Origin of the sequence: Rhodococcus oxybenzonivorans (assembly GCF_003130705.1) — a bacterium.
Taxonomy (GTDB): domain Bacteria; phylum Actinomycetota; class Actinomycetes; order Mycobacteriales; family Mycobacteriaceae; genus Rhodococcus_F; species Rhodococcus_F oxybenzonivorans.
The window spans coordinates 4,356,719-4,414,389 of the sequence record NZ_CP021354.1 but is presented as its reverse complement, the minus strand read 5'-3'; the positions used below and the strand labels follow the sequence as shown (position 1 = coordinate 4,414,389).

Sequence of the window (57,671 nt, the reverse complement as noted above, 5' to 3'; positions counted from 1 at the left end):
GCGCTCGACGACCTGGTGCACATCATCGCGTCGAAGGCCGTCGAGCACTCCTGATCCTGGGGACTCGACCGACCGAGGCAATCTGGACAATCGTCCAACACGGTGGTTCACTGACGGTTCGAGTCAGCCTCCCGCGGCAACGATTGGACGAACCGTGACCCCCACGCTCGACCGCCTCATCGCCTCCACGGCGGAGGTCGATCCACCGTTGGCCGCGGTCGACCTACCGACCCTGCGCGCCAACGCGCGGGATCTCGTGCGACGAGCCGGGGGGACACCGGTCCGCGTCGCCAGCAAGTCGGTACGTTGCCGGGCGGTCCTCGAGGTCGCGCTCGGCCGAAGTCTTACGGCAGACAACGGGTTTCGCGGCATCATGACGTACTCGCTGCGCGAAGCCATGTGGCTCGCCCGCTCCGGCGCCCAGGACATCCTCATGGGCTATCCCACCGCGGACCGCGGCGCGCTCGCCGAACTGGCGTCCGACCCCGTCCTTCTCGACCGGATCACGCTGATGGTCGACAGCGACGAGCACCTCGACGTCATCGCCGCCGCAGCAGGCACCGAATCCGTCCCCGCCAGGCTGTGCATCGACGTGGACGCGTCGCTGCGCCTCGGGCCCGTGCATATGGGAGTACGCCGTTCACCGCTGCGCCTACCGTCGCATGTCGCCGGTCTCGCCACGCGCGCAGACAAGCGCGGATTCGCCGTCGTCGGGGTGATGTTCTACGAGGCCCAGATCGCCGGGTTACCCGACTCCAGCCTGCCGGTGAGATGGATGAAACGCGCGTCGGCGAAGGAACTCGCCACCCGTCGCAGTGCCGTCGTGGATGCGGTGCAGACGGCTGTGGGGGCCCTCGCGATCGTGAACAGCGGAGGCACCGGCTCCCTGGAGGTGAGCTCGGCAGACCCGGTGGTCACCGAGGTGACCGCCGGATCGGGTCTGTACGTTCCCACCTTGTTCGACCGGTACCGGTCCTTCCGTCCGCATCCCGCCCTGTACTTCGCTCTGCCTGCGGTCCGCCGACCTGCGCCCGCGATCGCCACCTTGCTCGGCGGCGGCTACATCGCTTCCGGACCTGCAGGCTCCGCCCGCGTGCCCCGGCCCGTGTGGCCGTCCGGACTGACGCTGCTGCGCAACGAAGGTGCCGGGGAGGTACAGACACCCGTGACCGGGAGGGCGGCACGGTCACTCGCGGTCGGCGACCGCGTGTGGTTTCGGCACGCGAAGGCGGGTGAGCTGTGCGAACGATTCACCGAGCTGCATCTCGTCGAGTCGGACGGCTCCCGCACCGTCGTACCGACCTATCGCGGCGAAGGTCAGTGCTTCGGTTGATCCGTGCACAGGCGCATGAAGGCGCCGAGTTCGGTCAACCCTTCCGGTGTGCTCGGCATGTACCGCGTCAGGGATTCCGATCGGACGATGACGGCAGCCCACTTGCCGCGGGAGACGGCCACATTCATCCGGTTACGGGACAGCAGGAACGACATACCGCGGGGCACATCCTCGATCGCGGACGCCGTCATCGACACGATGGCGACGGCCGCCTCGCGTCCCTGGAACTTGTCGACCGTTCCCACCTCTACCTTGTCGAGTCCGACCGCTGCGAGATCCCGCTCGATGAGCGCCACCTGGGCGTTGTGCGGCGCCACCACCAAAATGTCGGATTCGCCCAGTGGGCGCGTGCCGTCGAACTCGCTGGGGTCGGTCCACCCGGCCCCGAGCAGCTTGGTGATCCGATTGACCACTTCCCGCGATTCCTCGGGTGATTGGGTGGCATTGCCCTGATGATCGACGACGACAGTGTGCACTCCCGGTTCCATGCCGTCGAGTCTTCGCGCAGTGCTTGCCGTTTCCTGAGACCGAAGCTTCCCGTCATACGACAGCACCGACACCGGTGCGCACAGCTGCGGGTGCATCCGCCACGTGCGTTCGAGGAAGTAGCCCCGGCTCGGGGGCAGCGCACCGTGCCCCTCGGCGAGCCAGCCCAGCGCGGAGGTGTCCACGGGTTCGGGATGAGTGCCTTGACTGACCTGCGGAAGCTGCTGCGGGTCCCCGAGAAGCAGGAGGTTGCGGGCAGCGCCGCCGACCGCGATGGTGTTGGCCAGCGCGAACTGTCCGGCCTCGTCGATCACCAGAAGATCGAGACTTCCGGGTGGCACCCGATCGGTATTCGCGAAATCCCAGGCCGTACCGCCGATCACGCATCCGGTGGTCTCCGCCTCGGCGATGAATCCGGGATAGTCGTTCGAGCCGATGTCCGTCCACGTTGCAGCGCGGTGCCGTCCGTCCTTTTTCGCCACCAACTCCGCGGGCACGCCGGCTTTGACGGTACCGCCGAGCATGTTCTCGATGACCGAATGTGACTGCGCCACAACCCCCACCCGCCAGTGGTGTTGCTCGACGAGAGTCTTGATCACGCGGGCGCCGGTGTAGGTCTTGCCGGTGCCGGGCGGCCCCTGAACGGCGACGTAGGAATTGTCGAGGTCGAGGAGGGCGGCGGTGATGGCCGCCGCGTAGTCGGTGCCTTGAACCGATGGAAGCGCTCGTCCGCTCCGGGTCCGAGGGTCGAAGCGCCGCAGGATGTCTGCCGACGCGCACAGGGGAAGGTCGGGCAGGACCTCGCACATTGTGTCGGCTGCGGACGCGATAGCCGATTCGATGCGGTCCGTCGTGATCGGCGGACCGGGGGTGACGGCCACCGGCAGCTCGGCATACTCCTCGCCGCCGAGAAGCTCCTCGACCGTCACGACGTCGCGGCGACGCTCGTCCTTGGCGACCTCGAGCACGTTGACGGTGGACGTCCCCCTCTGCTGAGGGTTGTCACCCGCGACCGCCTCGGGTGCGGGAGTGTCGTACAGCGCGTACATCGTGGTCTTGGGGCCGACGGTGCTGCCCGTTCCGAAGCGTCCGGTGAGTGACAGGCGCCGCCGAAGCTTGCGTTGCCGCGGTGTGCTCTTGTGCCAGGTCTCCTCGACGGCGGCCGTCGCGACCACCAGAACGTCCCGGATGTCCGACAACTCGTCGGCAGGGACGACGAGACGGTCGAAGTGAGCCCACCAGAAGGGCTTCCGCTCCCGGCGGTGATATCCGACCGCGGCCGCCATGAGGGCGGCCGCCTGCTGATCGTGCCCGCGGGTGTCGCCGGTTCCGGAGCCGGCGAACTGTCGTAGAGCCGATTCCGTGGGAGTCGACTCGTCCGCGGCAGGAGAGGATGCCGCGCCCGGCGGACGGAGAGCGACACCATGCTTCTCGGCCTGTGTCAGCAACCAGTTCCGCAATCTCAGGGTGGAATCGCAGTCGTACTCGTTGTAGTCGGCGATGCCTTGCAACAGGTCGCGGGCCTCGCCGAGGCGGCCGTTGTCACGGTGATCGCAATAATCGGCGTAGGCGACCACGGACGCTGCGGCATTGGTGACGTCTCCGTCGCGCGGCTGCTCGGGCATGTACAGCGGTTCGAGTTTCTTGATGCTGTAGGAACGTTCGCCGATGCGCAGGGCTGAGCGGACCACGGGATACAGGTCGACGAGAACGTTGTCGCGCAACAGATTGTCGACGCACTCCTCACCGACTCCGTGGCGCCCCGCCAGCCGTAGCAGCGCCGATTTCTCGTACGCGGCGTAGTGGTAGATGTGCATGTCGGGGTAGCGGGCGCGGCGTTCCATGACGTAGTCGAGGAAGTCGACGAGGGCCTGACGCTCTTCGGCGCGGCTGTGTGCCCAGAAGGGCCGGAACACCGGGGCGGCAGACTTCTCGCCCGGCGGCGGCCCCTCGACGACACCGAAAAGGTACTCGAGACCCCAGTCGGACGAGCCGTCCTCGGCCCACAGCGGGTCTCCCTCGAAGTCGAAGAAAATGTCCCCGTCGTCCGGTGCGGGCAACCCGCCGAGTGCGCCGGGCGAGTACACCTCGAATTCGGGTGTTCCCGACGACTCCTGCCGTAGCTGCAGCGCGGCCTGGGCGCGGAGCGAGTCGAGACTGCGCTCGGCGAGACCGTCGACGTTACCGGTGTGCGCTGCAAGCGCATCGATGGTGTCGATACCGCCCGCGATCAGCCGACTCCGCTGCGTCGAACGCATCCCGGCTACGAGCAGGAGGTCGCGGTGCCCCTCTACCTCCGGCCCGCAGGTGTCGCACCGGCCGCACGCCGTGTAGCGGGGATCGCCCCACTCGGTGAGCGACTGCTCGTCGCGGTGTTCGTCGAGTACCCGTTCGAGGGCGGACCGGCGGGCGGAATACACCGGCGCGATGTCACCGAGGGAGTGCGACGAGTCGCTGTCGTCGCCCAGCAGCAGGTGCACCTCCGGGGAGGTGGGAATGCCGTTGCGCTGCAGAGCTTCCGCGTACGCGGCGAGTTGCAGGAGGGCTGACACCTTGGCGTGTCGGGAAAGCTTGGTGTCGTAGACGGCGTACGTGTCGCCGTCGCGGACGAGAAAGTCGCAGAAACCGAGGAAGCGGCCGTCGAAGAATGTTCCCTGGTACACGACGTCGGCACCGGCCCGGATCGCCTCGACGGTAGCGGAATTGGCCTCGAACAAGCCGAGCGCGGTGTAGTCGGGGCGATCGATCGTGACCACTCCGTCGCCGAAGACAGCGCGGAACTGCTCGAGCCTGCGGTGTTCGTGTGCGTCACCGAGGCTGGAGGTGCGCCGCAGCATGGGGTCGTCGGAAGGGGAGCAGGCCGCGCCCGCCGCCGCGAACCCGAGGGTGGCGTCCAGTCGACGCAGCAAGGCGAACTCGCACGTGGCAGCCGCGGCGAGATCACTCGCGCTGTAGACGATCGTGTCGTCGAGGAGGAACACAGCTATGTCCCCAGTTCTGCCGGTGAGTTCACGCGCCCGATTGTGCCATCGGGGTGTGACAGCCCCAGAATGGCAGCCATGCCTTTCTTCGACGGCCACTCCGGACGAGTGCACTACCGGCATTGGCCGGCCGACAATCCGGTCGCCCAGCTCGTGTTCTTGCACGGGATGGGTCAGCACACGGGTCACTACCATCGCTTCGCGCGCGCCTTGACATCGGCAGGTATCGGCGTGTGGGGCATCGACCAGGCAGGACACGGCCTATCCGAAGGCGACCAGCCGGGATCCGTCGCGGAACTGGCCGAGGACGGCGCGCTCCTCACCGCCCTCGCCGAAGAAAGCGCACCGCACGTCCCGACGGCGTTGATGGGACATTCGCTGGGTGCCGCCGTGTCGATGGAACTCCTCGCGCGTGGCAACGCGGGCTTCCGGTGCGCGATTCTGTGCGGGACACCGAAGTCCGCCGCCGCGGCGCAGACGGCGGATATGTTGGGCCTTCTCGAGATGCCGCTGCTCGTCGTGCACGGCGTGGACGACCGCATCGCACCCATCGACTCGATCCGGACATGGGCGACGGGAATCGCCGGCCTCGAATTCCGGGAGTTCGACGACGCCGGTCACGACCTACTGCACGAGAAGGTTCACCCCGCGGTCACCGCGGTGGTACGCGACTTCATCTTGGGCGCTACGCGCACGTGAGTGGCCGAGGAGTCGATGCACTCCTCGGCCACTCACGGGCGGCGGAGCCGCTTACGCGTAGATGGCCTCGATGGCCGCGCCGTGTTCCTTGTGGATGACGTTGCGCTTGAGCTTCAGTGTGGGGGTGAGTTCGCCGGTTTCCTGCGAGAAGTCGACCTCGAGGATCCGGTACTTCTTGATCCGTTCCGGGTTGGACACCTTCTTGTTGCCCTCGGCCACGGCCTCGTCGATCTCCGCGACCAGGTCCGGGTTCTTGACCAGATCGGACACCGGGGTGTCGGCGGCCAGCCCGTGACGTTCCTTCCAGCCGGGGAGGGTCTCGGCGTCGAGGGTGATGAGCGCCCCGATGAACGGTTTACCGTCACCGACCACGAGGCACTGGCTGATCAGCGGATGTGCGCGCAGGGCATCCTCGAGGACCGCCGGCGCCACGTTCTTGCCGCCTGCGGTGACGATGATTTCCTTCTTGCGGCCGGTGATCGAGATGAATCCCTCTTCGTCGATCGACCCGAGGTCACCTGTGTGGAACCAGCCGTCGCGGATCGAGTCGGCGGTGGCCTGGTCGTTGTGCCAGTACCCACTGAAGACGACGGGTCCCTTGACGAGCAGCTCACCGTCCTCACCGATCTTCGCGGCATGGCCGTCGATCGGCTTGCCGACCGTGCCGACCTTCTGCGCGGACGTGGTGTTCACGGAGATGGCGGCGCTGGTCTCGGTGAGGCCGTAACCCTCGTACACGGGAATGCCGACGCCACGGAAGAAGTGGCCGAGCCGGGCACCGAGAGCCGCACCACCGGAGACGGCGCGGTCGCATTCGCCACCGAGCGCGGTGCGCAGCTTCGAGTACACCAGCTTGTCGAACAGCGCGTGCTTGAGCTTGAGGCCGAGGCCGGCGCCACCCTTGTCCTGAGCCTCGCTGTACGCGATGGCAGTGGCGGACGCCTTCTCGAAGATGCTGCCCTTGCCGCCGTCGTACGCCTTCTGCTTCGCGGAGTTGTAGACCTTCTCGAACACGCGGGGAACCGACAGGATGAAGTGCGGCTTGAACGCGGCGAACTGGTCGAGCAGCGTCGTCAGATCCGCGGTGTGTGCGACGGTGACCTTCGCGTCGAAGGCGCCGAACGAGATGGCGCGGGCGAAGACGTGCGCGAGCGGCAGGAACATCAGGGTGCGGCGGCCCGCGTACATCGCATCGGAGAGCGCCAGCTTCACGGCAGCGGACTCGGCGTAGAAATTGGCGTGCGTCAACTGCACGCCCTTGGGCCGGCCTGTGGTGCCGGAGGTGTAGATGAGGGTGGCGGGCGACGATGCTCGCACCTGGTGACGACGTTCGTGCAACTGCTCGTCCGTGACGCTCTGCCCACGCTTCGTCAGTTCCTCGATAGCCCCGGATGATTCCCCCGTCGCTTCGCTCGCCCCGGCATCGATCTGCAGCACCTCCCGCAGATCCGCCGCCTCGTCGGTGACGACCCGCAGGGCCTGCGCGTGCTTGGCGTTCTCGACGACGAGCAGCGATGTGCCGGAATCCTCGAGGATCCACTTGGCCTGATCGGGCGCGGACGTCTCGTAGATGGCGACGGTGCAACCGCCGGCCGTCCAGATCGCGTAGTCGATGACGACCCACTCGTACCGGGTCGCGGACAGGATCGCGACACGATCACCGAGTTCGATGCCGGACGCGATCAGACCTTTCGCGACTGCCGAGACCTGCTTCGCGAACTCGGCGGCGGTGACGTCCGTCCAGCCGCCGTTACTTGGACGCTTGAACGGTACGAACGTCGGATCCTCCTCGGCATGACGGAAGACCGAGTCGGCCATAGAGGCGTCCTCCGGAATTGAGAACGACTGCGGTACCGAAAACTCTCGCACTATGACCCCTCCACTGAAACAACATGACGGATGTGCATTCGATCACAATTGTCCGGGTTTCGCACTAGCGCCGATGTCCGTTTTGGGTAAGTTGCTTCTGACCTGCGAGAATATGTGTAACCAGACGTAAACTGGTAACTACGCGACGTCGTCGAGGCGGCGAGAATTGGCCGCAAGCCACCGCCGGATCGCGTAGTCGAGCTGCTCGGGGTCGACCCCGAGCTCGGTTGCGGTGGCCTCGAGGATTTCGTCCGCGGCACCGGCATCGGTCGCCTCCGAGATGCCGAGGGCGCCGTTGACGAAGACCTCCGCCACCCTGTTGGGTCGCACCCCGGGGATTCCCGCGAGCATCAGGAAGTGCGACCACGTGACGTCGCTGTGCTCACCGCACACGTCGACCCAGGCCTGATGGATCTGCTCCAGCGCCGCCTCGTCCCGAGCGGCCTCGAGGAGGTCGTCGATGCTGTTGACGCGGAGCTGGTGTAGTCGCTCGGCTGCCTGCTGGATGTGGCGTGCCTCGATCGGCACACCTGTCGCGGTGTAGCGGCGCTTGTACGAGCCGACCTTGCCGGCCCACTGATCCGAACTGCCTGCCTCCTCGAAGGTGCGGAGCAGATCGCGGGCACCGTCGGTGAGCGGCCGTCCGGCGTCCGCCCGGCGGTACGCCAGATACCGGTCGACGACGGCGACCTCGCTGTGTCCCGCGCTCGACTGCACGGACTCGATGATGCACAGGGCGAGGCTGTGCCGATAGACATCAGAGGTGACCCAGCCGGACGGATCACCCAGCCGGTCGCGACAAGCGGCCACCACGGTTTCGACGGTATCGGCAGAGACGGTCACGAGATCCTCCAAAGGCAGTCTGTTCTGTGCTCTGTCCGGTGTATCGACGGTCACTCCAGGAACGTTGCACTCTCGCTGAGATTTACTCGAGAACGACTGTCATATGGTGGCGAGCAGGTCTGTGACCTCGCTGTCTGCAAGTTGATGGAAGTCGTCGTAGGCATTGCCAACGCCACCGAGGTCGAGTGGGGTGTACGGGCAGACCACCTCGTCGGCCGTGACGCGCAGACGGGAGACGGCCTCGGGCGCGGCCACCGGAACCGCGACGACGATGCGCGCCGCCCCCGACTTCTTGACGAACTGGCAGGCCACCGCGGCCGTCGCACCGGTGGCCATTCCGTCGTCGACGATGACGGCGGTGCGTCCTCGTATCGGCACGCGGTTCCTGCCGCCGCGCAACACCTGCGCTCGACGCTCGAGTTCCCGGCGCTCCTTGGCCTCGACCATGGCGAGGGCAGTCTTGCTGACCCGGGCGATCCGAAGGACGTCGTCGTTGACGACGCGGGCGTCTCCTTCACCGATCGCGCCCATCGCGAGTTCGGGCTGCCAGGGGACACCGAGTTTGCGTACGAGAACCACATCGAGGGGGGCGGCGAGCGCCGCGGCGACCTCGAAGGCGACAGGGACGCCGCCGCGCGGCAGGCCCAGAACCACCAGGTCGTTTCCGCGTAGATGCTCGAGTGAGGCGGCCAGCCGACGACCGGCGTCCGCCCGACTGGTGTACTGCATCGAACGCTCCGAATCGGGAAGAACGGTTCGTCTTCGAAACTACTCCACTTCCGGGCGCGGAAATACAGCTCAGATCTCCGTGACGGTGAATCTCCGCAGCGCAAGCGCGGGGTTCTTCTCGCGCACCTCGGTGATGCGTTCCGCGGTGACCGTGGCGATGGCGGTGCCCACCCGTTCGCCGAGCGCAGCGACGGTCACACCCATGGGATCGACGATCATGCTGGCTCCGGCCCCCGTGCGCGCGCTCTGGTCGGCCGCGGCCACGTAGATGGTGTTCTCGATCGCCCGTGCCCGTACGAGCGTGGACCAGTGGTCCTCCTTGAGCGGTCCCGGCACCCATTGCGCAGGGAGGAGCAGGACGTCGGTGCCTGCGTCGACGATGCGGCGGGTGACCTCCGGGAATCGAAGGTCGTAGCAGGTCTGCATCCCGAAGGTGAGACCGTCGACGGCGAACGTCTCGGGGGTCCCGATCTCGCCCGCGCGGATCACCTCCGATTCCTTGTATCCGAAGGCGTCGTAGAGGTGCAGCTTGCGGTACGTGGCAACGATGTCTCCCGTCGGGCCGAGAGCCACCAACGTGTTCGAGATGTGGTCGTCGCCGGGCAGCAACTCGTTGACTCCGGCCACCAGGTGTATCTGCAGCTGGGCGGCGGTCTCGGCCAGCGCTGTCACGAACGTGCCGTCCAGTCCCTCCGCCGACTCCACGAGTCGGTGGTCCGTCCGCGGAGCCGTGAACATCGCGTACTCGGGGGCCACGACCACCTGTGCGCCGCGATCCGACGCCTCGGTGGCCAGCCTGCGAAGGGTGCTCGCGTTCTCCTGCTTGTCCTGACCGGGGGCGAACTGAATGACGGCGACATCGACCATGGCGTCCACGCTAGGCGACGACCCGTCACAGGTGTCTCCCGTGCCGGTGGCCGCGTATTTACCCGGCATGGCGCTGCGGCGCCGAGTCGTGCACTAAACTGCTGGTCAATGAGTGATATCGAACGTGAACCCGAACCGCCCACTTTTGCCGACCTCGACATCGATGATCGGGTCTTGAAGGCACTGTCCGATGTGGGCTACGAGTCGCCCTCGCCGATCCAGGCAGCCACCATCCCGCCTCTGCTCGCAGGTAACGACGTCGTCGGACTGGCCCAGACCGGTACCGGCAAAACTGCCGCGTTCGCGGTTCCGATCCTCTCCCGGATCGACCTCACCCAGAAGTCGCCGCAGGCCCTGGTGCTCGCGCCGACGCGTGAGCTGGCTCTGCAGGTCGCGGAGGCGTTCGGTAAGTACGCCACCCATATTCCGGGTCTCCATGTGCTGCCGATCTACGGCGGCCAGAGCTACGGCGTCCAGTTGTCCGGGCTGCGCCGCGGCGCCCACGTCGTCGTCGGCACGCCCGGCCGGGTCATCGACCACTTGGAAAAGGGCACGCTCGACCTGTCCAAGCTGTCGTACCTCGTCCTCGACGAGGCCGACGAGATGCTGAAGATGGGCTTCCAGGAAGACGTCGAACGCATCCTGTCCGATACGCCGGAACAGAAACAGGTGGCGTTGTTCTCGGCCACCATGCCGGGCGCGATCCGCAAGATTTCCAAGCAGTACCTGCATGATCCCATCGAGATCACGGTGAAGTCGAAGACGTCCACCGCGTCCAACATCTCGCAGCGGTACGTGCAGGTGGCGCATCAGCGCAAGCTCGACGCTCTCACCCGTGTCCTCGAGGTGGAGTCGTTCGAGGCCATGATCATCTTCGTGCGCACCAAGCAGGCCACGGAGGATCTTGCCGAACGCCTGCGCGCCCGCGGGTTCTCGGCTGCCGCGATCAACGGCGACATCGTGCAGGCGCAGCGTGAACGAACCATCGGCCAGCTCAAGAGTGGTGCTCTCGACATCCTCGTCGCCACCGACGTCGCTGCCCGCGGTCTCGACGTCGACCGCATCTCCCACGTGGTGAACTACGACATTCCGCACGACACGGAGTCCTACGTGCACCGCATCGGCCGTACCGGTCGAGCAGGACGGGCGGGCGAGGCTCTGCTGTTCGTCGCGCCCCGGGAACGGCACCTCCTCAAGGCGATCGAGAAGGCAACACGGCAGCCGCTGGCCGAGATGCAGCTTCCGAGCGTCGACGACGTCAACGCGCAGCGCGTCGCGAAGTTCGGCGACTCCATCACCGAGAGCCTCACCTCCGACAACCTGGCGTTGTTCCGCAAGATGATCGAGGACTACGAGCAGGAGCACGACGTGCCGCTCGCCGACATCGCAGCAGCGCTCGCGGTGCAGTCGCGCGACGGTGACGCATTCCTGATGTCACCCGAACCGCCGCCGCCGCCGCGTCGCGAGCGTGAACCGCGGGAACCCCGGGAACGTCCGGCCCGTCGATTCGACGACGGCCCGCCCACCCGGTCGCGGGGCCCGGAGGGTCAGGAACTCGCCACCTATCGCATCGCGGTGGGGAAGCGGCATCGCGTGGTGCCCGGCGCCATTGTGGGTGCCATCGCCAACGAGGGCGGGCTGCGGCGCAGCGATTTCGGGCACATCAGCATCCGTCCCGATCACAGCCTGGTGGAACTACCCGCAGACCTGTCCCGGGAGACGCTCGAGGCCCTGCGGCGCACCCGCATCTCCGGTGTGCTGATCCAGCTTCAGCCCGACTCCGGCCCACCCTCGGGAAGGCCCGGCCGGGGCGACCGCGACGCCGGTAAGTTCCAGCGTGACCGCGACAGTAGAAGAAAGCCGCGCGAGTAGTACCCGCGCGGCTCGCAGAGAAGAGGCCCTGCCGAGCCCCCGGTCATTACGCCGGGGGAGCGGGAGCCGGCGCCGGCTGACCGGCCGCGTCGGCCGGCAGAGGACCCTCGGTGGGAACGAGGAACGTCCCCACGGTGGGCAGTACATAACAGGTGGCGCCGGTGTAGCCGACGGTGCCGAAGATCGACGCAACGACGGTGCCCGGTCCGGTGGTCACAACCTTCGACAGCGACGGGTAGCCGCCCTCGGTGACGCCGTCGAGCGGCAGGATGCCGCTGGCGCCGGTATTGGTGTTGATCCACGCGACGGTGAGCCCGGACGACTGGACGACGCCGGGGTAGGCGGAGAGCGCCTGGAAGCTGATCGCCGCGGCGGCGGGGTCGGTGGTTCCCGAGGCAAGGGTGAGCGTGACCGGGGCGACGGTGCCGCAGCCCACTGTCGGTGCCGTGTACAGGAACGGGGTGTGCGTCCCGGCCACGTCCCGAAGCGCCGTGGACGAGGCCAGGGCCTCGACCGCGACCTGCTCACCGGGCCTGTCCGCCTGGGCGCGCAATTCCGCCAGTCCGGGAACACTCGATGCCGAGGGCTGGGCCGACGCCGTTCCTGACAGACCGAAAGTCGCCACAATGCCGACCGCTGCTGCGGCGACCACGCGCCGCGTTCCGCTCACACCGTCCACCTGAACTCCTCGTCGTCGCTCCTCGGGCGGCTCTGCAGCGCCGTCCGAGCGGTGAATCTACCCGAGCACTGCGCGCCCGTCAGGACCAGGCAGTGCCGCCGGCCAGGGTATCGGCCCGTGCACCATCGATGGACTGTCGGATGATGTCGGCATGCCCGGCATGGCGGGCCATCTCCTCGAGCTGGTGGACCAGCATGAAACGGACAGTGAAAACAACACCCGGCGTCATCCATTTCGCCACGTCGGCGGGGAGGTGAACGTCCCTGCCGAGATCGGGTTCCGCGGCGATCGCGGCCTCCGTGGCTCGCCCGGCTCGATCGAGCCGGGCGAGGAGTACGTCGACGGTTTCGTCCTCCGCGACATTCCAGGCCGCCCTCCATGCGGCAACCGGGTCGGACCCCTCGGCGCGCGGTGTTCCCAGAACGCGGGCCGTCATCGATTCCTCCCCGTCGATCACGTGTTTGAGGAGTGAGGACAGACTCATCTCACTCGCGCTGGGCACGCTGCGCGCCTGCTCCTCGGTCAGGCCCGACATGGCGTTGCGGAACGCGGTGCGCTGATGCTCGAGTAGGAGCAGCAGCAGGCTGCGTTCGTCGGAAATGTCGTCGTGCGTCGTCTCGTTCATGAACACAGTCTCGCGCTGATAGAGGACACCTTCTGTCCGCGTTTACCGTCGAAGTCAGGAAAGTTGCCGGCCTCCTTCGGGGACGCTCCGCGGCACGCGTTCCGAGCGGTTCAGGCTGACCCGCCCTACCATCGAGGAAGTGTCCGAGGAACCTCGCGGTTCCTGTGATCGAGTCGCATACCGAGGTGCTAATGCCCCTGGAAGAACCGTCGCCCTCCGTCAACGCCGAGCCGGAACACGACCTGGAGGGCCATATCGTCGAGGCACGGTCCGAAGACTTCTCCCATGCCCGGGAACTGACGGTCGACCACGAGTGGTTCAAGACCGCAGTGTTCTACGAGGTCCTGGTCCGCGCCTTCTACGACTTTTCCGGAGACGGCACCGGCGACCTCGAGGGGTTGACCGCCAAGCTCGACTATCTGTCCTGGCTCGGTGTCGACTGCCTGTGGTTGCCGCCCTTCTACGACTCCCCATTGCGTGACGGCGGCTACGACATCCGTGACTTCCGTGCTGTACTACCGGAATTCGGTACAGTCGAGGACTTCGTTCACCTCTTCGACGAGGCGCACCGGCGCGGGATCCGGGTGATCACCGATCTCGTCATGAACCACACGTCCGACACGCACGCCTGGTTCCAGGAGTCACGCAGCGACCCCGACGGCCCGTACGGCGACTTCTATGTGTGGTCCGACACCGACGAAGGATATCCGGACGCGCGAATCATTTTCGTCGACACCGAGACGTCCAACTGGACGTGGGATCCGGTGCGCAAGCAGTACTACTGGCATCGCTTCTTCTCCCACCAGCCGGACCTGAACTATGACAATCCCGAAGTTCAGGACGCCATGATCGACGTGCTCCGGTTCTGGCTGGACCTCGGTATCGACGGATTCCGGTTGGATGCCGTCCCGTACTTGTTCGAGCGTGAAGGCACCAACTGCGAGAACCTGCCCGAGACGCACGCATTCTTGAAGAAGTGCCGGGCCGTGATGGACGCCGAGTACCCGGGCCGCGCGCTGCTTGCCGAGGCGAATCAGTGGCCCTCCGACGTGGTCGAGTATTTCGGCGAACCGGACGTCGGCGACGAGTGCCACATGGCGTTCCACTTCCCGCTGATGCCGCGGATCTTCATGGCCGTGCGGCGACAGAACCGCTTCCCGATTTCGGAGATTCTCGCGCAGACACCACCCATTCCCAGTTCGTGCCAATGGGGAATCTTCTTGCGAAATCATGACGAGTTGACGCTCGAGATGGTGTCCGACGAGGAGCGCGACTACATGTATGCCGAATACGCACAGGACCCGCGGATGAAGGCGAACATCGGTATTCGCCGTCGTCTCGCGCCGCTGCTCGAGAACGATCGCAACCAGCTCGAGCTTTTCACGGCACTGCTGCTCAGCCTGCCGGGCTCTCCCGTCCTGTACTACGGCGACGAGATCGGTATGGGCGACAACATCTGGCTGGGTGATCGGGATTCCGTCCGTACTCCCATGCAGTGGACGCCCGACCGCAACGCCGGGTTCTCCCGGGCGGATCCGGCCCGAATGTATCTGCCGGTCATCATGGACCCCACGTACGGATATCAGTCGGTGAACGTCGAAGCGCAGATGAACTCGACCAACAGCCTGCTCCACTGGACGCGGCGAATGATCCAGGTGCGGAAACAGCATCCGGCGTTCGGTACCGCCTCGTTCACCGAACTGGGCAGCGCCAACCCGGCCGTGCTGTCCTATGTGCGGGAAACGCCGCCCAGCTCGGAAGGCGCACCCGCGGATGTCATCCTGTGTGTCAACAACCTGTCGAGGTATCCGCAGGCGGTGATCCTCGACTTGTCGCAATATGCCGGTCGCATCCCGGTGGAACTCACCGGATCGGTTCCGTTCCCGCCGATCACGGACGACGGATACATGGTCACATTGCCGGGGCACGGCTTCTTCTGGTTTGCCCTGCAACCGGATCCACGGGACGGCGGAGTGACAGACGGTCACCCGGTGAGCAGCGAGGCAGAACAGGCGGTACAGCCGTGAATCAACCGACGACAATCCCCGACCACATCCTCGAGCCCCAGCTCGCTCGATGGCTGCCTGAGCGCCGCTGGTTCGCTGCCAAGGGGAACACCATTTCCGGTGTCCGGATTCTGCTGCGCCAGCCTCTCGCCGGTGTGCCGGGGTTCGCGGTCGATCACCTCCTGGTCTCGGTGGACTTCGAGACCGGGCCACCGCAGGTCTATCAGGTGCCGCTCGGTTTCCGCAGTCACCTTCCCGAAGACCTGGTGCCCTGGGCGCTACCTGCGCCCGACGGAGATGTCGGTTCGGAATGGTTCGCCTACGACGGCCTGCACGACGCCGAAGTGATCGATCTCTACGCGGAACGGCTCGCGTCGCCGCAGGGTTCGGGGCCGATCCGGCTGCGGACCGCTCCCGGAAGCGTCATCGAACCCGGCCTGAAGGGGCGGACCCTCGGCGCTGAACAATCGAATACGTCCGTGGTGCTCGGGGACAAGTTGCTGATGAAGATCTTCCGCCTCGTGACCCCGGGGACGAACCCGGACGTGGAGATGCACCGGGTACTCGGCGAGGCAGGCAGCGAGTACGTGGCAACCTTGCGCGCGTGGATCGAATCCGACGTGGAAGGCATCGAAACGACCCTGGCGATGGTCCAGGACTTCGCCGCCAATTCGGCGGACGGGTGGACGATGGCACTCGGTAGCGTGCGCGACCTTCTGATGGAGGCGGACCTCCGCGCAGACGAGGTCGGGACGGACTTCGCGGGGGAGTCGTATCGCATGGGGGCTGCGGTCGCCGAGGTGCATGCCACCCTCGCGCGGGCGCTCGGCACCGTGGACAAGGCAGTCACGTCCACGACGGTGGCGGCAATGCTGCGCCGTCTGGAGGCGGCTACCGAGGTCGTTCCCGAGTTGGCGGAAGTGGCACCCGCCATTCGGGAACGGTATGCGGAGGCCGAGTCGCTGGGGAGCATCACGGTGCAGCGGATTCACGGCGACCTCCACCTCGGCCAGGTGCTCCGAACCCCCGAACGGTGGTTGCTCATCGACTTCGAGGGAGAACCCGCCAAGACGCTGACCGAGCGGCGGGAACCGGACAGCCGCCTGCGCGACGTCGCGGGCATGCTGCGTTCCTTCGATTACGCCGCACATCACCTGCTCGCCGACTCCGTGACGGAAGCGGCAGCGTCGCAGCGCGAGTTCCGCGCGCGCGAGTGGGCCCACCGCAACGGAACGGCCTTCTGCGAGGGATATACCTCGGTCGCCGGTGACGACCCTCGGTCTTCATCAGTCCTGCTTCGCGCCTACGAACTGGACAAGGCCGTCTACGAAGTGGTGTACGAGGCCCGGAACCGCCCGCGGTGGATGTCGTTGCCCCTCGGCGCGATCCGCCGGCTTACGTCGTAGCCGAGATGACCTCCGTCAGGGTGGGCGACGACTGGGTACCCGTGTCGAACTGGGTGCGGTACAGCTCCTGGTAGCGGCCACCCAGGGCGAGGAGTTCGCTGTGGGTGCCGCGTTCGACGACTCGTCCGGCCTCGATCACGAGAATCAGGTCGGCGGCGCGGACGGTGGAGAGCCGGTGTGCGATCACCACGGCGGTTCGTCCGGCCAGTGCCTCGCCCAGTGCCTCCTGCACCGCCGCCTCCGACGTCGAATCGAGATGCGCGGTGGCCTCGTCGAGGATGACGACGCGCGGATGGGCGAGCAGCAGTCGGGCGATGGTCAGTCGTTGTCGCTCACCGCCGGAGAGCCGATAGCCACGTTCCCCGACCACCGTGTCGAGGCCGTCGGGCAGCGCCGCCACCAGTTCGGTGAGCCTGGCCCGTTCCAGCACCTCGTCCAGTTCGGCGGCGGAGGCGCCCGGGCGGGCGAGCAGGAGGTTGGCGCGGACGGTGTCATGGAAGAGGTGCCCGTCCTGCGTCACCATGCCGACGGTGGCGCGGACGGAGTCGGCGGTGAGATCCCGGACATCGACGCCGCCGAGTTCGACCACGCCGGCATCCACGTCGTAGAGCCGCGGGACGAGCTGGGCAATGGTGGACTTTCCCGCTCCCGAGGATCCTACCAAGGCGACCATCTGGCCGGGTTCGGCACGGAACGACACTCCGTGCAGTACCTCGACGCCCTCCCGGGTGTCGAGGGTCGCGACCTCCTCGAGGGATGCCAGCGACACCTTGTCGGCGGCCGGATAGGCGAACTCCACATTCCGGAATTCCACCGACACGGGGCCGTCGGGCACTACCGTGGCGTCTGGCTTTTCCTGGATCAGCGGTTGCAGATCCAGAACCTCGAAGACGCGCTCGAAACTGACGAGCGCGCTCATCACGTCGACGCGGGCACTGGCGAGCGCGGTGAGCGGTGAGTACAACCGGGTGAGGAGCATCGCCATGGCGACGACGGCGCCGGCGTCGAGCTGACCGCGCAATGCGTAGAACCCGCCGAGACCGTAGACGAGGGCCAGCGCCAACGCCGACACCAATGTGAGCGCGGTGACGAACACCGACTGCAACATCGCCGTCCGGACCCCGATGTTGCGGACCCGCCGGGCCCGGACCGCGAATTCGGCGGACTCTTCTGAGGGGCGGCCGAACAGCTTCACGAGGGTGGCTCCCGGTGCCGAGAAGCGTTCGGTCATCTGGGTGCTCATGACCGAGTTGTAGTTGGCGGCCTCCCGGTTGAGCTGCGCGAGCCGGGCACCCATCCGGCGGGCGGGCAGCACGAAGATCGGCAGCAGCAGCAGCGCGAGGAGGGTGATCTGCCAGGAGATTCCGATCATGACGATGAGGGTGATACCGAGCGTCACAAGGTTGGCGGCGACACCGGAGAGCGTGTCACTGAACGCGCGCTGCGCTCCGATCACGTCGTTGTTGAGGCGGCTCACGAGGGCACCTGTGCGGGTGCGGGTGAAGAACGCGATGGGCATGCGCTGCACATGGTCGAACACCGCGGTTCGCAGATCGAGGATCAGGTTCTCGCCGATGCTCGCCGACAACCATCGCGTCCACAGGCCCAGAGCGGCCTCGAGGACGGCGATGAGCGCGATGAGCCCGGCCAGACGGACCACGGCGGACACGGCGTCGCCGTCGATGATCGCCTCCACCACGCGGCCGGCGAGCACCGGTGTGGCCACGGCCAGCGCTGCGGTGATCACGCTGAGCAGGAGGTACCACGCCAGGCTCCGTCGGTGCGGCGCGGCGAAACGGGCGATCCGCCGCAAGGTGGTGCGCGAGAACGGTCGACGATCCTCCTGGGCGTGCATCGCGTTGTACATCGCGTTCCACGCTGTGACTTCCATGCTCATGCCGGCGGCCTCCTGTCGCTACCCACACGGTAGAGCGTGGGTATGACACGACGGTAGAACCTGAACCGAACTCGAGGTCAAGCGCTGGGGTGCCGAGCGTGCTTCCTACCTCGCGATGTCGACGACCACCCTCGTCGGTCCCGACAAACTCGACACCGTAAACGGCCTGTCGGGGCGCGTCACGCCGATGAACGATTGGGTGACACCTTCGAAGACGAGGGCACCGTTGACCTCGGTCACTACCCCGCCGGAATCCCCGGGCAATGGGTTCGGACCGGCATACCCTTCCACGCCGCTGTCGAAGGGATATGCGGAGCCGTCGATCAGCACTTGGAGAATTCCGTTGCCCGACATCGGGATCGACCTGCCGCTGCCGTCCTGGACGGCCTCGTCGACGTACTCGACCCGCCAGCCCGGCGTGCCCGTTCCGCCGAGTTCGTAGACCACTCGATCGAAGCCCTCATGCCGACCGATCCGGATGTCGGTCACCGTCAGTTTCGCCGGACCGGACGCCTCGGACGACTTCGGCGACGCGTCGGTCGGGACCGTCGATGCGTCGGGTTCGAGTGCGGTGCTCGTGGTCGCCGCGGCGGCGGGTGACGTCGCCGCGACACTGCTGGCGGAGTTCGACTCCGAACATCCGGTGAGTGTCAGGGCCAGCGCGCAGGCGGCGAAGACAGCGACGGGGCCGATCCGGTGGTTGTTCATGTTTCGATCGTAAGCCGGGGGCGATCAGACACGCGGGAGCCGCCGCCCCGGCGCCGCATGTGCGTCGAGATACAGCCACCGACCGTCCACGCGGACGAAACGGCTGTTCTCGTGGAGCGAGCCGCGCTCGCCGTCCAACACGAAATGGGCCCGGAACTCGACAGTGCCGGCGGTGTCGAGGAGTCCTCCGCCGCTCGACCCGAGGATGTCGAGCCGGGTCCACCGCTGCGCGGGGTCGAGGTCGAGGTCGTCAGGCCGGGTGCTCGGATGCCAGGTTGCCAGGAGATAGTCGGCGTCGAGGACGGCGAAGGCGCTGAAACGGGACCGCATGAGCCGCTCGGCGGTCGGGGCGGTGGCCTCGCCGCGGTGGAACCGTCCGCAGCAGTCGTCGTACGGCTCACCGAACAGGCAGGGGCATCGACCGGTCACGACTCCAGTATGGACGGTGCTCACACCAGCTTGTGGCTGCGGTCCTTCCAGTACGGTGCACGTAGTTCCCGTTTGAGGATTTTCCCCGTCGGATTGCGCGGCAGCATCTCGACGACGTCGATGCTGGTCGGGCATTTGAACTTTGCCAGACGCTGGTGGGTGTAGTGGATCAGCTCGTCCGGGACGGCGACGGTTCCCTCGACGGGGACGACGATCGCCTTCACAGTTTCGCCCCAATGCTCGTCGGGCACACCGATCACCGCCACCTCCGCCACCGCCGGGTGTTCGACCAGCACCCGCTCGATCTCGGGCGAGTAGACGTTTTCGCCGCCGGTGATGATCATGTCCTTGAGGCGGTCCTCGATGTAGACGAATCCGTCCGCGTCCGCGCGTCCCATGTCGCCGCTGCGGAGCCACCCGTCGGCGGTGATCGCCTCGGCCGTCGCCTCGGGTTTGCCGAGATAGCCCGGTGTCCGCTGTTCCGTGCGCCACCATAATTCGCCGGTTTCCCCGGGGGCGACGTCCCGGGTGGTGACCGGGTCCACGATGCGCATCTCCACGCCGGGGATCGGCTGTCCCGCCGACGCCATGCGTTCGACCTGCGTTTCGTCGCGGTGCACCTCGGGGAGGAGGGCTGTGACGACACCGGCGCATTCGGTCATCCCGTACACCTGGACGAATTCCGTCCTGGGCCAAGCAGCCAACGCGCTCCGGAGTAGCGGCAGTGGCATCGGCGCCGCTCCGTACGTGATGCGGCGGAGCGCGCCGAACGCGGCGACGGCCTGTTCGCCTGCGGCCAGGACGCCCGCGATCACCGGCGGAACGAGGAACGCGATAGTGGCTCCGGCGGCAAGACCTGCGAACAGTGACGGGGCATCGGCATCCCGCGCGACATGGCATCGAGCGCCGGCGTGAATTCCCATGATCGCGTAGCAACTACCACCGACGTGGAAGAGTGGCATCGCGACGAGGAAGCAGTCGTCCTCCCGGGCGGGAAGCACGGCGAGCGCGTCGACGTTGTGGGCGTTCAGGTTGCGGTGCGTCAGCTGCACCCCCTTCGGCTTACCGGTGGTTCCGGAGCTGTAGAGAATCAACGTCGTCGACTCGGGATCCACGACGGGCGGCCGCCACAACGGGGACGCCTCCGTCAACCACGGCTCGAATTCGTCGTGCTCGCCACCGACGGTGATGAATTGCTCGATACCGGTCATCCGATCGCGCAGCGCCATGACCTGTTGCAGAAACTCGTTCCCGACAAAGAGGATTCGGGCACGGCAGTCGTTGATCACGTAGTCGAGTTCCTCGCCGGCGAGCCGCCAGTTGGGAACCGCGGTGGCCGCCCCGAGCACACCCGCCGCGTAGGTCACCTCCAAGCAGGAGAGGTGATTCTTGTCGAGAAAAGCGACCGTGTCTCCCTGCCGTATTCCTCCTTCCGCCAGAGCTCCGGCGATCTGCAGAATGCGGTCGCGCCATTCCGACCACGTGTACGCGCGATCCTGGAACTGCACGGCGATGGCGTTCGGTCGGAACTGCGCCCAGTGCGCGAGCCGGTCGAAGATGATTCCGTTCGCGGCGTCCGACATGCGCCCACCTCTCCTGTGTGACATCAGTCACAAGGTTAGTGGCCGGGGGACGGCTCAGGACGGTTTTGCCCTCACCCGGCGGAAGCGGCCGGCCTGCGTGCGCCGGTGCGGCGAAACGCGGCGCCGGCGACTATTCCGACCACGATGAGCGCGATCGCCAGCCAGTCCGGGTCATTGTCGGTGACGAGCATGGCGATGCCCACGCCCATCAGGAACGGTGGCAGGAACTCGAACAGTTTCAGGAGCGGTGGTGCCACTTCTTCCGGTTCTCCGGGTTCCCGCGGCGCCCGCGCAGTCGCCACATCCGGATACCACTCGGTGAAGGACAGCGCGAACAGCAACGCCCCGATCGGAATGATCCAGCCCGTCCAGAAGTTGTCCGGCTGCCGCAGCACCGCGTCGCCGAACAGCCCGGCCGCCCCCGATACCGTGAACGACAGGGCCCACACCAGTGTGATGCGCTGGTTGATCGCCAGGAAGAGCGGTGAGCTCCAATACTCCTCAGGCGTAGTCTCTTTCGCATACGGCAGGGTGAACGGGTTGCGCAGCAGTAGTGAGCCGAACGCGAAAACGACCAGCGCAAGGCTCGACATTTCACCCGACCACGTCTCCAGCCACGTGATCACGGTGTCGGAGGCGAACAGTCCGATAGCGGCGAGGCAGCCGAAGTAGACGATGTCGAACACTTCGAGGGGTTTGAGGGCTCCACCCCGGCGATGGCTGAGAAACAGGAACAGGATCGACAACGCGAGAGCGGCGGCGACCGATTCCTCGAATCGTCCCGGACCCGACAGCAGCGACATCACGATCCACGGAGTCAGCCCGGCGAAGGGCGACTGGAGGAAGGCGTCGACGAATCGCGCGCCTGCTCTCGGCTTCGGGGACTCGGTGGTCATGAGCTTCTCCTTCGCGCCGGTGTGTCCGAATTCTCTCAGCCCGCCTCTCGCGCTGCTCAGGTTTCCGCGGTGCCGGTCCACGATCGTCGTCCGCCAAAGATCAGGGTGGTCCCCGATGGCGGCCCGACCCACCTCTCGACAAGATGGTGGAGTGCGCCCCGCGCGCCGGCCCGACCCGTCACCACGGGGTGGGGCCGTCACAGAAGAAACGAAAGGCGATCATGAGCACGCATGCCCCCGCTGTCGCTGCCCGTGCTGTCGAGCTGTCGAAGACCTACGGCACCGGCGACACCCAGGTCCACGCGCTCAGCGCGGTATCGGCGGAGTTCGCCCGTGGTGAGTTCACTGCGATCATGGGCCCCTCCGGGTCCGGTAAGTCGACGTTGATGCATTGCCTCGCCGGGTTGGACTCGGCCAGTTCGGGTTCGGTGCTCATCGGCGACACCGAGCTGACGACGCTGTCGGACAAGCAGATGACGCAGCTGCGCCGTGACCGCATCGGGTTCGTCTTCCAGGCGTTCAACCTGGTGCCGACCCTCACCGCTCTCGAGAACATCACCCTCCCGCTCGACATCGCGGGCCGTGCGCCCGACGCGGTGTGGTTGAACAACGTGCTGGACAAACTGGGTCTGCAGGACCGCCTCGGGCATCGCCCCGGCGAGTTGTCCGGCGGACAGCAGCAGCGGGTGGCGTGTGCCAGGGCGCTCGCCGGACAGCCGGAGATCATCTTCGGTGACGAGCCCACCGGAAACCTCGACTCGAAGTCTTCGGGGGAGGTGCTGTCCATCCTCCGTGCGGCGGTCGACGAGTTCCACCAGACGGTCGTGATCGTTACGCACGATCCGCGCGCGGCAGCGTACGCCGACCGGGTGGTGTTCCTCGCCGACGGGAAGATCGTCGACGAGTTGAGAGATCCGACCGCCGATTCGGTCCTGGACACGATGAAGCGGCTCGACGAGCCGGCATCGGTATCCGGCGGCGCCCATGCACTCGCCACGGACGCGGTGGTCTGACGGTATGGCGTCCACCTCTCGCGCTCCCATGCGCAAGGTTTCGCTGCGCAATCTCGCCGCCCACAAGGTGCGGCTCGCCCTGACCGTCCTCTCCGTCGTCCTCGGCACCGCCTTCGTCGCCGGGTCTTTCGTCTTCACCGACACACTCCAGAAGACCTTCGATTCGATTTTCGAGAACACCGCCCAGGGCGTCGACGTCCGGGTGTCGAGCGCCGAGGAGAACTCGCGCGGTATTCCACTCGCGGACGTGGACACGGTCGTCGCGGTCGACGGAGTCCGCAAGGTGGCGCCCTCGGTCAGCGGACAAATCGTGCTCATCGGCTCCGACGGTGCTGCCGTGCAGACCGGGGGAGCGCCGAGCGTCGGGGAGTCCTACCTGCCGCCCGACCAGGCGCTCGGTGAGGCCGACGAGTACCTCGAGGGCACTCCGCCGGCCCAGGTGGGCCAGATCGCGGTCAACGCGAGCGCCGCCGAACGCGCCGGTCTCACCGTCGGCGACACCACGAAGGTCCTGGTCCCTGCCCGCGGCATGGTGGACGTGACGGTGTCCGGCATCTATTCCACGGGCAACGACACCGGTGGCTTCCTCAGCGCCACGTTCGTGGACTCCCAGGCGCGTGAGCTGTTCACCGACGGCGAGCACGTCGAGTACCTCGATGTCGCCGGAACCGGTCTGTCGCAGACTGATCTGCGGGACCGGATCGCGGCGGCCCTCCCCGATGCCCAGGTGCAGACGGGCGACGAGGTGCGCGAGGAGACCAAGGCCGAAATCTCGGAGGCACTGAGTTTCGTCAACTATTTCCTGCTGGCATTCGGTGCAATCGCCCTTCTGGTGGGCACCTTCATCATCTACAACACGTTCTCGATGATCGTCGCTCAGCGACTGCGCGAGCTGGCCCTGCTTCGTGCAATCGGAGCCAGCCGTCAGCAGGTCGGCCGGTCGGTGGTCTTCGAAGCACTCGTCGTGGGAGTGATCGGCAGTGCGATTGGAATCGCCGCCGGGATCGGCCTGGCTTACGGTCTGCGCACAGTGCTCAACGCGTTCGACCTCGGCCTGCCCGAGGGACCGCTCCAGGTCGCACCACGGACCATCCTCGTCGCCCTGGTGATCGGGGTCGTCGTCACGATGGTCAGCGCATACGCACCGGCCCGTCGGGCGGCCAAGGTTCCGCCCGTGGCGGCGATGCGTGAGGAATTCGCGTCCACCGGGGATTCGCTGCGGATCCGGACGATCGTCGGTGCGGTGCTCGGCGCGCTCGGTGTGGTGGGCCTCGTCGTCGGTTCGCGAGGGACGGGAGGCGGTGCGGCCGCAGTGGTGGGTATCGGTGCCCTGGGCCTGATCCTTGCCGTGCTGTTCGCCGCACCTGCACTGTCCCGGCCGGTGGTCGGTGCACTCGGCGCCGTCCTCGCGAAACCGTTCGGGCCGATCGGCTGGCTCGCCCGCACCAACGCCGTCCGCAATCCCCGGCGCACGGCCGCGACTGCGTTCGCCCTCACGCTGGGACTGATGCTCGTTTCGGTGATCGGCGTATTCGGATCTTCGGCCAAAACGGGCGTCAATCAGCTCGTCGACGTGGGAGTGACCGCCGACTACATCCTCACCGGACCCAACCAGATCGGTGTCCCGTCCGGCGCGGCGCGCGCCGTCCGGAACCTCGACAGCGTCCAGAGTGCCACCGCTCTGCACCCCGTGTCCGTCACGGTCGACGACGAACCAGAGCAGGGCGCCTCACTCGAAGGTCCCATCGACGGGGTGCTCGACTACACCCTCGTCGAGGGCGCCGCCGACCTCACGGCCAATCACCTGCTGGTCTCCCAGACAGCGGCCACGGACAAGGGCTGGACGCTCGGTTCGACGGTTCCGATGAAGAGCGCCGACGGCAAGGTCGTCGACGCGGAGGTGGCGGGAGTGTTCGAGGACAACCAGCTGATCGGGGAGTGGGTGGTGTCCGACGACGTGTATCGCCAGGTGATGCCCGCCGCAACCCTGCCGGCCTTCACGGTGCTGATCGACGCGAAGCCGGGAACCGACCTGACGCAACTACGGTCCGACCTCGAGGCCGCGACCAAACAGTTCGTCGTGGTTCAGGTACAGGACCGAGAGCAGTTCAAGGGAACACAGGGTGCTCAGATCGACACCCTCCTCGCCATCCTCTACGGACTGCTCGCCCTGGCCGTCGTGATCGCGATCCTGGGAATCATCAACACGCTTGCCCTGTCCGTGGTGGAACGACGCCGTGAGATCGGCATGCTCCGGGCCGTCGGAATGCAGCGTGCGCAGATGCGTCGCACCATCTATCTGGAGTCGATGCTCATCGCGGTGTTCGGTGCCGCGGTCGGGGTGTTGCTCGGAATCGCTTTCGGGTGGGGCTTCGTGAGCACGTTGAAGGATCAGGGGCTCGAGCAGGTGACGGTGCCGTGGGGGCAGGTCACCGCCATGCTCCTCGGATCCGGCGTGGTCGGGGTGCTGGCAGCGTTGTGGCCCGCGAGCCGGGCAGCACGCACCCGCCCGCTCGAGGCCATCGCCGATCTCTGACCCGTGAGCATTTGATATGACTGGTGCACGGAATGTGATGGCGATCATGTGGGTCGCGTCGGCAGATTGGGCGGGTACGGGACAGTGCAGAAGATCGTCATCGTAGGAGCGGGTCTGGCAGGCCTGCGCACAGCTGAGGAACTCCGGCGGGCGGGCTACGCGGGTGACCTGGTACTTCTGGGCGGTGAGCCACACCTGCCCTACGACCGGCCGCCGCTGTCGAAGGAGGTGGTGCGCGGCGAGAAGAGCGACACCACGCTCAAGCCGCGGGAATTCTTCGACGAGAAGAACATCGAACTGCGGCTCGGTGTCGAAGCGGCCTCTCTCGATCCGGAATCCCGCATCCTGAGACTCGCGGACGGCTCCGAGGTGGCCTACGACGAACTGGTGATCGCCACCGGCCTCGTGCCACGCCGCATCCCCGGTCTACCGGAACTGGCCGGCATCCATGTTCTCCGTTCCATCGACGAGTGTCTCGCGCTGCGATCGGACATGGCCGATGCCCGGCGTGCGCTGATCGTGGGCGCCGGTTTCATCGGTTGCGAACTCGCGGCCAGCATGCGGGCCGGTGGGCTGGAGGTGGTGCTCGTCGAGCCGCAACCGACACCGCTCGCGTCGATCCTGGGCGAGAAGATCGGTGGCCTGGTGGCGCGACTGCACGTGGACGAGGGCGTCGATCTCCGGGCCGGGGTCGGCCTGCAGTCGTTGACCGGGACAGATCGGGTCACCGGGGCAGTGCTCGGTGACGGCAGCGAGGTGACCGCCGACGTCGTCGCGATTGGTGTCGGCTCGGTGCCGGTCACCGGTTGGCTCGAGGGGTCGGGGGTCGAACTGGACAACGGCGTGGTCTGCGACGATGTCGGCCGGACAGCGGTTCCGCACGTGTGGGCCGTCGGCGACGTGGCCGCGTGGCAGCTGCAGGTGGGCGGCCGCAAGCGCGTCGAGCACTGGAGTAATGCCGGCGAGCAGGCCAAGCTCCTCGCCGGTGCGTTGACCGGGACGGGGAGTGGAAGTCCCGCGGCGCACGTGCCGTACTTCTGGAGCGACCAGTACGACCTCAAGATCCAGGCATTGGGCGCCGTGGCGGGCACCGACGTGGTGCACGTGGTCAAGGACGACGGACGTAAGTTCCTCGCGTACTACGAGCGCGACGGCATCCTGTCGGGAGTCGTCGGCGCCGGGATGGCAGGAGCGGTGATGAAGATGCGGGCCAAGATCGCCGCCGGTACACCCATCGTTGAGGTTCTCGAGGCCGCGTCGGCGTAGGGCGGTTCGCGAGGACGCGATAGATTCGACCGGTGATTGTTGCGCTCATCGACTCGGGCCTGGGGATGCTGCCCACTGCGTTGTGGCTACGCACGAAGCGGCCGGAGCTGAACCTGATGCTCGCCCTCGATCCGGATGGAGCGCCGTGGGGCCCCAAACCGGAACAGTGGGTGATCGATCGGGTCCTCGAGACCGCGCAGCGCTGCCTCGACCGCGGTGCACAGGTGATCGTGCTGCCGTGCAACACGGCGAGTGTCACCGCACTGGAACACGTGCGGGAGTTGGTCGGACCGGGTGTCCCGGTGATCGGTACGGTGCCGGCGATCAAGCCCGCGGCCGCTGCCTGTGACTCGGTTGCGATCTGGGCGACAGCGGCCACCACTGCGAGCCGGTACCAGGCCGATCTGATCGAGCGTTTCGGCAACGGAAGTTCCGTGGTGAGCATTGCCTGTCACGGGCTGGCCGAGGCCATCGACCGGGGCGAGCGAGGGGCGGCCACAGCAGCCATTGCTTCGGCCGCAGCGCGCACCCCCGACGATGTCGGGGCAGTGGTGCTGGGATGCACGCACTACCCACTGGTGGCGGACGAGATCGCGGCAAGTCTCCCCGCGGGAGTGCACTTGTTCGACAGCGCGGAAGCGGTAGCGGCGCAGACCATTCGCCGCATCGATGCACTCGGTGAGGCGGGTGACGCTCAAGGGGCACACCACGCTCGTGCCGGCTCCGTCGAGGTCTACCTGAGTGGTCGACCCGGCAGCCTCCCCGAGAGCGCGCGTGCGTTTCCGGTCGGCCGACTACTCACAGCGGGCGCGTCTCAACCCAGCTGAACCATCCCGGCGGCCACCACGCGCGCCACATTGTCCAATTCGTCGCCGTACCTACGTGGTAGGTCGTCGAGGTCATGGAGACGGTCATTGCCCGCCATCGAGAACATGGCTGCCACCCAGGCCGTTGCGCACGCACGCAACGTGCCCGGTTGCACCGGATACGGCGAACTCGCCTGCAGGAGCCGTTCGGTGATATCTCTGAGGTAATCGCGGAACCGCCGCAGATGAGCGCGAACATCTGGGTGGGTCTCGGCCTCGCGCCAGATGATCACCCGCATCACCGACGAGTGGTGGTCGCGCAGATTCAACGCGGTATCGAGGTTCACCAGGCTCGCCGCCGGATCACCAGGACTCACGAGGGGACTGACATCACGAAACGGTTCGGTGGGCAGCCTCTCGGACAGCAACGCCAGGAGGATGTCGGTCTTGGCCGGAAAATAGTAGAACACCAAGCCTTTCGGGACGTGGGCGGCCGAGGCGATGGAGGCGGTGGATGTGGCGTCGAATCCGTTTGTCGCAATGAGGGATTCGGCGGCGTCGAGGATCAGCTCCCGGGCATCGCCATCGATCTTCGCGCTGCGCCGTCGCCGTCCTTTGCGGGGTGGGGGAACGCCGGGTATTCCGAGATGAGGTGCGTGCATGAGCCTTTTCCGGACGTGAACGGCGGGGCGAAGGCCGGGGCGGCGATGACTATCGCCGGATCCACGTTCCTTCGCCCCGCTCGAATCGGTGTTCTCGGTATGCGGCACGGATCAGTGATGGGTGGCAAGCCCTCCGTGTCCGTGCATCCGGGAACTCATTACCGGCATTGCCGTGACGGCCACGACCACCGCGAGCACGCCGACCACCCACGCGGTCCACGACGCTCCCCGGAGTCCGTCGAAGTTCATCACCCAGGGGGAGAGGAACAGCAGAACACCGAAGATGCCCATGGCGTATTCGGCCATCGTGAAATCCGGACGGAACATGTGGACCAGACCGGACAGCGCTATGAGAGCGCCCAGCACGATCAGGGACCAACGGGCGGCATTATTCGTGTCGAGCCACAGCGGCGAGAGCGCCGCGAAGACTCCGATCACGATGGCCGCTATATCTTGCATGCGACTCCACGACTTCATGTCCAGCCTCCTCGGAACGGATTGTGTCCACCTCGAGTACACGCCTGATTGACCGCCCGATCAATATCTGCGTCGTTGCAGTCCGGTAACGTCAGCCGCTGGTCAAAGCCATTTCGTAACCACTCTCGAGAATGTCGGTGGCGTGTGGGACAGTGCGCTGGTGACCTCCACTGCGCGCGACGTGATCCAGGCACTCGCTGAACTGGCAGACGAGAAAGTCGCTGTGGGATCCGCGCGCTTTTTCAAGACCGGACCGGGTGAATACGGGGAGGGCGACGTATTCATCGGTGTGCGGGTTCCGGCTACCCGGGGTGTGGTGCGCCGGCACCGCGATCTCGAGCCGCCCGAGGTCGAGACCCTGCTCGACAGCCCCGTGCACGAGCACCGTCTGGCCGGCCTGCTGATTCTGGTGTCCCAGTGCACGACTGCAGCGCGCGCCGGCGAGGACGCCGTGGTCGAGAAGGTGGCCCGCTTCTACGTGGACCTCGTGTTACGCGGACGCGTCAACAACTGGGACCTCGTCGATTCCTCCGCCGACCACATCCTCGGCACCTGGCTTGTCGAGAAACCACGGGACCTGATATTCCGACTCGCGGCGGATGACGACCTGTGGCGACGACGCGTCGCTCTACTCAGCACGTTTGCGTTCATCCGGCGAGGGGACGCGTCGACCACGCTGGAGGTGGCGCAGCGGGTGCTCGGTGACCGACGGGATCTGACCCAGAAAGCGACGGGGTGGATGCTGCGGGAGGTGGGGAAGCGGGTCGACCGCGCTCTGCTCACCGATTTTCTCGACCGCAACGCCGCCGTGATGGGTCGGACCGCGCTCAGCTATGCCTGCGAGCACCTGACGGCCGAGGAGCGAGCCGCGTACCGTGCGCAGCGCTGACCGTGCCGTACGCGATACCGCTACATTCGGTGGCATGACCCTCGCCGATGCCCCTCGTCGCCGCCGCCGTACGGGGCCGGTCCTCGTCGGCGTCCTTGCCCTCGCCGCCGTGCTGGCAGTCGGGGTGTGGTGGTGGGCGCCGACGCGCTACCTGCCCTGGGACACCGCAGACTTCCCTACCGTGGACACGTCCGCGTTGTCGCCGCAGCAGGCGACGATCATCGACCTGCTCGAAACCGAGCACAGCCGGCAGCGGCCGGGCACCTTCTACTCCGAGGGAGTGGAGGAACCCTGGTGTGCCGACTTCGTCAGCTGGATCATGCGAGAGTCCGGTCGGCCCCTGTCGAACCCCAATTCGGGACATTGGCGCATTCCTGGGGTGTACACGCTGCAGGAGTACTACGAATCGCAGTCCCGGTTCGAGGAGGTCGGTAGCGGATACCGGCCCTCGGTCGGCGACGTGGTGCTCTACGACAACACCAGTTGGGTCGGTCAGCACACCAACTTCGTCGTCGCGGTGGACGGTGACACTGCAACGACGGTGGGAGGCAACGAGTTCGGCCGGGTGCGCGTGCACACCGTCGACTGGTCGAGCGACTCCGCAGTGGTCGGATTCGGCCGGCTGGAGTGAGGGGCGCGGCCGACGGGTGTCAGAACTCGATCTTCAGATGGTCCGTGACGGGCCGGGCCTGGCAGCCGAGGATGTAGCCGCTCTCGATGTCTTCCGGGTCGAGGATCTCGCTGTTCTCCATCTCGACCTCACCTTCGAGTACCGTGCAGGCACACGATCCGCACTCGCCCTCCTGGCAGGAATAGGGCACGTCGATACCTTTGGCGAGCATGATCTCCACCAGCGTCTGCTTGCGGGGCCAGCTGAGATTGTGGACCTCCCCGTCGAGTTCGACCTCCACTGTGGCGGCGTCGGCCGCTTCGTCGTCGGTGACCTCGACGACATCGGCGTCGCGGAAGGGGTCACCGGCGAGTGAGTTGAACACCTCGGCGTGCACCTGGGTGCGCGGCATCCCGGCGTCGGCAAGTGCCTTGTGGATGGTGTCCATGAACGGAGTCGGTCCGCACATGAACGCCTCGTGCCCGACGTAGGGCGCGACAGCGGACGCGAGCTGATCGACGCAGGGCAGACCCTGGACGGTCTCGAGCCAGTGGATCGACACGAGGCGGCTCGGGTACCGGCCGGCGAGTTCCCGCAACTCTTCGGCGAAGATGACCGACTTCTCGTCCCGGTTGGCGTAGAAGAGTACGACCTTGCCGGACCCTTCCGTGAGGGCGGCCTTGAGTATCGAGATCACCGGCGTGATGCCACTGCCTGCGGCAAACAGGAGGAAGTCGTGGTCGAGGGACTTCGGGGTGAACACACCCGACGGCGGCAGCACCTCGAGGGTGTCACCGACGGCGACGTGGTCGCAGAGCCAGTTGGACCCGTACCCGTCGGAGGTGCGCTTGACCGTCACCTTGGGTGCGTCGTCGCTGAACGGTGAGCTGGCCAGCGAGTAGCACCGCGCGACCGAGCCGGTGCGGTCACTGGGTATGCGCAGGGTGAGGAATTGACCCGGTTTGTAGGCGAACTTGGCGGTGAGGTCGGCGGGGACGTCGAAGACCAGCGACCGGGAGTCGGACGTTTCCTCGACTACTTCGGACACCGTGAGCACCGCTGATCGTGAGCTGTGCGGCACCTCGACAGTCGTCATCGCGTGTGTAGTCCTCTCCATGATTCGCAGCGTCGAAACGCTCCTGCATCTGCCTCAAATATAGAACAGGTTCTAGTTTTTGCCTAGCGGGTCGCTCCAGCGTAACGAGCGCCGCCCTGACCGGTTCGGCCCGTGCCTACCTGGCCGATCGGAGAGTTCGTGCGCCGCAGTCGGACGGTTCGGGCCCGCAGGTCTGTGACGAGTGCCCGAAGTGAGTCACAGTGAATCTCAGCTGAGACGCCGATCACACCGGCAGACGGTTTTCCTTCCACCGGCAGCTCAGTTTCGACACCGACAACTTCGAGGAGACGGCCATGGCCATCGAGCTCAACCAGATCTGGGACTTCCCCATCAAGGAGTTCCACCCCTTCCCGCGGGCACTGATGGGAGTGGGCGCGCACGACATCATCGGAGTGGAGGCGAAGAACCTCGGGTTCAAGAGGACGCTGCTCATGACCACCGGTCTGCGCGGTTCGGGGATCATCGAGGAACTGGTCGGCAAGATCGAGTACCAGGGCGTCGAGGTGGTGCTGTACGACAAGGTGGAGTCGAATCCCAAGGACTACAACGTGATGGAGGCCGCGGCCCTCTATCAGAAGGAGAAGTGCGACTCGATCATCTCGGTCGGAGGTGGCTCCAGCCACGACGCGGCCAAGGGTGCTCGAGTGGTGGTCGCGCACGACGGTCGCAACATCAACGAGTTCGAGGGATTCGCGAAGTCGACCAACAAGGAGAACCCGCCGCACATCGCCGTCTCCACCACTGCCGGCACCGGTTCGGAAACCTCGTGGGCGTACGTCATCACCGACACGTCCGACATGAACAACCCGCACAAGTGGGTCGGCTTCGACGAGGCGACCATCGTGACGCTGGCGATCGACGACCCGCTTTTGTACTACACCTGCCCCCAGCACTTCACGGCCTACTGCGGATTCGACGTACTCGCCCACGGCAGTGAGCCTTACGTGTCCCGTCTCGATTTCGCACCGTCTCTGGGCAACGCGCTCTACTCCGTCGAGCTGGTGGCGAAGAACCTGCGGGAGGCGGTGTTCGAGCCGCGCAACCTGAAGGCCCGTGAGGGAATGATGAACGCGCAGTACATCGCCGGGCAGGCATTCAACTCCGGTGGTCTCGGCATCGTGCACTCCATCTCGCACGCGGTCAGTGCGTTCTTCGACAGCCACCACGGTTTGAACAACGCGATCGCCCTTCCCCGCGTGTGGGAGTACAACCTTCCCTCGCGGTACGAGCGCTACGCGCAGTTGGCGGGGGCGTTGGGTGTCGACACCCGGAACCTCACCACGGTGCAGGCCGCGGACGCCGCCGTCGAAGCCGCGATCCGGCTGGCCAAGGACGTCGGTATCCCCGACAACTTCGGGCAGGTCCGCACCGACTCGTACGAGAAGAACCAGATGAACACCAAGAAGTACGAGGGCCGCGGCGACACCATCCGGGGCGACGAGAAGACCATCCGCGCCATCTCCGAGCACATCCAGGGTGACTGGTGCACGCCCGGAAATCCCCGTGAGGTGACGGTCGAGTCGATGCTGCCCGTCGTCGACCACGCGATCAACAGCTCGTACTAGCTCCACCGAACTCGCGTCCGGGGCGGGCGTGTCCCAGCCTTTGCCCCGTGTCTCAGCCCGGCCCCGCCCCGGACGCGTTCCCACGACCGACACTGCTGACGAAGGACGGAAGCCGCACCATGACCGCACCGCACACCGCTCCATCCCTGGCGGATGTCCGCTTCGCCGATGGAATCGAACTGAAAGCAGCCCTGCGGGAAGTCGACTACATCGCTGACGACGAGTTCTCGGTCGTCGTACACCTGGCGACCGCGCTCGACCGGCCTCTCCTCCTCGAGGGCCCCGCCGGTGTCGGGAAGACGGAGCTGGCGAAGTCCCTGGCGGAGGCCGCGGGCCGCAGGCTCGTCCGGTTGCAGTGCTACGAAGGTCTCGACGACAACCGTGCACTGTACGAGTGGGATTACGCCAAACAACTACTGCACGTGCAGATGCTGCGCGATCGGCTCAGTGAGCAGGTGGCCGCGTTCGACGACGTCGTCGACGCGTCGAGGTTTCTGGCGGCGCAGGATTTCGGCCTGTACTCGGAAGCATTCCTGTCGGTACGGCCCCTACTCGAGGCGATCCTGTCGCCGGAACCAGTGGTGCTGCTCGTCGACGAGGTGGACCGTACCGAGGAATCGATGGAAGCGCTGCTGCTCGAAGTTCTCGCCGAGGGACAGGTCACCATTCCCGAGATCGGCACGTTCACCGCCCGCTCGGCGCCGTGGGTCATCCTGACCTCCAACGACACTCGCGAGCTCTCGCCCGCCCTGAAGCGGCGCTGCCTCCACTACCATCTCGACTACCCGACCCCCGAACGTGAGCGGGACATCGTGACCGCCCGTGCGCCCGAGGTGGAATCGGCCGTCGCGGCGGATGTCGTCGAACTGGCGCGGACTCTGCGCGCACTACCGTTACGCAAGAGCCCGTCCATCGCCGAGGTCATCGACGCCGCCCGCGCCGCGGTGGTGCTGAAGGCGACCGGCGTTGCGGTCACTTCGCAGTCGGCGATCCGCGACATCCTTCTCGCCGCGCTGCTCAAGTACACCAGCGATGTCGATCTTGCTCGCGGCCGACTCGACGGTGTGGCGAGCCCGCCCCCAACGCCGGCGCCGGAGGCGGGGGCAGACAGTAGAGAGCGGGTCACCGTCGCATCCCGTCCGGCCAACACGACCACAGCGGTGTTCCGCGGACACGGCGGCCGCGACCGCGGTGGAATCGGCGTCGGCAACGGCCGGCCTGCGAGGCGATGACGATGTCCGCGGTCCGAGGCGCGCCGATGCCCGAGTCGCAGCTCCTCGATGTGCTGGCGGCGTCGTTCGGCGCACTGCTGCGCCGGTACGGAGTGGCGGCGTCTGCGGCGGAGGTGATCGATGTCCGGCGCGTGCTGGGGCTCGTCGGCGCACGGCAGCCGGACACCACGCGGGCCGCGCTGCGCGCAGTCTGCGCCAAGTACCGTTACGAGCAATCAGGATTCGACCGAGCCTTCGACGTGTTCTTCGGTGCTGTCGCCACGGCCGCCCCCGATCTCCGCGCACCGTCCCGAACCGAGTTCGCGGAGGGGCTTCCCACGGCCCTCGAGGTTGCCGACAACGTCGACACGGCCCGCTATGCCGAATACAACGAGCGCGCCGCGGAAGTCGGCGACCACTTCGACACGCCGGAGGCAGAAAAGGGTTTCAATCCCCACAAGGATGACGACGACGTCAGCATGACGTCGAGCGATGCCGAACTGTCCGTCGACTCCGAGGCCGATTCGGGCCGACGCGGCGTCACCTACACCGTCGACGTCTCGCGGGCGGCGAGTACTGCCGTCGGTGACCTGGCGACGTCGACGAGCGGCGCCGTCGTGGGGTCGCTGTCCTGGGACGATCCGGCGTCGATTCTGGCGTGGCTCGACGCTTACGACCCCAGCGCTGTGTACTCGGACTCCGGTGTCGACGAGCCGCTGACTGCTGCCCAGTTGAATCGTCTGGCAGAAGCAGTCGAGGCGTTCGTCGGAGCGCTGGCCGACGCACGGGACGCCGCCGGGCAGGCCGCTCCGGATGTCCCGATGGCGGACGGCCAAGGTTCGGCAGTCTCACGCGCCGAGGTCAATCAGGCATGCCACGAGATCCTTCGGCGGATGCGTGGCCCCGCGCGTCCCCGTCCGAGGGAGCTGACCGCGGGACGGCTGGACATGCGGCGCACGGTCCGCGCGAGCCTGCGGACCGAGGGCGTGCCCTTCCGCTTGATGGTGAAGGCGCCGCGTCCGGACCGGGTACGTGTGCTCGTTCTCGCCGACGTCTCGCTGTCCGTTCGACCGGTCACGGCCTTCACCCTGAGGTTGGCGCAGGCGATGCACCGCCGCGCGAGCCGATGCCGAGTCCTGGCATTCGTGGACAGGCCCGTCGATGTCACGGACACACTCCTCGCGGGCGGAGACGACGACGCACTCGCTGCCGTGCTCGCCGATCCCCGCATCGATCTCGAGGCGAGCAGCGACTACGGCCGGGTGTTCTCCGAGGTCCTCACCGCGTTCGGCGACGAGGTTCACTCGCGCACTTCGGTGCTCGTAGTGGGTGACGGAAGGGGCAACGGATTGCCACCGGGCCTGGACGAGTTCGCCGCTCTGCGGAGAAAGGTGCACCGCCTCGCGTGGATTACGCCGGAGCCCGAGAGGTACTGGGATCAGGCGTCGTGCGCGATGCCTCAGTACGCCGAAGTCTGCGACCGAGTGGTAGTCGCGCGGGACGCAGTCCAGCTGTCGGCCCGCGCCGCCGAACTGGGTCACGCGTTGCGATGAACGGCCCCCGCCGAGTGTGCTTCCGATACCGCGGCCGGGGATATCCTGAGGGCACGTCATCGAGAGGTGAGTGCATGGTGCCGACGGCTGAAGATCCCCTCGAGACCCAGCGCGATGTGGCGTCGAACGTCGCGGCGGAGTTGACAGCGGCCGGATTCGAGGAGGCGCACGAGATCGGGCACGGCGGCTTCGGGGTCGTCTACCGGTGTGTTCAGCCGGAACTCGACCGCACAGTGGCGGTCAAGGTCCTCACCGCCGAACTCGACGAGGAGAACACGGCGCGGTTCTTCCGTGAGCAGCGGGCCATGGGCAGGCTGACCGGGCACCCCAACATCGTCAATGTCCTCCAGGTTGGTGTCACCAGAAGCGGTCGTCCCTACATCGTGATGCCCTATCATTCACAGGATTCGCTCGATGCCCGGATCCGGAAGAGCGGTCCGCTTCCACTGGGCGAGGTCCTTCGGCTCGGTGTGAAGATCGCGGGGGCTCTGGAGACGGGGCACCGCCTCGGCATCCTCCATCGCGACGTCAAACCCGCCAACATCCTCCTCACCGACTACGGCGAACCCGCGTTGACCGACTTCGGGATCGCGCACATCTCCGGGGGATTCGAAACGGCGACCGGAACGGTGACGGGATCGCCGGCGTTCACGGCACCCGAAGTTCTGCGGGGCGATCCGCCGAGCCCGGCCTCGGACATCTATGGCCTAGGCGCCACGCTGTTCTGTGCGGTCACCGGTCACGCGGCGTTCGAACGCCGAAGCGGGGAGCAGGTCATCGCACAGTTCCTCCGGATCACCTCGCAACCCGTACCGGATCTGCGCGAGAAGGGCATTCCCGAGGACGCGAGCGCGGTGGTCGCGCGCGCGATGGCGGCCGACCCCGCTGATCGACCCGCGACTGCGGCGGAACTCGGTGACGAGCTGCGGCAGATGGAAGCAGACAACGGACTCCCCGTCGACGATATGGCCGCCCCGCAGCATGCGCCCGGCCGATCGCAAGCGAGGTCCCGTCTCCCAGCGCAGCCCACGGCGCATTCGCTGATCGGCGCCGACGGTAACCTGCCACTCGAGCTGACCAGCTTCATCGGTCGGCGACGTGAGCTGACGGAGGCGAAGGCGAAACTGTCCGATGCGCGCCTGGTCACCCTGACGGGCATCGGCGGTGTCGGGAAGACCCGTCTCGCGCTCCGTGTCGCCGCCGACGTCCGACGCGGATTCGCCGACGGTGCGTGGTTGGTGGAACTCGGTGAATTGCACGACGAATCTCTTCTGGTCGACGTCGTCGCGGCGGCACTGGGCCTGCGGGACGGGCCGGCGAGCCTGGGCAAGGACACCCTCGTCGACTTCCTGGCCGCGCGCCGGATCCTGCTCGTATTCGACAACTGTGAACAGGTGGTCGGCGCGGTCGCGAAATTGTCCGAGACCTTGCTTCGTAGCTGTCCGGATGTGCGGGTCCTGGCCACGAGCAGGGAACCCCTCGGGATCGGCGGAGAAGTCGTGCTTCGGGTTCCCCCGCTGACCGTCCCCGACCGGGCCCGTCCCCCGTCCCTTCAGGCGATGCCCCGGTACGACGCAGTCACGTTGTTCGCCGACCGCGCCGCCGCCGCGGTGCCGGGCTTCGAGGTCACCGAGGAGAACACGGACACGGTGGCGCTGATATGTCAGCGACTGGACGGCTTACCACTCCCGATCGAACTGGCAGCGGCGCGGCTGCGAGCCATGTCGGCCGAGCAGATTCTGCGTCGCCTGACGGACCGTTACGCTCTGCTGACCCTCGGCAGCAGGGGCGCGCCCACGCGGCAGCAGACTCTGCGTCTGTCGATCGATTGGAGTTATGAGCTCTGCACCCAGCAGGAACAGCAGTTGTGGGCGCAGCTGTCGGTGTTCGCCGGCAGCTTCGAACTCGACGCGGCCGAAGGCGTGTGCGCAGGTACTGCCCATGCCGAGGACCTGCTCGATTCGGTCACCTCGCTGGTGGACAAGTCGATCCTCATCCGCGAGGAGTCGGCCTCGGTGGTCCGGTTCCGCATGCTCGAGACGCTGCGCGACTACGGCAGCGAGAAGTTGACGGAAGCCGGCGAAGCCGACCGCATGAGGCGGCGGCACCGGGACTGGTACTTGCAGTTGGTCGAAGATGCGAAGGCGAAGTGGATCAGCCGCGAGCAGGTGGCGTGGATGCGCCGCGTCGCCCGCGAGCAGCCGAACTTGCGGGAGGCGATGAAGTTCTGTCTGACCGAGCCGCATTCGGTGTCGGGGTTGAGATTTGCGACCGCCTTGTTTCTGTTCTGGCTCTCCCGAGGCATGTTCAGCGAGGGCCGCCACTGGCTCGACCGGTTCCTGGAGACGTCGCCGGTCGAGGTCAGCGAGGAACGGGTCGCTGCGCTGTACGGAAACAGTGTGCTTGCCGAGGCCCAGGGCGACGTGGCTGCCGGGGCGTCGCTGGTTGCGGAAGGAAAGGCGCTCGCGGCACAGACCGACAACGTCGTGATCCGCGCGCACATCTCTCATGCCGAGGGTGTGCTGAAGATGTTCACGGGAGATCTGCCCGGCGCGCTCGCGTGTTTGGAATCCGCCCTCGAGGTGTCCGGGGACTGTGGCCAGCCGGCCCTGCACATCGAGGTCCTGGACTCGCTCGGCAGCGTGAGGGCACTGCTCGGTGACTCCGCTCGGGCGATCGAACACTACGAGCGGGTCCTCGAGATCACGGAATCGACCGGCGAGTCGATGTACCGTTCGCACACGATGTGGTCGATGGGCGTAGTCCTGTGGCTTCAAGGCGATGTCCGGCGGGCGTCCCGGTATGTCGAGGACGGGCTGGCATTGGCCTGGCGGGTCGATAGCGCGGTCACCGTGGCAACCTGCCTGGAAACGTTGGCGTGGGTCGCAGGCGACGGCGATCCACGACGCGCCGCGATTCTGATGGGAGCGGCGGAGTCGCTGGCGAAATCTACGAGAAGCTCGACGGTGCTGTTCCCCGATCTGCTCGTCTATCACGAGGAATGCGAACAGCGTGCGCGCAGTGCCCTCGGCAGAAGGGAATACGAGTCGGCGTGGGACGAGGGCAGAACGCTGGCCGTCGACGACGCTGTGGCGTTCGCGCTCGGCGAGCAGTCTCCCACGCGTCCTTCCCCTTCGCGCGCCGGCGCCGACCTGACGAAACGAGAGCGAGAGGTTGCCGACCTGGTGGCCGAGGGCTTGACCAACAAGCAGATCGCTGCCCGGCTCGTGATATCACCTCGGACCGCGCAGGGGCACGTCGAACACCTTCTCGCCAAGCTCGGCTTCGCCTCTCGGACTCAGATCGCGGCCTGGGTCGTGGAGCAGGGTCGGACCTGATCACGGCTGCTGCCTACCTACCCGATCGGGTAGGTGCCGGACCTGCCCTTCGGTCAGTGTGCGCGTCCGTCCCTACCCGTAGAGTCGAGGTTCAGCGCTTGTAACCTGGATCACATCACGGGGGCGTGGGAGGAGTGTCGTCTTGTCTGTGTCGTATCCGGTCACCCGCACCACCGTTACCGACCGGCTGGTCAAATTCCATGCACCGGAAATAGTCTTCGGTGTCGGGTCGATGGTGGAGGCCGCGCACGCCGTCCTCCGACTGGGCGGCTCGCGGCCGATGCTCGTCACCGACCCCGGGTTGATCGACGCCGGCTGGGCGGCCGAACTTCAGGACCAGCTCCGGGAACAGGGACTGACGCCCGTTGTGTGGAGTGCGTTGACGCCCAATCCGAAGGATCACGAGGTCGCGGCCGGTCACGAGGCCTACCAGGAAGGTGGATGCGATGTCTTGATCGCACTCGGAGGCGGTTCGGTGATCGATGCCACCAAAGGAATCGCGGTGCTCGCCGCGAACGGGGGCAACATTCTCGACTACGAGGGGGTGGATCAGGCGACCAGTCCGATCCCTCCGCTGGTCATGGTCCCGTCCACGTCCGGCACCGGTGCCGACGTGTCGCAATTCTGCATCGTGACGGACACGGCCCGCGGTACCAAGATCACGATCATCGGCCGCGCGCTGGTTCCCGACGTCACCGTGATCGATCCCCGCCTGCTGACGACCATGCCGGAGTGGCTCAATGCGGCCACCGGGCTCGACGCGCTCACACACGGAATCGAGGCGTTCGTCTCGCTGGCGCACAACCCGCTCACGGACCATCACGCGCTTCGCGCGATTGGGCTGGTCACCGACACCCTGGTCCACACGATCGAAGACCCGCTGGAGATGGAGCCGAGGGCCGTCATGGCCCAGGCGAGCCTCGAAGCGGGCCTGGCCTTCACCAACGCCATTCTCGGTGCGGCGCATGCCATGAGCCATCAGGTCGGTGGACTGCTCGACCTGCCGCACGGCGTGATCAACGGTGTCCTGCTTCCACACGTGATTCGGTTCAATGCGGCCAGCGACGCTGCCCCGTTCGTGGCGATCGCGGCGGCTCTCGGACTGGAGGAACATCGCGGAACCCCCGAGGAAGCGGCCCTCGCGGTCGCGGACCGAGTGGAGCGTTTGGCTCGCGAGGTCGGTGTGCCGCGAGGTCTGGGGCAGTTGGGTGTGCGTGACACCGACCTTCCGCGGCTTGCGGAGTTCGCCCTGCGGGACGCCTGCATGTCCACCAATCCGCGGACGGCCACACACCAGCAGATGGTGGCACTCTTCCGGACTGCGATGTGAGCCCGATGAACGCCCCAGACCTCTCGACACTCACCGGACTCCGGTCGGGCAAACCGACGTTCTACCCGCAGTACCGCGGCGCCGCCGAACGTCTCGAGCGCGTCGTCCATGCGCTCGAGCTGATCTCCCGGGCGCTGGTGCGAACGGTCGAGGGGCCCGAGACGTTGATCTGCGCGGTGGCAGAGGCGGCGCGCGCCCACCTCGACGCGCGCTGGGTGGCATTCGCCCTGGCGGACGGCATGCTGCCCGATGCCGGTCCCCGCCGGCTGGTTCTCGGACCGGACGCCACCCCGTTTCTCGTCGACAACGTCGAGGGACCCCCGCTGCCGGACGAGGTGGTCACGTGTCTCGGCGACATCAGGTCCGCCCGCACCGGCAGGGCGCCCGTCATCGACGCGCACCATGCGTTCGTGCCGATCGTGCTCGAGGGCGGAGTGGTGGGCGCCTTTGCTGCGTGGACGGCGCCGCAACGCACACTCGACACCACCGATGGTGCGGTACTGAGTATTCTGGCGAGCCAAACCGCGGTAGCCCTGCAGAATTCGGCGCTCTACCAACGCGGTCAGCGGCTCCTCGAACACGCCGAGCATGCATATGCGGAGGCGCGACGGACCGCGTCGGATCTTGCGGTCCGCAACGCCGAACTCGAGTCCACCCAACGTCAGCTCGGGGCCGCGCACCGGCATCAGGTACTCGACGAGGAACGCCACCGCATCGCCCGTGAGCTCCACGACAGTGTCACGCAGGCGGTACTCTCGGCCGGAATGCAGATCGAGGTGTGTCGGAGCGGAGTGCCCGACGACGAACGTCGCGAAAGACTCGACCTGGCCAAGGATCTCACTCGTCGCGCGGTAGAGCAATTACGCTCGGCCATCTACGCGCTCAATCACTCCAAGAGTTCGGACCGCACGTCGCTGCCCGGGATGCTCGAGCAGCTCGGTGTGGTGCACATGCCCGACGACCTCGAGGTCAGCGTCCGGGTCGGCGGAACACCGGCGGAGCTGTCGTGTGACCGCGAGCACGCGCTGCTGCGCATTGCCGGCGAGGCCTTGTTCAACGCTGCTGTCCACGCCAACGCGACGCGCGCCGTTCTGCGCCTGACCTATTCGGCGGATTCTGTACTCCTGTCCGTCGCCGACGACGGGGACGGGGATCCGAAGCAGATGCGGCTCATGTTGCGGATGGCGGCAAACAACGACCTGGACGGACACCATCGTGGTCTGGCGAACATGCAGGCCCGGGCTGCGGAATTCGGTGGAACCTTCGAAGTGGCCAGGGCGCGACTCGGCGGAGTGCGAGTGGCTGCACGAATTCCTCTTGGCGACAGACCTTCCGGGGGAGACAACGACAACGAGGTGGAGCGATGACGATGCGAACTCCGATGCAGGACGAGGCGAGGTCTGCACGAGCAACGTCGATGGTCCGGCTCGTCCTCGTCGACGATCACGCGATTCTTCGGCAGGGGCTGCGCTCGGTACTCGAGCGTGAACCGGATCTCGAGGTGGTCGGGGAGGCGTCCACGAGCGGGGAGGCACTCGACGTCGTCGGACAGGTGAAACCCGACGTCGTGTTGATGGATCTCAAGCTGTCGGCGGCATCCGATTACGAGGGGCTCGTGCTGTGTGCGCAGTTGTCGTCCGCGAACAAAGGACTGGGACTTCTGGTGCTCACGACGTTCCTCGACGAGCAGCTGGTGGTCCGTGCCGTGCAAGCCGGCGCCCGGGGATACGTGGTGAAGGATGTGGACACGACCGAACTGGTGCGCGCCATCCGCGCGGTCTCGCGTGGAGAAAGCGCATTCGACTCGCGGAGTGCTTCCGCGGTGATCCGGTCGCTGAACGGGCAGACGACCCCGCGGGAAGGACTCACGGAGCGCGAACTCGAGGTCCTGCAACTGCTGGCCACCGGGTTGTCGAACGCGAAAATCGGTGAACGGCTCTTCATCTCGGCCACCACCGTGAAGTTCCACGTCAGCAACATCATGCGCAAGCTCGACGTGGGTAGGCGCGCGGAGGCAGTGTACGAGGCGGGCAAGCTCGGACTGATCTGAAACAGCCGTGACCGGTAGTCGATCGGCGTACCGTCCCTACCATGGCTGCTGCGATTTCGGTGGAGAAACTCGTGAAGACGTTCGGCGCCACCCGCGCCCTGGACGGCCTGGATCTCGAGGTGCGCGCCGGTGAGGTGCACGGTTTCCTGGGGCCGAACGGCTCCGGCAAGTCGACCACCATCAGGGTCCTGCTCGGACTGCTCCGGGCCGACTCCGGTACCACGCGTCTGCTCGACGGGGATCCGTGGCGTGATTCGGTGTCGTTGCACCGCAGGCTCGCCTACGTTCCGGGTGATGTGAATCTGTGGCCCAATCTCACCGGGGGTGAAGCGATCGATCTCCTCGCGGGGTTGCGCGGCGGTCTCGACGAGACCCGGCGTGCAGAACTGCTCGAGCGGTTCGAACTCGATCCGACGAAGAAGGCGCGCACGTACTCCAAGGGCAACCGGCAGAAGGTCGCGCTCGTGGCCGCGTTTGCGTCCGACGTCGAACTGTACGTTCTCGACGAACCCACGTCCGGGCTGGATCCGCTGATGGAGTCGGTGTTCCAGGACTGCGTCGAGGAGATGTCCGACTCGGGGCGGACGATCCTGCTGTCGAGTCACATTCTCGCGGAGGTCGAGGCGCTGTGCGATCGGGTGAGCATCATCCGCGAGGGCCGAACCGTCGAGACCGGCACATTGGCGGAACTGCGTCATCTCACGCGTACGTCGATCACGGCCGAGACGCAGCGGCCGGTGACCGGACTCGAGAGCATCGAGGGGGTCTACGACGTGCGGGTCGACGGCCTGCACTCTCGATGTGAGGTGGACACCAGCGCGATCGACGGGGTGCTGCGCCACCTACTGTCGTTCGGCATCTCGTCGCTGACGTCGACGCCACCGACGTTGGAGGAGTTGTTCCTACGGCACTACGGGGACGAACTGGCCCGCGAGGGCGAGAACCACCGGCGCGCCGAATCCGGGGCGCGGACACGATGAGCGCCGTGACGGCGCCGGAGAAGGTGGGGCGCGGGCAGTACGCGGGGACCGCCCGGCTGGTGCGGCTCGCGCTACGCCGTGACCGTATCCAGCTGCCGGTGTGGTTACTCGCCCTCGCAGCGCTGCAGGCGTTCTCGGCGTCGAGTGTGCTCGGCCTGTATCCCACGGAGGGTGACCTGCGCAGCTTCGCGGTGGCCACTGCGGCCTCACCGGTCGCGCTGGCCACCAACGGTCTGGTGTCCGGGTACAGCGTCGGCGCCGTGCTCGCCAGCCAGATCGTCATGCCGCTGTCTCTCGCTGCCGGCCTGATGACCACCCTGCTCGTCGTGCGTCATACGCGGCAGAACGAGGAGACGGGCCGCGCCGAACTCGTCGAGGCCGCCGTCGTCGGGCGCAGAGCCTTGCTCACGGCCGCACTGGTTGTCGCGGTCGGCGCCAATCTGGTTCTCGGACTGATCAACGTTGTCGTTCTGGTTGCGGAGGGTCTTCCGTTCGCAGGTTCTGTGGCTCTGGGCGTGGCTGTCGCGGGGGCCGGCATCGCGTTCGCCGCCGTCGCCGCGGTCACCGCGCAGGTGACGGACAGTGCCCGCACCGCCAACGGACTGGCCGGCGCCGCCCTGGGTGTGGCGTTCCTGTTGCGTGCAGTGGGCGACATGACGGGGACGGTGACGGAAAACGGCACCCGGGTGGTGAGTAGCTGGCCGACCTGGCTGTCGCCGGTCGGCTGGGCCGAACAGGTCCGTCCTTACGACGACAATGCCTGGTGGGTGCTGGCGTTGCCCGTCCTGTTCGCACTCACGGTCGGCTCGGTCGGCTTCGCCCTTACCGAACGCCGGGACATCGGCTCGGGCCTCGTACCGACCCGCCCCGGCCCCGCCCGCGCGTCCGGGTTGTTGCCGACGCCGCTCGGATCGGCGTGGCGGATACAACGGACGATCCTGTTCTGGTGGGCATTCGGCATCACCGTCCTCGCCGTGGTGTACGGCGCAATCGCGGACCAGATCGACGACTTTCTCGGCGAGGGCGAGCAGGTGGCCGACATGATGGAGCAGCTCGGTGGCGGTACCACCGACATGGTCGATGCCTACTTTGCCGCCATCTTCGGCATGATGGCGATCGCGGTTGCGGGCTACGCCGTACAGGCATTACTCCGAATGCGGGGTGAGGAATCGGCGGGACGACTCGAACCGGTTCTCGCGACAGCGCTCTCGCGTTCGCGGTGGATGCTCGCGCATGTCGGACTGGTCGTGTCGGGAATCGTTGTCTTGCAGGCACTGACCGGGGCGGCAACTGGGCTCGCGTACGGTCTCGTGACCGACGACGTACCGGGAAAGGTGGTGCATCTGACCGGTGCTGCTCTGGCCTTCGTGCCTGCGATCGCAGTGGTCGCGGCCGTGGTGGTCGCGTCGTTCGGTGGTGCCCCGGCCTGGTCGACCGGGATCTCCTGGGGCGTGCTCGCTGCCTGCCTGATCTTCGGATTCCTCGGACCACTGCTCGGTCTGCCTCAGGCGGTGCGCGACCTGTCGCCGTTCACACACGTCCCCGCCGTTCCTGCGGCGGAGGTGACGGCGGCTCCGCTCGTGCTGCTCGCGACGATCGCCGTCTTCGTGATCGCCGTCGGGGTGGTGCTCTTCCGGCGACGCGATATCACCAGTTCGTAGCCTGCGCGAGGTCGTCGAGGGGTACGGCGAGGACTCGGGCCAGAGCTGCAATTGTCGTAAATGCCGGAGTGGGCATCCGGCCGGTTTCGATCTTGCGCAGAGTCTCCGGTGAAATCGCCACTTCCTGAGCCACTTCGGCGAGGGTGCGGTCGCCCCGGGCACGGCGTAGATACGCCCCCAGGCGCTGACCTGCCGCGAGTTGGGCCGGAGTGAGCGGGAGACGCACCATGCCACCAGCCTACTCGACGGCGGTATGAAAATACCGGACGATCGACTACGGTGGTATTTTAATACCGGCTATCGGGTCGGATGGAGAGGAAAACCTGTGCTGGAATTGAAGACCCCTCGGGAGATCGAAGCGATGCACGTCACCGGTGTATTCATCGCCGAGCTGCTCGACGACCTCGCCTCCCGGGCCGAGCCGGGGGTAAACCTGCTCGAACTCGAACATCGCGCCCGCCAGCTGATTACCGAACGCGGTGCCCAGTCGTGCTACTGGGATTACGCGCCGTCGTTCGGGCGAGGGCCGTTCCGTAATGTCATCTGCCTGTCGGTCAACGATGCAGTGCTGCACGGACTTCCGCATGACTACGTCCTCCGTGACGCAGACCTGCTGAGCATGGATATCGCGGTATCGATTGACGGGTGGGTCGCCGATTCGGCGCGGAGTGTGATCGTGGGGGTTCCGCGGCCGGAGGATGAGCGTCTCATCGAGGCGACCGAGCGTGCCCTGGCAGCGGGGATTGCCGCTGCGCTGCCCGGCAACCGCCTGGGCGACATCTCTGCTGCGATCGGCGCCGTGGCCGCCGACTACGGGTACCCGGTCAACACCGAATTCGGTGGCCACGGACTCGGGCGCACCATGCACGAAGACCCCCACGTGTCCAACATGGGACGCGCCGGACGTGGTCTGAAGCTGAAGCCTGGATTGACGCTTGCGCTCGAACCATGGCTCGCTGCCGGTACCGACAAAATCATCTACGACGACGACGGGTGGACCATCCGCTCGGCCGACGGGTCCCGTACCGCACACAGCGAACATACCATCGCCGTCACCGACAGCGCGCCACTCGTGCTGACGTGTCAGGATCACGTCGCGGCCCCTGAGTAGTGGTCCGGCGACTGTTGTAACTCTGCGGGACAATGCGATTCGCGCTGGCTATTGCTCTGGTGGCCCGCAGTTGCTAGACTCGAACAAAGTTTCGAACGACCTTGGGGGAGGTTGGTTATGGGGGGATTAGCGGTACCGGATCTGGACGAGGTGCGTGCGTTCACCGCACGGCTTCGTCTGGCTTCTGCCGACGGCGATGCGGGGTTGGGCATCGATCTACTCGATGCGATCGAGACGTTGAAGTCGGTGGGCTGCGCAGTGCAGGCGGTGATCACCGACGACGTCGCCACGAGTATCCGACACGACCGTGAAGCTCGACAACTGCCGCGGTCCGAGTGGGACCGGGGGATTGCGTCGCAGATTGCATTGGCGCGCAGGGAATCTCCGAACCGAGGTGGCCGGCATCTGGGGTTCGCGCGGGCGTTGGTGCATGAAATGCCACACACCCTGGACTTGTTGCGATCGGGGCGGTTGAACGAATGGCGCGCCACCCTGCTCGTGCGCGAGACAGCCTGCCTGTCGGCGCACGATCGGGCGATTGTCGACCGCCGATTGTGCGCGGATTCAGGCATTCTCGACGGAGTCGGCGACCGGGGTCTGGTTGCACGAGCGAAAGCCCTGGCGGTCGAACTCGATGCCGCGGCGGTCGTCCGAAGGCACCGCAAGGCAATCTCGGAGCGACGGGTCACCACCCGTCCGGCGCCGGACTCGATGGCGTATCTCAGCGTGTTGATGCCTGTGGAACAGGCTGTCTGCCTGCAGGCCACGCTGAGCCGGGACGCCGACAGTCTCATCGCCACCGGCAACAGTGGTGGCCGCACCCGCAATCAGGTGATGGTGGATCTGTTGTTCGCGCGCGGCACCGGAGCGTCACTGGCGTCCGGTGTGCCGGTGTCGGTGAACCTGGTGCTGTCGGACGAGTCGCTGCTGGCCGGCGGCCACGAGGCAGCCCACCTGCAGGGGTTCGGGCCGGTGCCGGCGGGGATAGCACGACACATGGTGGCTGACGCCATCGATGGAGTTGCCGAGACGACATTGCGGCGGGTGTATTCGTGCCCACAGTCGGGGGCGTTGACGGCGATGGAATCCCAGTCGCGCACGTTCCCGAAGAGCCTGAAGACGCTGATCGATCTCCGCGACCGCACCTGTCGCACACCGTGGTGCGATGCCCCGATCCGCCATCACGACCACATCCGCTCGTACGGCAACGCGGGTGCGACCAGCGCGGACAACGGGTCCGGGCTGTGCGAGGCCTGCAACTACGCGAAGGAAGCACCGGGATGGGATGCCCGCCCACTACGCAATCCCGGCCGCACCCACCTCATCGACCTCGGCACCCCGACCGGACACCACTATCGCTCTGCGGCCCCACCGCTACCGGCGGCCGCGCACCTGCGCGCATCGTGAGGGGGTCAGCAGTCGATGACGAGCCAGCCGCCGTGGTGTTCGAACACCGCGAACGGGCGTCCTGTCGCGTCGCCGAGCTTCGTGAGCGACGGGGTGTCGAAGGTGCGGATATGTCCGTGGCACGCGGTTGCCTCGTCCTCATAGGGGACAGCGACGACAACCCGGTCGCGGGCAACGCGGAGGGCCTCGGATATCACCGCGGTACCGATGCTGGCGTCGACGTGTTCGAGGAGGTGGATGGCGGTGACGGTGTCGAAGCTGTCGTCGGGAACCGGTACGTGCGCGGCGTCGCAGACGAGGGTGTCCAGGTCCAGTCCGAGCTCTGGTGCCACGGCGTCGAGGAGGGTCATGGTGCCCGGCAGAATGTCGGTCGCCGTGACGGAGCGACCCGCGCGGGCGAGTCGCAGGGGCAAGAATCCGAAGCACGACCCGAGGTCCAGGACGGAACCGCGGACGAGTTCCTCCGCCTTCTCGTGGATCGGTGCGAAGTCGGCGGTGCCGTCCAGCAATTCGTCCAGAGAGTTGCGGTAGTAGACGGTCCAGGCCTCGAGCGCACCGTCGACGGTGGAGCGAACAAGCCCGACCATGGTTGACTCGAATTCGTCCTGGCCGAAGTCGGCGTCCTCGATCGACGCAGTGACCGAGGCCACGAGCCGCTCGCTCAGATCCTCCGGTGTCAGGGCATGCCGCACCCACAAGTGGTCGCCGTCGCGGGCGAGCGTGAGCGGTCCGGCGGCGACGCGCTCTACCGTGACGTGGCCGTGTGACCAGAGTCCGGATTCGCACGGAGCGAGAGAGTCGAAAGCGGAGGTGTCGAGAGTGGAGGACATTCGAGGCAACCTTGCCTAGTGGTGATGGCGGGAGGAGATCAGGTTCGTGTGTCGGGCTCGCCGAGGGAACTCAGCCCATCGTAAAGCGATTGCATTCCGCTGGCGAGTAGTTCGTTCAGTTCGAGCGAATCGTCATCGAGCCACTGCTCGTATGCCGACATCGCAACCCCGAGTAGGAGATAACCGACAGTGCGCGGAATGTGGTCGGTGGGTGAGACTCCGAGCCGGCCGGCCACGTACTCGGCGATGACGTTGCGCCATCCTTCGTACATCACCACCGAATATGCCTGCAGCGCAGGTACCCGCAGAATGAGGCCCATCCGCTTGCGGTGATTGACTTCCTCGCTTGCAGGGAAGGCGTTGAACTCGAGGAGGGCGGCCGTGAGGCCATCCGCGATCGGAATGTCGTCCGGCTGTGCGGCGAGTTGAGCGCGCATCTCGGCGAGGTGGGCATCGAAATCGCCCCACGGGATCGCATTCTTGGACGGGAAGTAGCGAAACAGGGTGCGCCGGGCGATGCCGGATGCCTCGGCGACCTCGTCGACGCTGGTGGCGTCGAACCCTTGCCTGGTGAACAGCTCGATCCCCACGGTACTGATCCGGTCCTGCGTTGTGGACGGGCGTCGCCCTATCCGACTGGCTGGTTTTCGTCGGCTTTTCATGTTTCGTCCCTCCCGGTCTGGCATTCTGCACTCGATGCCATTACAGTGGTGAGGCGAGTCACAGAAGGGTCCTTCTATGACGGGAAGCATCCCAGTGACTCGCCTACGTATCACCGAACAGTAGGAGGAAATCATGTCCGATCGTGACAACAACGTGCTGGAGAACGACCTCGTCGAGGAATCTCTCGTCGAAGAGGTGTCGATCGACGGCATGTGCGGCGTGTACTGACATGCCCGAAGCACCCGCAGCGACCGGTACAGCCGGTATCGATCTCGATGTGGGCTGGAAGCTTCATCCGCAGGTGGCGCTGCGTCCCGAGCCGTTCGGGGCGCTGCTCTACCACTTCGGGACACGCAAGCTGTCGTTCCTGAAGAACCGCACAATCGTCGCGGTGGTGGAGGCCCTTCCCGACCACTCCGACGCCCGGTCCGCATTGCGGGCGCAGGGCATCGGGGACGACACCGCTCCGCAGTATGCGCGAGCCCTCGGCACTTTGGCCGAGTCGCACATGATCGTCCCCGCCTGACCAGCTCTCTTCGCCCCGTATCAGAGGATCCAGCCCATGACCTCCATGCTCGAAAGGCCCTCCGCCCCGGTCGGCCGACTCGTCGACCAGTTCGAACTGGGACTCGACGCCCCGATCTGCCTCACGTGGGAACTGACCTACGCGTGCAACTTGTCGTGTGTGCACTGCCTGTCCTCGTCGGGGCGGCGTGATCCACGGGAGCTGAGCACCGAGCAGTGCAAGGCGATCATCGACGAACTGCAGCGTATGCAGGTGTTCTACGTCAACATCGGTGGCGGCGAGCCCACCGTGCGCTCCGACTTCTGGGAACTCGTCGATTACGCCACCGCGCACCAGGTGGGAGTCAAGTTCTCCACGAACGGGGTGAAGATCGACAAGAAGGTTGCCGCCCGGCTCGCGGCGAGCGACTACGTCGACGTGCAGATTTCCCTGGACGGCGCGACGGCCGAGGTCAATGATGCCGTTCGTGGTCCGGGATCGTTCGCGATGGCGGTGCGGGCGCTGGAGAATCTGTCCGAGGCCGGTTTCAAGGACGCCAAGATCTCCGTGGTGGTCACCCGGCACAACGTGTCCCAGCTCGACGACTTCAAGGCCCTGGCGGACAAGTACGGCGCCACCCTGCGCATCACCCGGTTGCGCCCGTCCGGCCGAGGAGCGGACGTGTGGGACGAGCTGCACCCCACCCAGGCGCAGCAGCGTGAGTTGTACAACTGGCTGGTCGCCAATGGTGACGGTGTGCTCACGGGCGACTCCTTCTTCCATCTTTCCGCTTACGGTGACGCGTTGCCGGGCCTGAATCTCTGCGGCGCCGGCCGGGTAGTCTGCCTGATCGACCCGATCGGTGACGTCTATGCGTGCCCCTTCGCCATTCACGAGCAGTTCCTCGCCGGAAACATCCTGGCGGACGGCGGCTTTCAGCATGTGTGGCAGCACTCCGACCTGTTCCAGGAACTGCGGTCTCCGCAAACCGGGGGAGCGTGCAGCAAGTGCGCCCACTACGACTCTTGCCGCGGCGGCTGTATGGCCGCGAAGTTCTTCACCGGGCTTCCGATGGACGGACCCGACCCCGAATGTGTTCAGGGATACGGCGAGGCGGCGCTCGCAGGTGAGCGCGGCGACATTCCGAAATCCAGCGTCGACCACTCCCGCACCGGCCAGCGTCGGACTCCTCGGGCACCGGTTCCGCTGACGTTGATGGTGCGTCCGCCCGCCAAGATTTGTGACGAGAACCCGCTTGCGGGAATGGAACAGACGTAAACCGTCTGTCGGTATGAGAGGTTTTTTCGACATGGGTAAGAATCCGTTCTTCGAGACTGTGGCCGAGGCCCAGCGTCGCGCGAAGAAGCGTTTGCCGAAGTCCGTGTATGCGGCTCTGATCGCCGGTTCCGAGCGCGGGCTGACGGTCGACGACAATGTCACGGCGTTCGGTGAGCTGGGGTTCGCCCCGCACGCCGTCGGTCTCTCGGACAAGCGCGAGCTGTCTACCACCGTGATGGGGCAGAACATTTCGCTTCCCGTCGTGATTTCCCCGACCGGTGTGCAGGCGGTGCACCCCGACGGCGAGGTCGCGGTTGCACGTGCTGCGGCGGCCAGGGGGACGGCGATCGGCTTGAGTTCGTTCGCGAGCAAGTCGGTCGAAGAGGTCACCGCGGCGAATCCCCAGACCTTCTTCCAGATGTACTGGGTCGGTACCCGGGACGTGCTGATTCAGCGGATGGAGCGGGCTCGTGCGGCCGGCGCCACCGGGCTGATCATCACCACCGACTGGTCCTTCTCCTACGGGCGCGACTGGGGCAGCCCGGCCATCCCGGAGAAGATGGATCTCAAGGCGATGATCCAGTTCGCACCGGAAGGCATCACGCGTCCGAAGTGGCTTTACGAGTTCGCGAAGACCCGGAAGATCCCGGATCTCACCACACCGAACCTCGCGGCACCCGGTCAGGAACCGCCCACGTTCTTCGGTGCGTACGGCGAATGGATGCAGACACCGCTGCCCACCTGGGACGACATTGCGTGGCTCCGTGAGCAGTGGGGTGGACCGTTCATGCTGAAGGGTGTCATGCGCATCGACGACGCCAAGCGTGCCGTCGACGCCGGTGTCACGGCCATCTCGGTGTCCAATCACGGTGGTAACAACCTCGACGGCACACCTGCGCCGATTCGGGCGCTGCCCGCTATCGCCGATGCGGTCGGCGATCAGGTCGAGATCCTGCTGGACGGCGGCGTCCGCCGCGGCAGCGACGTCGTCAAGGCGCTCGCTCTCGGCGCCAAGGCCGTCATGATCGGCCGCGCGTACCTGTGGGGCCTTTCGGCGAACGGTCAGGCCGGTGTCGAAAACGTTCTCGACGTCCTGCGCGGCGGCATCGATTCGGCGCTCCTCGGACTGGGGCACTCGTCCATTCACGACCTCAGCGCATCCGACGTCGTGATCCCGCCCGGATTCCAACGCGTCCTGGGCGCCGAATCCTGACTCGACACGCGTAGATGGCTGCGCAGCTGACCGACCGGATCACCCTGGCGGGGCGTCATGCCTCCTCCAGGGTGCTCTTCGGTCCGCACGTCACGAATCTCGGTGTGCGACGGTCTATTTCCCCGCGTCACGTTGCGTACTACGAGCGGCGGGCGAGAGGTGGTGCGGGAATCGTCGTCACCGAGGTCGCGTCGGTGCACGCCTCCGACTGGCCCTATGAGCGCGCGCCACTCGCTGCCGACTGCGTTGACGGCTGGCGTGACGTCGTGTCGGCGTGCCGCCCACACGGCACTCTGGTGCTGGCCGGGCTGGGTCACACCGGGCTCCAGGGCTCGAGCGCCTATTCACAGTCCGTGCTGTGGGGACCGTCCCGCGTGCCCGACGTGGTGTCGCGGGAGATGCCGATGCCGATGGAGCGGCCCGAAATCGAGGAACTCGTCGAGGGTTTCCGCGCCGCCGCGGCCCGGGTGGTCGAGGCGGACATGGACGGGGTCGAACTCGACGCCGGGCCGAGGGGGCTGCTGCGTCAATTCCATTCGGCGCTCACCAATGTACGCGGCGACGAGTACGGGGCCGACCGTCTCAGGCTCACCCGCGAGGTGATTACCGCTGTCCGGGAGGAACTGGGCCCGGGTCGAGTACTGTCGCTGCGTCTTTCGTGCGACGAACGGACGTCGTGGGGTGGCATCACACCCTCCGTCGCCGCAGAGCAGGCGAAAACCCTGGCCGGTGCGCTCGATCTCTTGGTCGTGGTCCGCGGCGGCGCACTGTCGGTCACGGCCTACCGTCCCGATTTTCACACTCCGGCCGGATTCAACACGGAGACGTGCTTGTCTGTTCGGCGGGCGGTGGCCGGCGGCGTTCCGGTCGCTCTGCAGGGCAGTGTGATCGACCCCGTACTCGCTCGGCGAGCGCTCGATGACGGTGTCGCGGACGTGATCGAGATGACGCGAGCGCAGATCGCGGACCCCGATCTGGTCGCCAAGATCCGGAGCGGTTCCGCGCCGCGCCCCTGCATACTGTGCAATCAGACCTGCCGGGTGCGTGACCCCCGCAATCCTCTCGTCACCTGTGTCGGCAATCCGACCGCCGGGCACGAGGTCGTCGACCCACCGGAACCGCAACCGTATCCGTGTATATCCGCGGATGCTGAGACGGCGCTCGTGGTGGGCGGGGGGCCGGCGGGACTCGAAGCGGCGCGCGTCCTCGCGACGTCCGGTCACCGTGTCACGGTCGCCGAGGCGGCAGACCGCCTCGGTGGTCTGGTAAGGACAGCCGCCGCCGATGCACCGCACCTGCAGCCTCTGACGGACTGGCTCGAAGCCGAGTGCAGGTCCTTGGGTGTCGATTTCCGTCTCGGTGTCACTGTGTCCGACGCGGACATCGATGCCGCCCACAAGAATGGGGTGACCGTGGTGGTGGCCACCGGTAGCCGGCCCCGCCCAGCGCCATTTCCCGTCGAAGGGACCACCCAGTGCGTCGACGCCGTCGACGTGTTGATCGGCGCCGCCCTGCGTGAGGGTCCGGTCCTGGTCTTCGATCCGATCGGAGGCCCGATCGCGGTCGCCCTCGCCGAATGGCTCGCGGCGTCGGGGCGCGAGGTCGGTGTGGTGACTCCCGACCCGGTGGCCGGATCGCGTCTGGGCCCGAGCGGCGACCTGTTCGACGCCAACGGGCGTCTGCAACGGGCGGGAGTCGCCCGTCACCTGTCGAGCCGGATCGTGTCGGCGGGACACTCGGGTGCGCGGATCCGGAACCGGTACACCGGTGCGGAAACGCTGGTGCCGTGTGCCGCCGTGATCGACTGTTCCCCCCGGTTACCCGATAACACTCTGCGCTCCGGCGCGGTTCGGGTCGGTGACTGCCTTGCTCCCCGAACACTTCTCGAAGCGATCCGCGAAGGCCGCCTCGAGGCACATGCCCTTCGGTTACCCGCGTCAACGAGAGATAGGACGATGTCATGGGACAGTTCGACGGCAAGGTAGCGTTCATCACCGGGGCCGCCCGAGGGCAGGGGCGGACGCACGCTGTGCGGCTGGCCCGTGAGGGCGCGGCGATCATCGCCGTCGACATCTGCGGACCGGTATCGACGTACAACACCTATGAACCGGCGACGCCCGACGACCTGGCCGAAACGGTGCGACTGGTGGAGTCCGAAGGCGGCAAGATTCTCGCCGAACAGGCCGACGTCCGGGACAGCGCCGCGCTGCGGGCCGTGGTGGATCGGGGCGTCGAACAGTTCGGGCGGCTCGACATCGTGATCGCGAATGCGGGCATCTGTAACTGGAGCCGATTCTGGGAGATGCCCGACGAGCAGTGGGAGACGCTGATCGATGTCAATCTCACGGGTGCGTGGAAGACATTGAAGGCGGCAGTGCCGGCTTTGATCGAGGGCGGGCGGGGTGGGTCCATCATCGTCGTGAGCTCGGTCGCCGGTATCAAACCCTTGCCGGGTCAGGCCAATTATGCAGCTTCCAAGTTCGGCCTGGTCGGCCTGACGCAGACGGCGGCAAAAGAGCTCGGCGAGTACAAGATCCGGGTCAACTCGATTCACCCGTACGGTGTCAAGACCCCGATGGGCACCGACCCCGGCAGCCTGGTGATACTCGAGAAGCACCCCCATTATCTGTCGAGCTTCGGAACGATCCTCACCGAGCATCCGCTGGCCGGGACCGACGACATCACCGATGCGGTGCTGTGGCTGGCCGGTGACGGTTCCCGCACGGTCACCGGAAGTCAGGTCGCTCTCGACATGGGCAACACCAAGGTGTGAACACCGCCTACCGTCACCTCTTCACCCCGTTGCGCCTCGGACCGCTCACCGTGCGCAATCGGGTGGTCTTCTCGGCGCACCTCACGGGATACGCCGTCGACGGACTCCCCACCGAGCAACACGCCGCCTATTACGCGGCGCGCGCGAGGGGTGGAGCCGGGCTGATCATCTCCGAGGAACATGCCACCCATCCGGGTGACTGGCCGTACGAGAAGGTGATCGCGGGTTACCGCCCCGAGGTGGTACCCGGATATCGGCGGATCACCGACGCCGTGCACGAGTACGGCGTACCGATTCTGGCTCAGCTCAACCACAACGGTGGTCAGGGGTCGAGCCTGTATTCACGCCGGCCGCTGTGGGCGCCGAGTGCTGTACCCGACCCGTTGTTCCGTGAAGTACCGAAGGAGGTGGACAGCGGGGAGATCCGGACGCTGATCGACGGGTACGCACTCGTCGCCGAGCAGTGCATCCGCGGCGGCTTCGACGGCATCGAACTGCAGTGCTCCCATTCTTCGCTCGTCCGTAGCTTCCTGGCGCCGGCGACCAACCAGCGCACCGACCGCTACGGGGGTTCGCTCCGGAACCGCGCACGGTTCCTCCTCGAGGTCGTGGCCGCGGTCCGCGAGGCGATCGGACCGGACCATGCACTCGGGGTGCGGCTCGCCGGTGACGATCGGTTCGACGGAGGCGTCGAGCTGGACGAGGCCGTGGGGGTGGCGGCCTTCGTCGATGCCTGTGGGCAGGTCGACTACATCAACACCTCGATCGGGATGGCCACCGAAACCCTGCACATGATCGAAGCGTCGATGGCGGTGCCCCGCGGCTATGCATTGTTCATTCCGAACGCCATCCGGCAACGGGTGGGTCTTCCCGTGGTCGGAGTCGGACGGTTCACGGATCCAGCTCAGGCCGACCGGGCTCTGGCAGAAGGTCATTGCGACCTGATCGGTGTGGTGCGCGGACAGGTCGCCGATCCCGACTTCGCCGCAAAGGCGCTGGCGGGGGACACGGCCGGCATCCGGACGTGCCTGTCGTGCAATCAGGAATGCGTCGGCCGGATGGGCCTCGGCCGGTGGCTCGGTTGCGTCGTCAACCCGCGTGCGGGCAAGGAATCCGTGGCCCTGCCCGAACCGCGGGTTCGCGGGCGCCGCGTTGTTGTCGTCGGGGGCGGTCCGGCGGGATTACAGGCAGCCGCGACGGCCGCGCTGCGTGGCCACACCGTGACGCTGTACGAGCGAGCGCGGGAGCTCGGAGGACAGGTCCGTACTGCCGCAGTGGTCCCCGGCCGCCGTGAATTGCTCAGCCTGGTCATGAATTTGGAGAAGGAGTGCCGCCGTCTCGGTGTGGATCTGCGTACCGGTACATCGGCGACGGCAGAGGCCGTGGCCGGATGCTCCCCGGACGTGGTGGTGCTGGCAACGGGAGCTCGTCCGGTGCGCCCCCACTGGGCCGGCCGATCCGATCGGATAGTGGATGTGCGCGACGTCCTCGAAGGACGGGCCGGGCCGCAGGGGACGGTGCTGGTGGTCGACGACCTGGGGTTCCACCAGGGAACGTCGGTGGCGGAGTTCCTTGCGGACGGCGGGTGCGAGGTCACGATCTGTACACCGGGAATGATCGTCGGTCAGGACCTCGGGATCACCCTGGACCTCGAGGGCTGGAACGAGCGGGCGCACCGTAAGGGCATCACCCAGTTGACCGAGGTGGTGCCGACCGGCAGTGGCCCTGGCGAGCAATCGCAGGTCGCCGTTGCGCTGCTGCATCACCCGACCGGTCGGGTCAGCAGACTCACCGTCGATTGGGTGGTGGTTTCCGTCCATCAAGAACCCGACGACGACCTCTGGGCCCCGTTGACTACCGCGGGGTTCGACGTGCATCGCATCGGCGACGTCCTCGCCCCGCGGCGCGCACACTCGGCCGTCATCGAGGGTGAACGGGTCGCGTTGTCGCTCTGATGGCAGCCCCTTCTTCCGCCTCGCATAGCATCGGGGCATGACCGCTTCCGGGCCCCTCGAGGATGCAGTGTGGACGGATTTGGACCGCGGCGGGGCGACTGTCGCCGTCCCCGTCGGCTCCCTCGAGCAGCACGGCCCGCACCTTCCGCTGGACACCGACACTGCAATCGCCGCAGCGGTGACAGGGGCCTTACCCGGTGTGCTGGCGGCGCCCGCGATTGCCTACGGAGCCAGCGGCGAGCACGAGGCGTTTCCGGGAACGGTGTCGCTCGGCGCGGATGCGCTCGACACGGTGCTGGTGGAGTACGGGAGGTCGGCATGCCGCTGGGCGGGTCGGGTGCTGTTCGTCAACGGTCACGGCGGCAACGGTCCCGCACTGGTCAAGGCTGTTGCCTTGCTCCGGTACGAGGGCCGGGATGTCGCCTGGGTACCCTGCGCCGTGCCGGGTGCAGATGCGCACGCCGGCCGTACGGAAACGTCCCTGTTGCTACACCTTTCACCCGACCGGGTACGTTTGTCCAGCGCCGAACCCGGCAATGTCGAACCTCTCGCAAGCTTGATGCCAAGACTGCGCGAAGGCGGTATGGTCGCCGTGTCGGCCAACGGCGTGCTCGGTGATCCGACGGGCGCCACGGCCGCGGAGGGGGCGCACTTGTTCGGCGCACTCGTCGAAGACGTGTCCAAGGCACTGGCCCGGTGGGAGCCGGGCCCCGATGGGAGGCTCACATGACCCACGCGGGAGTCCTCGGGTGGCTGAGGACGCATCGTCGTACCCTCGGTGTTCCCGATATCCGGTATGACCTGCCCGTGCTGTCCGACCCGCATACCATCGACTGATGCGCCAAGCTCGACTTCCCGACGGATTCGGGATCCGGATCGATCCGAAGGTGCGCGCATATTCCGGCGGCCGAGTCCTCATCGGCGGTTCACCGACACGCATGTTGAAACTCGCGCCCACCGCTGC

50 protein-coding genes (2 of these 50 running past the window's edge) are annotated in these 57,671 nt (G+C 66.5%); 32 read left to right on the top strand and 18 right to left on the bottom strand.

Annotated elements, in window-relative coordinates; translation table 11 throughout:
* Together CBI38_RS20715 and CBI38_RS20710 are read left to right on the top strand one after the other, a co-directional pair.
* Positions 1 to 54, top strand: the 3' end of a protein-coding gene (locus CBI38_RS20715; RefSeq protein ID WP_109331755.1) for a TetR/AcrR family transcriptional regulator. Its footprint begins 591 nt before the window's first position; 54 of the gene's 645 nt are visible here — the last part of the coding sequence; its start codon lies off the left edge, out of view; it ends in the stop codon at positions 52 to 54.
* 100 nt (positions 55 to 154) lie between these two features.
* Complete coding sequence (locus tag CBI38_RS20710; RefSeq protein WP_109331754.1) at positions 155 to 1,333, top strand: amino acid deaminase/aldolase; 1,179 nt, start codon at positions 155 to 157, stop codon at positions 1,331 to 1,333.
* On the opposite strand, the gene CBI38_RS20705 is transcribed toward CBI38_RS20710, so the two are convergent.
* Complete coding sequence (locus CBI38_RS20705; protein ID WP_109331753.1) at positions 1,318 to 4,800, bottom strand: TM0106 family RecB-like putative nuclease; 3,483 nt, start codon at positions 4,798 to 4,800, stop codon at positions 1,318 to 1,320. The genes CBI38_RS20710 and CBI38_RS20705 overlap by 16 nt on opposite strands.
* 78 nt (positions 4,801 to 4,878) lie before the next feature.
* Here CBI38_RS20705 and CBI38_RS20700 point away from each other — a divergent pair, with 78 nt between their 5' ends.
* Positions 4,879 to 5,499, top strand: a complete 621-nt coding sequence (locus CBI38_RS20700; RefSeq protein WP_109335242.1) for an alpha/beta hydrolase — start codon at positions 4,879 to 4,881, stop codon at positions 5,497 to 5,499.
* Positions 5,500 to 5,550: 51 nt separating this feature from the next.
* Here CBI38_RS20700 and CBI38_RS20695 read toward each other — a convergent pair whose 3' ends face one another.
* The 4 genes from CBI38_RS20695 to CBI38_RS20680 all read right to left on the bottom strand — a co-directional run bounded on the left by CBI38_RS20695 (position 5,551) and on the right by CBI38_RS20680 (position 9,807).
* Positions 5,551 to 7,368, bottom strand: coding sequence for an AMP-dependent synthetase/ligase (locus CBI38_RS20695; protein ID WP_109331750.1), 1,818 nt, complete (start codon positions 7,366 to 7,368; stop codon positions 5,551 to 5,553).
* A gap of 138 nt (positions 7,369 to 7,506) precedes the next feature.
* Positions 7,507 to 8,211 carry a heme peroxidase gene (locus CBI38_RS20690; protein WP_109335241.1) on the bottom strand — a complete coding sequence of 235 codons (705 nt, stop codon included), beginning with the start codon at positions 8,209 to 8,211 and terminating at the stop codon, positions 7,507 to 7,509.
* Between the two features lie 99 nt (positions 8,212 to 8,310).
* Positions 8,311 to 8,940: a phosphoribosyltransferase gene (locus CBI38_RS20685; RefSeq protein WP_109331749.1), complete on the bottom strand. Its 630-nt coding sequence runs from the start codon at positions 8,938 to 8,940 to the stop codon at positions 8,311 to 8,313.
* Between the two features lie 69 nt (positions 8,941 to 9,009).
* Complete coding sequence (locus CBI38_RS20680; RefSeq protein ID WP_109331747.1) at positions 9,010 to 9,807, bottom strand: carbon-nitrogen hydrolase family protein; 798 nt, start codon at positions 9,805 to 9,807, stop codon at positions 9,010 to 9,012.
* A gap of 108 nt (positions 9,808 to 9,915) precedes the next feature.
* Between CBI38_RS20680 and CBI38_RS20675 the strand changes: the two genes are divergently transcribed.
* Positions 9,916 to 11,679: a DEAD/DEAH box helicase gene (locus CBI38_RS20675; RefSeq protein ID WP_109331746.1), complete on the top strand. Its 1,764-nt coding sequence runs from the start codon at positions 9,916 to 9,918 to the stop codon at positions 11,677 to 11,679.
* Between the two features lie 46 nt (positions 11,680 to 11,725).
* On the opposite strand, the gene CBI38_RS20670 is transcribed toward CBI38_RS20675, so the two are convergent.
* Positions 11,726 to 12,358 (bottom strand): hypothetical protein, encoded by a 633-nt coding sequence (locus CBI38_RS20670; RefSeq protein ID WP_204164780.1) that lies wholly within the window; start codon positions 12,356 to 12,358, stop codon positions 11,726 to 11,728.
* Positions 12,359 to 12,437: 79 nt separating this feature from the next.
* The gene (locus tag CBI38_RS20665; protein WP_109331744.1) at positions 12,438 to 12,983 is read right to left on the bottom strand and encodes a mycothiol transferase; all 546 of its coding nucleotides are present in this window, start codon (positions 12,981 to 12,983) and stop codon (positions 12,438 to 12,440) included.
* Positions 12,984 to 13,174: 191 nt separating this feature from the next.
* Between CBI38_RS20665 and treS the strand changes: the two genes are divergently transcribed.
* Both treS and CBI38_RS20655 read left to right on the top strand, forming a co-directional pair.
* A complete protein-coding gene (treS, locus tag CBI38_RS20660; protein ID WP_109335239.1) occupies positions 13,175 to 15,010 on the top strand; it encodes a maltose alpha-D-glucosyltransferase in 1,836 nt (611 codons plus the stop codon).
* Complete coding sequence (locus CBI38_RS20655; RefSeq protein WP_109331737.1) at positions 15,007 to 16,395, top strand: maltokinase N-terminal cap-like domain-containing protein; 1,389 nt, start codon at positions 15,007 to 15,009, stop codon at positions 16,393 to 16,395. Before treS ends, CBI38_RS20655 begins: the two co-directional genes overlap by 4 nt.
* Here the strand turns inward: CBI38_RS20655 and CBI38_RS20650 are convergent.
* The 5 genes from CBI38_RS20650 to CBI38_RS20630 all read right to left on the bottom strand — a co-directional run bounded on the left by CBI38_RS20650 (position 16,385) and on the right by CBI38_RS20630 (position 21,908).
* On the bottom strand, positions 16,385 to 18,292 hold the full coding sequence (locus CBI38_RS20650; RefSeq protein WP_109331736.1) for an ABC transporter ATP-binding protein: 1,908 nt from the start codon (positions 18,290 to 18,292) through the stop codon (positions 16,385 to 16,387). The two genes, CBI38_RS20655 and CBI38_RS20650, sit on opposite strands and share 11 nt — an antisense overlap.
* 105 nt (positions 18,293 to 18,397) lie before the next feature.
* Entirely contained in the window at positions 18,398 to 19,000 is a 603-nt protein-coding gene (locus tag CBI38_RS20645; RefSeq protein ID WP_109331735.1) for an AMIN-like domain-containing (lipo)protein, read from the bottom strand.
* Positions 19,001 to 19,024: 24 nt separating this feature from the next.
* Positions 19,025 to 19,453 (bottom strand): YchJ family protein, encoded by a 429-nt coding sequence (locus tag CBI38_RS20640; protein ID WP_109331734.1) that lies wholly within the window; start codon positions 19,451 to 19,453, stop codon positions 19,025 to 19,027.
* Positions 19,450 to 21,012: a long-chain-fatty-acid--CoA ligase gene (locus tag CBI38_RS20635; protein WP_109331727.1), complete on the bottom strand. Its 1,563-nt coding sequence runs from the start codon at positions 21,010 to 21,012 to the stop codon at positions 19,450 to 19,452. The genes CBI38_RS20640 and CBI38_RS20635 overlap by 4 nt, the downstream gene beginning before the upstream one ends.
* Positions 21,013 to 21,083: 71 nt before the next feature.
* Positions 21,084 to 21,908 (bottom strand): DUF3159 domain-containing protein, encoded by an 825-nt coding sequence (locus tag CBI38_RS20630; RefSeq protein WP_109335238.1) that lies wholly within the window; start codon positions 21,906 to 21,908, stop codon positions 21,084 to 21,086.
* A gap of 221 nt (positions 21,909 to 22,129) precedes the next feature.
* Here CBI38_RS20630 and CBI38_RS20625 point away from each other — a divergent pair, with 221 nt between their 5' ends.
* From CBI38_RS20625 to CBI38_RS20610, 4 genes are all read left to right on the top strand, one after another.
* Entirely contained in the window at positions 22,130 to 22,921 is a 792-nt protein-coding gene (locus tag CBI38_RS20625; RefSeq protein ID WP_109331726.1) for an ABC transporter ATP-binding protein, read from the top strand.
* Positions 22,922 to 22,925: 4 nt separating this feature from the next.
* Positions 22,926 to 25,457: an ABC transporter permease gene (locus CBI38_RS20620; RefSeq protein ID WP_109331725.1), complete on the top strand. Its 2,532-nt coding sequence runs from the start codon at positions 22,926 to 22,928 to the stop codon at positions 25,455 to 25,457.
* A gap of 84 nt (positions 25,458 to 25,541) precedes the next feature.
* Positions 25,542 to 26,723, top strand: a complete 1,182-nt coding sequence (locus tag CBI38_RS20615; RefSeq protein ID WP_109335237.1) for an NAD(P)/FAD-dependent oxidoreductase — start codon at positions 25,542 to 25,544, stop codon at positions 26,721 to 26,723.
* A 32-nt stretch (positions 26,724 to 26,755) separates the two neighbouring features.
* Entirely contained in the window at positions 26,756 to 27,550 is a 795-nt protein-coding gene (locus CBI38_RS20610; protein ID WP_109331723.1) for a glutamate racemase, read from the top strand.
* On the opposite strand, the gene CBI38_RS20605 is transcribed toward CBI38_RS20610, so the two are convergent.
* Positions 27,538 to 28,191, bottom strand: coding sequence for a TetR/AcrR family transcriptional regulator (locus CBI38_RS20605; RefSeq protein WP_109331722.1), 654 nt, complete (start codon positions 28,189 to 28,191; stop codon positions 27,538 to 27,540). The two genes, CBI38_RS20610 and CBI38_RS20605, sit on opposite strands and share 13 nt — an antisense overlap.
* Before the next feature lie 111 nt (positions 28,192 to 28,302).
* Complete coding sequence (locus CBI38_RS20600; RefSeq protein WP_201453447.1) at positions 28,303 to 28,668, bottom strand: SPW repeat domain-containing protein; 366 nt, start codon at positions 28,666 to 28,668, stop codon at positions 28,303 to 28,305.
* Between the two features lie 142 nt (positions 28,669 to 28,810).
* Here CBI38_RS20600 and CBI38_RS20595 point away from each other — a divergent pair, with 142 nt between their 5' ends.
* On the top strand, positions 28,811 to 29,557 hold the full coding sequence (locus CBI38_RS20595) for a DNA alkylation repair protein (protein ID WP_418328274.1): 747 nt from the start codon (positions 28,811 to 28,813) through the stop codon (positions 29,555 to 29,557).
* A gap of 34 nt (positions 29,558 to 29,591) precedes the next feature.
* A complete protein-coding gene (locus tag CBI38_RS20590) occupies positions 29,592 to 30,188 on the top strand; it encodes a CHAP domain-containing protein (RefSeq protein ID WP_109335234.1) in 597 nt (198 codons plus the stop codon).
* A gap of 19 nt (positions 30,189 to 30,207) precedes the next feature.
* Here CBI38_RS20590 and CBI38_RS20585 read toward each other — a convergent pair whose 3' ends face one another.
* Positions 30,208 to 31,263, bottom strand: a complete 1,056-nt coding sequence (locus CBI38_RS20585) for a ferredoxin--NADP reductase (RefSeq protein ID WP_109331719.1) — start codon at positions 31,261 to 31,263, stop codon at positions 30,208 to 30,210.
* Positions 31,264 to 31,577: 314 nt separating this feature from the next.
* On the opposite strand from CBI38_RS20585, the gene mdo reads away from it, so the two are divergent.
* The 9 genes from mdo (at position 31,578) to CBI38_RS20540 (ending at position 44,972) form a co-directional block, all read left to right on the top strand.
* The gene (gene mdo, locus CBI38_RS20580) at positions 31,578 to 32,849 is read left to right on the top strand and encodes an NDMA-dependent methanol dehydrogenase (protein WP_109331718.1); all 1,272 of its coding nucleotides are present in this window, start codon (positions 31,578 to 31,580) and stop codon (positions 32,847 to 32,849) included.
* Positions 32,850 to 32,968: 119 nt separating this feature from the next.
* Positions 32,969 to 34,081, top strand: a complete 1,113-nt coding sequence (locus CBI38_RS20575; protein ID WP_109331715.1) for a MadB family AAA-type ATPase — start codon at positions 32,969 to 32,971, stop codon at positions 34,079 to 34,081.
* 26 nt (positions 34,082 to 34,107) lie between these two features.
* Positions 34,108 to 35,613, top strand: a complete 1,506-nt coding sequence (madC, locus tag CBI38_RS20570; protein ID WP_418328273.1) for a MadC family VWA domain-containing protein — start codon at positions 34,108 to 34,110, stop codon at positions 35,611 to 35,613.
* A gap of 74 nt (positions 35,614 to 35,687) precedes the next feature.
* The gene (locus CBI38_RS20565) at positions 35,688 to 38,951 is read left to right on the top strand and encodes a protein kinase domain-containing protein (RefSeq protein WP_109331713.1); all 3,264 of its coding nucleotides are present in this window, start codon (positions 35,688 to 35,690) and stop codon (positions 38,949 to 38,951) included.
* Positions 38,952 to 39,093: 142 nt separating this feature from the next.
* Positions 39,094 to 40,281, top strand: a complete 1,188-nt coding sequence (locus CBI38_RS20560; protein ID WP_109331709.1) for an iron-containing alcohol dehydrogenase — start codon at positions 39,094 to 39,096, stop codon at positions 40,279 to 40,281.
* A gap of 5 nt (positions 40,282 to 40,286) precedes the next feature.
* Entirely contained in the window at positions 40,287 to 41,648 is a 1,362-nt protein-coding gene (locus CBI38_RS20555; RefSeq protein ID WP_109335233.1) for a MadS family sensor histidine kinase, read from the top strand.
* A complete protein-coding gene (locus tag CBI38_RS20550) occupies positions 41,645 to 42,331 on the top strand; it encodes a MadR family response regulator transcription factor (RefSeq protein WP_109331708.1) in 687 nt (228 codons plus the stop codon). Before CBI38_RS20555 ends, CBI38_RS20550 begins: the two co-directional genes overlap by 4 nt.
* Positions 42,332 to 42,372: 41 nt before the next feature.
* Positions 42,373 to 43,311: an ABC transporter ATP-binding protein gene (locus CBI38_RS20545; RefSeq protein WP_109331707.1), complete on the top strand. Its 939-nt coding sequence runs from the start codon at positions 42,373 to 42,375 to the stop codon at positions 43,309 to 43,311.
* Positions 43,308 to 44,972, top strand: a complete 1,665-nt coding sequence (locus CBI38_RS20540; RefSeq protein WP_109331706.1) for an ABC transporter permease — start codon at positions 43,308 to 43,310, stop codon at positions 44,970 to 44,972. Before CBI38_RS20545 ends, CBI38_RS20540 begins: the two co-directional genes overlap by 4 nt.
* Here the strand turns inward: CBI38_RS20540 and CBI38_RS20535 are convergent.
* Positions 44,959 to 45,201, bottom strand: a complete 243-nt coding sequence (locus CBI38_RS20535; RefSeq protein ID WP_109331705.1) for a helix-turn-helix domain-containing protein — start codon at positions 45,199 to 45,201, stop codon at positions 44,959 to 44,961. The genes CBI38_RS20540 and CBI38_RS20535 overlap by 14 nt on opposite strands.
* 96 nt (positions 45,202 to 45,297) lie before the next feature.
* Here CBI38_RS20535 and map point away from each other — a divergent pair, with 96 nt between their 5' ends.
* Positions 45,298 to 46,083, top strand: coding sequence for a type I methionyl aminopeptidase (gene map / locus CBI38_RS20530; RefSeq protein ID WP_109331704.1), 786 nt, complete (start codon positions 45,298 to 45,300; stop codon positions 46,081 to 46,083).
* 117 nt (positions 46,084 to 46,200) lie between these two features.
* Positions 46,201 to 47,490, top strand: a complete 1,290-nt coding sequence (locus CBI38_RS20525) for a DUF222 domain-containing protein (protein WP_109331701.1) — start codon at positions 46,201 to 46,203, stop codon at positions 47,488 to 47,490.
* 5 nt (positions 47,491 to 47,495) lie between these two features.
* Here the strand turns inward: CBI38_RS20525 and mftM are convergent, their stop codons facing one another.
* A complete protein-coding gene (gene mftM / locus CBI38_RS20520; protein WP_109331700.1) occupies positions 47,496 to 48,320 on the bottom strand; it encodes a mycofactocin oligosaccharide methyltransferase MftM in 825 nt (274 codons plus the stop codon).
* 38 nt (positions 48,321 to 48,358) lie between these two features.
* Complete coding sequence (gene mftR, locus CBI38_RS20515; protein WP_109331699.1) at positions 48,359 to 48,982, bottom strand: mycofactocin system transcriptional regulator; 624 nt, start codon at positions 48,980 to 48,982, stop codon at positions 48,359 to 48,361.
* A gap of 133 nt (positions 48,983 to 49,115) precedes the next feature.
* Here mftR and mftA point away from each other — a divergent pair, with 133 nt between their 5' ends.
* The 9 genes from mftA to mftF all read left to right on the top strand — a co-directional run.
* On the top strand, positions 49,116 to 49,211 hold the full coding sequence (gene mftA / locus CBI38_RS20510; protein ID WP_005573048.1) for a mycofactocin precursor MftA: 96 nt from the start codon (positions 49,116 to 49,118) through the stop codon (positions 49,209 to 49,211).
* Between the two features lies 1 nt (position 49,212).
* A complete protein-coding gene (mftB, locus tag CBI38_RS20505) occupies positions 49,213 to 49,509 on the top strand; it encodes a mycofactocin biosynthesis chaperone MftB (protein ID WP_109331694.1) in 297 nt (98 codons plus the stop codon).
* Positions 49,510 to 49,545: 36 nt separating this feature from the next.
* The gene (gene mftC, locus CBI38_RS20500) at positions 49,546 to 50,766 is read left to right on the top strand and encodes a mycofactocin radical SAM maturase (RefSeq protein WP_109331693.1); all 1,221 of its coding nucleotides are present in this window, start codon (positions 49,546 to 49,548) and stop codon (positions 50,764 to 50,766) included.
* A gap of 31 nt (positions 50,767 to 50,797) precedes the next feature.
* Positions 50,798 to 51,979 carry a pre-mycofactocin synthase MftD gene (mftD, locus tag CBI38_RS20495; RefSeq protein WP_109335232.1) on the top strand — a complete coding sequence of 394 codons (1,182 nt, stop codon included), beginning with the start codon at positions 50,798 to 50,800 and terminating at the stop codon, positions 51,977 to 51,979.
* A 14-nt stretch (positions 51,980 to 51,993) separates the two neighbouring features.
* The gene (locus CBI38_RS20490; protein WP_109331692.1) at positions 51,994 to 53,964 is read left to right on the top strand and encodes a mycofactocin system FadH/OYE family oxidoreductase 1; all 1,971 of its coding nucleotides are present in this window, start codon (positions 51,994 to 51,996) and stop codon (positions 53,962 to 53,964) included.
* Positions 53,940 to 54,752, top strand: coding sequence for a mycofactocin-coupled SDR family oxidoreductase (locus CBI38_RS20485; RefSeq protein ID WP_109331691.1), 813 nt, complete (start codon positions 53,940 to 53,942; stop codon positions 54,750 to 54,752). Before CBI38_RS20490 ends, CBI38_RS20485 begins: the two co-directional genes overlap by 25 nt.
* The gene (locus CBI38_RS20480; protein WP_109331690.1) at positions 54,749 to 56,707 is read left to right on the top strand and encodes a mycofactocin system FadH/OYE family oxidoreductase 2; all 1,959 of its coding nucleotides are present in this window, start codon (positions 54,749 to 54,751) and stop codon (positions 56,705 to 56,707) included. The genes CBI38_RS20485 and CBI38_RS20480 overlap by 4 nt, the downstream gene beginning before the upstream one ends.
* A gap of 37 nt (positions 56,708 to 56,744) precedes the next feature.
* Positions 56,745 to 57,437 carry a mycofactocin biosynthesis peptidyl-dipeptidase MftE gene (mftE, locus tag CBI38_RS20475; protein WP_109331689.1) on the top strand — a complete coding sequence of 231 codons (693 nt, stop codon included), beginning with the start codon at positions 56,745 to 56,747 and terminating at the stop codon, positions 57,435 to 57,437.
* 106 nt (positions 57,438 to 57,543) lie between these two features.
* A protein-coding gene (gene mftF / locus CBI38_RS20470; RefSeq protein WP_109331688.1) for a mycofactocin biosynthesis glycosyltransferase MftF crosses the window boundary here: on the top strand, positions 57,544 to 57,671 show its beginning. The gene runs 1,270 nt beyond the window's last position; only the first 128 of its 1,398 coding nucleotides appear in the window; it begins with the start codon at positions 57,544 to 57,546; the stop codon falls past the right edge of the window.

What these genes read in the sequence shown, in the direction of transcription:
- CBI38_RS20700 (WP_109335242.1), top strand. Translation starts at nt 4,879, where the DNA reads ATGCCTTTCTTCGACGGCCACTCCGGACGAGTGCACTACCGGCATTGG.
- CBI38_RS20685 (WP_109331749.1), bottom strand. Translation starts at nt 8,940, where the DNA reads ATGCAGTACACCAGTCGGGCGGACGCCGGTCGTCGGCTGGCCGCCTCA.
- CBI38_RS20680 (WP_109331747.1), bottom strand. Translation starts at nt 9,807, where the DNA reads ATGGTCGATGTCGCCGTCATTCAGTTCGCCCCCGGTCAGGACAAGCAG.
- CBI38_RS20675 (WP_109331746.1), top strand. Translation starts at nt 9,916, where the DNA reads ATGAGTGATATCGAACGTGAACCCGAACCGCCCACTTTTGCCGACCTC.
- CBI38_RS20665 (WP_109331744.1), bottom strand. Translation starts at nt 12,983, where the DNA reads ATGAACGAGACGACGCACGACGACATTTCCGACGAACGCAGCCTGCTG.
- treS (WP_109335239.1), top strand. Translation starts at nt 13,175, where the DNA reads ATGCCCCTGGAAGAACCGTCGCCCTCCGTCAACGCCGAGCCGGAACAC.
- CBI38_RS20650 (WP_109331736.1), bottom strand. Translation starts at nt 18,292, where the DNA reads ATGAGCATGGAAGTCACAGCGTGGAACGCGATGTACAACGCGATGCAC.
- CBI38_RS20645 (WP_109331735.1), bottom strand. Translation starts at nt 19,000, where the DNA reads ATGAACAACCACCGGATCGGCCCCGTCGCTGTCTTCGCCGCCTGCGCG.
- CBI38_RS20635 (WP_109331727.1), bottom strand. Translation starts at nt 21,012, where the DNA reads ATGTCGGACGCCGCGAACGGAATCATCTTCGACCGGCTCGCGCACTGG.
- CBI38_RS20630 (WP_109335238.1), bottom strand. Translation starts at nt 21,908, where the DNA reads ATGACCACCGAGTCCCCGAAGCCGAGAGCAGGCGCGCGATTCGTCGAC.
- CBI38_RS20625 (WP_109331726.1), top strand. Translation starts at nt 22,130, where the DNA reads ATGAGCACGCATGCCCCCGCTGTCGCTGCCCGTGCTGTCGAGCTGTCG.
- CBI38_RS20620 (WP_109331725.1), top strand. Translation starts at nt 22,926, where the DNA reads ATGGCGTCCACCTCTCGCGCTCCCATGCGCAAGGTTTCGCTGCGCAAT.
- CBI38_RS20605 (WP_109331722.1), bottom strand. Translation starts at nt 28,191, where the DNA reads ATGCACGCACCTCATCTCGGAATACCCGGCGTTCCCCCACCCCGCAAA.
- CBI38_RS20600 (WP_201453447.1), bottom strand. Translation starts at nt 28,668, where the DNA reads ATGAAGTCGTGGAGTCGCATGCAAGATATAGCGGCCATCGTGATCGGA.
- CBI38_RS20590 (WP_109335234.1), top strand. Translation starts at nt 29,592, where the DNA reads ATGACCCTCGCCGATGCCCCTCGTCGCCGCCGCCGTACGGGGCCGGTC.
- CBI38_RS20585 (WP_109331719.1), bottom strand. Translation starts at nt 31,263, where the DNA reads ATGACGACTGTCGAGGTGCCGCACAGCTCACGATCAGCGGTGCTCACG.
- mdo (WP_109331718.1), top strand. Translation starts at nt 31,578, where the DNA reads ATGGCCATCGAGCTCAACCAGATCTGGGACTTCCCCATCAAGGAGTTC.
- CBI38_RS20575 (WP_109331715.1), top strand. Translation starts at nt 32,969, where the DNA reads ATGACCGCACCGCACACCGCTCCATCCCTGGCGGATGTCCGCTTCGCC.
- madC (WP_418328273.1), top strand. Translation starts at nt 34,108, where the DNA reads ATGCCCGAGTCGCAGCTCCTCGATGTGCTGGCGGCGTCGTTCGGCGCA.
- CBI38_RS20565 (WP_109331713.1), top strand. Translation starts at nt 35,688, where the DNA reads ATGGTGCCGACGGCTGAAGATCCCCTCGAGACCCAGCGCGATGTGGCG.
- CBI38_RS20555 (WP_109335233.1), top strand. Translation starts at nt 40,287, where the DNA reads ATGAACGCCCCAGACCTCTCGACACTCACCGGACTCCGGTCGGGCAAA.
- CBI38_RS20550 (WP_109331708.1), top strand. Translation starts at nt 41,645, where the DNA reads ATGACGATGCGAACTCCGATGCAGGACGAGGCGAGGTCTGCACGAGCA.
- CBI38_RS20545 (WP_109331707.1), top strand. Translation starts at nt 42,373, where the DNA reads ATGGCTGCTGCGATTTCGGTGGAGAAACTCGTGAAGACGTTCGGCGCC.
- CBI38_RS20540 (WP_109331706.1), top strand. Translation starts at nt 43,308, where the DNA reads ATGAGCGCCGTGACGGCGCCGGAGAAGGTGGGGCGCGGGCAGTACGCG.
- CBI38_RS20535 (WP_109331705.1), bottom strand. Translation starts at nt 45,201, where the DNA reads ATGGTGCGTCTCCCGCTCACTCCGGCCCAACTCGCGGCAGGTCAGCGC.
- CBI38_RS20525 (WP_109331701.1), top strand. Translation starts at nt 46,201, where the DNA reads ATGGGGGGATTAGCGGTACCGGATCTGGACGAGGTGCGTGCGTTCACC.
- mftM (WP_109331700.1), bottom strand. Translation starts at nt 48,320, where the DNA reads ATGTCCTCCACTCTCGACACCTCCGCTTTCGACTCTCTCGCTCCGTGC.
- mftR (WP_109331699.1), bottom strand. Translation starts at nt 48,982, where the DNA reads ATGAAAAGCCGACGAAAACCAGCCAGTCGGATAGGGCGACGCCCGTCC.
- mftA (WP_005573048.1), top strand. Translation starts at nt 49,116, where the DNA reads ATGTCCGATCGTGACAACAACGTGCTGGAGAACGACCTCGTCGAGGAA.
- mftB (WP_109331694.1), top strand. Translation starts at nt 49,213, where the DNA reads ATGCCCGAAGCACCCGCAGCGACCGGTACAGCCGGTATCGATCTCGAT.
- mftC (WP_109331693.1), top strand. Translation starts at nt 49,546, where the DNA reads ATGACCTCCATGCTCGAAAGGCCCTCCGCCCCGGTCGGCCGACTCGTC.
- mftD (WP_109335232.1), top strand. Translation starts at nt 50,798, where the DNA reads ATGGGTAAGAATCCGTTCTTCGAGACTGTGGCCGAGGCCCAGCGTCGC.
- CBI38_RS20490 (WP_109331692.1), top strand. Translation starts at nt 51,994, where the DNA reads ATGGCTGCGCAGCTGACCGACCGGATCACCCTGGCGGGGCGTCATGCC.
- CBI38_RS20485 (WP_109331691.1), top strand. Translation starts at nt 53,940, where the DNA reads ATGGGACAGTTCGACGGCAAGGTAGCGTTCATCACCGGGGCCGCCCGA.
- mftE (WP_109331689.1), top strand. Translation starts at nt 56,745, where the DNA reads ATGACCGCTTCCGGGCCCCTCGAGGATGCAGTGTGGACGGATTTGGAC.